The following is a 57,295-nucleotide window of genomic DNA, read 5'->3' on the forward strand; positions in this document are numbered from 1 at the left end:
CCATCTCCTTCGCCTTCAACGCCACCCAACGCACCGCCACCACCAAATAACACCCAGCCGGATACTCCAACGGCCCCGACATGCCTAAGCAGATGGCGTATCGGGGCCGTTGGCCTTTAACAGCGTGACGGGCTGGCTAGGAAAAACGCCCCGGCCGGAAAGTAGAGAGCATCGGGTGTTTGGTTCCGGTGAGGATCTCGCCGGACAGCAACTCTCCGGCAATGAGGCCCAACGTCGCCCCCGAGTGCGTGAAAGCGACGAAGCAGCCCGGCACCTGGCCGAGTTCACCGAAGACAGGCTCCCCATCCCCGGGGATCGGCTTGTAGCCGATCTTCCAGGACGCCGGTTTGAGTTCAGGGTTTCCCGCGATCAGCTTGGACGACTCATCAGCCAGCTCCTGAACAACATCATCCGGGATACTGAACGAGCCATCCGGGTGCTCGGTGATGCTGTCTTCATACCAGTCGTGATCCAGCGCGAACGTGTTTCCAGGGTTGGGACGGACTGCGGCGCGCGGAGTGTTCATGACTGCGGTGACCTGGTGCTCCACCGGCTTGGTGACCACCAGCATTGACACCGGGGAACCGTTCGGGATGTCCACTCCGAGCGGCTTCACGACGGCGGGCGTCGCTGCGCCGCAGGCTACGAGCACGGCATCTGCCGGGTAGGTCTCGCCGGAGGATGTTTCGACGCCGGTGGCCCGGCCGCCGTCGACCGTTACCGAAACCTTGCCCGCATTGAGGATGAGGCGGCCACCCAAGGCGTGGAATTCATCCATGAGGAAGTTCACCAAGTCCGGCAGGCTGACCCAGCCCTCGCCGGGGTTGAAAATGGCGATTTCCGGCACGGCACTGGCGTCGATTCCCGGAGTAACCGCGGCAATGTCTTCAGGTGCCAGCAACTTCGAATCGTATCCAATGGATTGCTCATAGGCGTGGCGGGCTTGTGTGACCTCGCCCTGCCCTTCTGCATTCCACATCAAACCTCCCCCGAATTGGAGCCACTCACGGCTTGGGTCTGCGGCGAATAGAGTACGGTACCGGTCGACGCCGGCTACGCGCAGCTGGTGGTACGGGGTGGACCGTTCTCCCGCGGAGTTGAGCCAGGACAGTGACCGTCCGGTTGCTTCGCTGGCCAGCCCTTGCTCTGTCAGGAGAGTGACGGAGGCGCCTTCGCGGAGCAGGTGGACAGCGGTGGATACGCCCAGGATGCCGCCTCCGATGACGGCGACGTTCTTGGTAACTGTGGAGGACATGCGTGTTCTCTCTTTCAGGTTCTGATGCTGCTTACGCGAAAGCGTGGATGTTTTCGATGATCTTGAGGGCCTCGAGCGCTTCGGCCGGCTGCACAGGAAGCGGCCCGTTTCCCCTGAGGGAAGCCGCGAGCTCCGTGTAGAACCTGGGGTAGTCGCCCTTCTCTGCTGGAACGGCTGCGCTGGAGCCGTCCACGCCCAGCAGCCCCCATGAGTCCGGGCCCTCCACGCCGTAGGAGGGGTCCGTCGGCGAAAGCCCCGCTGCCAGTTCCGGTTCCTGGCTATCGAGTCCCCACTTGGTGTATCCGGCTTTGGCGCCGAGTACGTGGAAACGCGGGCCCACCTGTGCGGCCATGCCGTTCATCCAGAGCCGGGAGCGGACTCCGGACTCATGGCGGAGCGATACGAAAGCGTCCGTATCGGCGGCGTCCGGGTACGGCCCGTGGTTGGCCGTTTCGCCGTAACTTTCCGCTACCGGCCCGAACAGCTCGATGGCTTGATCAATCAAATGGGCGCCCAGGTCGTGAAGTATTCCGCCCCCTTCGGCCAGTGTGGACGAATCGCGCCAATTGCCGAAGCCTCCGGGCCGCCACCATTCAAAACGGGATTCGAAGGTCCGGACCTCGCCTAGGGCGTCTTCACGCAGCAGCTTCCGAAGTGTCAGAAAATCAGCGTCCCACCGACGGTTTTGGAAGACCGTCAGCTGCACTCCGGCGTCGGATGCTTGGGATACCAGCTCTTCACCATGGGTGACCGTAGTGACGAAAGGTTTGTCAACCACTACATTGAGCCCGTGGGCAATGGCGGTGGCACCGAGCTCCAGATGCGTCACAGGCGGCGTGGCGAGCACCACGAGATCGAGCTCACCTGCCAGTGCGAACATGTCCTCGGCGGTAGGAACGATCCTCGCCTGGGGGTACAGCCGGCTCGCAGCCGCGGCGCGTTCGGGGTCTGCCGTCACAATGACGTCCAGTGAATATTCCGGATCCGCTTGGATAAGCGGCGTGTGGAAGACCCTGCCGGCCACCCCAAACCCGACGACGGCGGTCCGGATGGGCGCCGCTGCTACTGCGCCCATCAGAGGACTTCCGAAAGGAAGCGCTGGAGGCGTTCGCTGCGGGGGTTGTCGAAGAGCTGGGTCGGCGTGCCGATCTCCACCACTTCGCCTTCGTCCATGAACACGACTTGATCGGCAACTTTGCGGGCGAAGCCCATCTCGTGGGTTACCACCAGCATCGTCATCCCCCGGCGACCAAGGCCGGCCATGAGATTAAGGACGCCTTTAACGAGTTCGGGATCCAGTGCGCTGGTGGCTTCGTCGAAGAGCATGACCTCGGGTTCCATGGCCAGCGCCCGGGCGATCGCGACGCGTTGTTGCTGGCCGCCTGAGAGGTCGCGCGGACGGTGGTCGGCTCGTTCGGCGAGGCCGACTTCGGTCAGCCGTCGCTGCGCGCGCTGCCTGGCTTCTGCCTTGGACATTCCCTTGACGCTCCACAGGGCAAGCGCCACGTTATCCAGTGCCGTGTGGTCCGGAAAGAGGTTGAAGTGCTGGAAGACCATGCCAATGCGGGCACGCAGGATATCCGGCTTGACCTTGAGTGCGCTCTCACCGGCGAGGAGAACGTCTCCGCTCTTGGGCTCGTGCAATCGGTTCACTCCGCGCAGCAGCGTGGACTTGCCGGAACCGGAGGGCCCGATGATGCAGGTGGTGGTGCCTGGCGCTACGTTCAGGCTGACGTTCCGGAGTACTTCCACATCCCCGTAAGCCATAGTCAGGTTCTGCAACTCCAAGCTGGAGCCATGGAACTTTTCGATGTCCGGAGCGGATTGGCGTGGGTTGGCGTTGGTGCTGCTGGTGAGGTTCACGTGTTGCTCCCGGTGATGAGCGGCGAGGCCGCATCGAGTTCCTTGACTTCCTTCAGTCCGCTGGTGGGGGCGGAAGGGCGACGGCGGCCGGTGCGGAACTTGTTGTCGAAGTAGTTGACCAAGTGGGTCAGCGGCACGGTGATGACCAAGTAGAAGATGCCGGCCATGACCAGCGGGGACAGGTTGCCTGAAAGCACGGCGGCATCCTGGCCTACCCGGAACAGCTCGCGTTCACTGACCAGGAGGCCAAGGAAGTAAACCAACGAGGAGTCCTTCACGATCGCGATGAACTGGTTGACCAACGCCGGGAGCACGCGCCGCACTCCTTGCGGGACCACCACGAGGGCCATGGACTTGGAGTAGCTCATGCCCAAGGCACGGCATGCTTCACCTTGGCCCTTGTCCACGCTGAGGATGCCGGCCCGAAAAATCTCGCCGATGTACGCACTGGCGATCAAACTCAGCGCGATGATTCCGAGCGGGTAGGGAGAGGGCCCGAAGACCGACTGGCTCAACCGGGCAAACCCTTGGCCGATCAGCAGGATGGTGAGGATGGCCGGGAGCCCGCGGAACAGATCCGTGTAGATTCGCGCAGGTAGCCGGAGCCAGGCGGACCGCGAGATTCCCATGACGGCCACAATCATGCCCATCACCACACCGATGATGGTTGCCGAAAGGGAGATGATCAGGGTGTTGAGCAGGCCAACTCCGAGGAGTTGGGGCAGAACTTCGACCATTGCGTTGAAGTCGAAGAATGTGCGGCTGATGGTATCGAGCCAATCCATTGAGTGCTCTCAGACGTTGGTTGTCGGGCCCAGCGGTTACTTGCTGGCGGTCGGTGAGGGGCTGGAGGTTTGCTCAGCCTTGGGCAGGTACTGCTCGGGCATGGGCGAACCCGGGAACCACTTCTGGTAAAGCTTCTTCCAGGTGCCGTCTTCCATGGCCGCAGCCAGCCCCTTGTTCAAGGCGTCCTTGAACGCGGGCTTGTTCTTTGCGATCGCAAATCCGGCCGGGGCATCAAAGGAAGGAATGTCCGCAGCGCTGACGAGCCCAAACTGGTCCTTGTAGGCCTTGGCTGCCTCGTAGTCCAGGAAGTGTGCGTCCACGGCACCGCTATTGACGGCCGATATTGCCGTGTTGTTATCGGGGAACCTGACCAACTGGGCGGAGGGGAAGTTCTTTACCGCGTAGGCCTCTTGGAGGGTTCCTTGCACCACTCCCAATCGCTTTCCGTTGAGTCCGCCGACATCCTTGATGCCCGATGTCTTGGTGGTGATGACTGTCAGGTATCCGGCCAAGTAGCCATTGGAGAAGTCCACGGTCTGCTTGCGCTTGTCCGTGATGCCGATGGCGGCCACGCCGACGTCGAACTGTCCGTTGGACACGGCAGCAAGCAGGCCGGAGAAGTCCTGTCCGGTAAAGACGACTTTGTCCACGCCGGCGCGGTGGGCCACGTCCTTGAACAGTTCGACGTCGAAGCCGGTGAAGTTACCCGAACTGTCGGTGAAGGTGTAGGGCTTGGAGTCGCCCAAGCTGGCGACGCGGATGGTCCCGGGCTCGATCAGCCCGTAGGGGTTATTGGCCGAGGTGGAGCTGGCCGTTGAGGATCCTGCACACCCTGAGAGCGCGAGGAGGGCTGCCACTGCGGCAGCAACAAGGGCTGCCGGGCGGAAGTTCAATGTGATCACAGCGTTGTCCAATCGTGGGAGGGAGCGCGGTGCTGTCAGGAGCCGCTGAAATATATTGCTCGATGTGGAGTCTTGCTGAGTCCGGTCTCAGTCCCTAGGATTGAGACCGGACTCACATCGATTGATTGAAATGTAGCGGACATCACAAACCTGCGTCAACACCCCACCCGAAAGGTGAACATGAACACTGACGGATCCCGACGGCGGGACGTAACGGTCGCCGACGTCGCCAAGGCCGCAAAAGTTTCAAAGGCGCAGGCGGCTCGGGCGCTCGGCAATTACGGGGCCGTCAGCGATGATGTCCGCGAACGGGTCCTCGCCGCTGCCGAAGAACTCGACTACCGGCCCAATGAGCTCGCTCGCAGCATGAACACGGGAAGATCGAACACCATCGGCGTGGTGGTGGGCGATATCGAAAACCCCCACTTTGGCCTCGCCACCAGGGGAATAACGGATACCGCGAAGGCGAGCGGCTACAACGTCATTCTTATCAACACGGACGAAGAACAGGCCGCGGAGGTAGACGCGGTCCGGGTACTCCTAGATAAGCGGGTAGACGGACTCATTGTCGCACCGGCGTCCTCGGTGGAGACAGCCCACCTGAAACAGGTGAGCGATTCCGGCCGTCCGCTCGTATTGCTGGACCGCGCCGCCGAAGGCCTCGATGTTGAGACATTTGCCGTGGACATGTCCACCATCTCTTACGAGTCGGCCAAATACCTGATCGAGGAAGGGCATCGGCGGATCGCCTTTGTCTCGACCATCCGCGCAGAAGGTCCATACGAGGCCGGAATGACGCTCGACTCCTCCCAGATCTCGGACCGCCTGGACGGGATCCGCCGCGCCTTCGAGGAAGCGGGGCTTACTCACCCTGCGGATCTGGTGCGGCTCAATGCCGGCGGTTCGGCGTCAGTCAAGGAGATCACCTCGGAACTCCTGCGGGGTCCGGAGGCGGCTACAGCCATCATCGCCTCTGACGGCTTGATTGCCCTTGGTGTGGTGGAAGGCATCCAGGAGGCCGGCCTTTCCATCCCCAAGGACGTGTCATTCCTCATGTATGACGATTTCGCCTGGACCCGGCTCACCACTCCACCACTGACCGTCATTTCCCAGCCTGCCTACGACATGGGAGCCGCGGCGGCCGCGGCATTGATCCGACGCATCGAGGGCCGGAAGGCCAGCGCACCGAGCCCGGAGCTGGTGGCGCGCTTGGTCAAGCGGGGTTCGGTGGGAGTCGCGAAATCCGTGGACGTGATGAGTCAGTCCTGAACACGAGGGCAACGGAGGAATCACACCTCCACATCGCCCGTTTCCGGTTCATCCGCAGAGCGAACCTCGCTCTTAATGATTCCCAGCTGCTCGAGCTGGGCGGACATGCCGGCGCCGTCGGGAGCATAGATCCAGGGAACTCCCGGGGTGGGCTGTCCCCCCGATTTTGACCGCCCGCCGGCGAGCACGGCTTCGCTGGCGGAGAGCTGGCGGATGGCGATGGCCCGCACATTTTCCGGATGGCGCTGGGCGAACTCGGAATAGATGGCCTCATCATGTTGGCCATCGTCACCCACCAGCAGCCACTTGATGTTGGGAAACTCCGTGGCGAGGCGCTCCAAGGAAGACCTTTTGTGCTCTTGTCCGCTGCGGAACCAGCGATCGGGCGTTGGACCCCAATCGGTGAGGAGCTTGGGGCCCGCAGGGTAGAGATTGCGGGACAGGAACCGGGAGAGCGTGGGGGCCACGTTCCAAGCTCCGGTGGACAGGTACAGCACCGGGGCCGAGGGAGCGGTGCGGACGATCCGTTCGTAGAGGACGGCCATGCCAGGGGTTGCGGTCCTAGCGTGTTCGTTGAGGACAAACGTGTTCCACGCCGCCAGGAAGGGGCGGGGCAACGCGGTCACCATGACGGTGTCGTCAATGTCGGAAACCACGCCGAAGTCGGCGTCGTCGGCCACAATCTCCACGGGCGCCTCCACCATGGTGGACCCGCCGGATTGAAGGCTGATGGTGTGCCAACCGGCGTCGAGGGTTACCGGAATAATTGCATCAACGACGCCGCCGCGATCGGCTACGACCTCATGGACCGCACCTGCAATGCCCACCCGCACAGCCGCGTGCGCCACCGGGGCACTCGTAAAGTTGCGCCAACCCCGCATGCTCTCTTGGAGCGGTTTGGCGTGTCCGGCGGCGTCCCTTGGGTCGCTGCGGACGACGCGTGCCAACACCCGGACCCAGGTGGTGCTGCCATAACCGGTATAAGGGATGACGGTCTCCACCCGGCCCCGACGGATGGCCAAGCGCGTCTGCAGACCCAGCCACGCGTCGTCGAGCCGCATCGCGATATGGCGAGCCTGCGCGCGGGGAGGGACCGCACAGCTGCTGTCAACGGCGGCGGACTCTGGACGCGGGCTCACGGAACGGGGAGGCATGCGTCCAGTCTGGCATGGCTGGGGCTCAAGGGGCAGCCGCAGCTTCCTTGCCCAAAGCCGCGTCGATGAGAACCACGGCTGCCTGCCTGGCCTGTCCGGCGGCATCCGGGGTTCCTGCGATGGCCGCCGTGGTTTGCGCTCCTTCGGCGAGGATGGAAAGCTGCGGGGCCAAGTACGCGGGGCCGCCTGCATCCCCCACTAAATGCGCCACGTAATGCTGAAACGATTCCTTGTGCTCGCGGGCATATTCGGCCACTTCCGGGCTGATGGCACCAAGCTCGGCGAAACTATTGATGAACCCGCAGCCACGGAATGAATCGTCGCAGAACCATCCCGCGAGGTAATCGAAGATGGCCAGTAACCTGACGCGCGGATCCGCTGCAAACCGCACCCGGGCATCCAGTCCCTCTGTCCAGGACTGATGTCGCCGCTCAAGGACGGCCATGACGATACTGCTTTTCGATGGAAATTCCTGGTACAGCTTCTTGAGCGAAACCCCCGCCGCCGTGCGCAACTCGTCCATCCCCACGGACTGGATGCCCTTGGCGTTGTAGAGCTCGTCCGCCGTCGCGACAATGCGCGCGCGGACCTCGGAAATATCCATGCACCCATACTACTTGAACTGAGAACGATCGTTCTATAAGATATGAATCGGAGTGAGAACGGTCGTTCTCCATCTCGAGAAAAGGGAACAGAATCATGGGCTTCATCAAAGTCGGAACTGAAAACACCACGGACATCGAGCTCTACTACGAGGACCACGGCGCAGGTCAGCCAGTAGTGCTGATCCATGGCTATCCCCTGGACGGCGCTTCCTGGGAGAAGCAAACCGCAGCCCTCTTGAACGCGGGCTACCGCGTCATCACCTACGATCGCCGCGGCTTCGGAAAATCCAGTAAGCCCACCACCGGCTACGAGTACGACACGTTCGCAGCGGACCTCAACACCGTCATGGAAACACTGGACCTTCAGAACGCCGTATTGGTTGGCTTCTCCATGGGCACTGGCGAGGTTGGGCGCTACATCGGTACGTACGGCGAGGCCCGCGTTGCCAAGGCAGTGTTCCTGGCATCTTTGGAGCCGTTCCTTTTGCAGACCGAGGAAAACCCCGCAGGCGTCCCATCCTCAGTGTTTGATGGCATCCGTAGCGCTGCCATCGAGGACCGGTACGCCTGGTTCACCAACTTCTACAAAGACTTCTACAACACCGACAACTTCCTCGGAAACCGCCTCAGCGAGGAAGCCCTCCGCAACTCCTGGAACGTCGCTGCCGGCTCGTCCTGGTACGCATCGTTCGCAGTGGTTGACACCTGGTTGACCGATTTCCGCGCAGACATCGAGAAGGTCACCGTCCCGGCATTGATCGTCCACGGAACGGGCGACCGAATCCTGCCCATCGACTCCACCGGCCGCGAGTTCACCAAGCGCCTTCCCTCCGCCGAGTACGTCGAGATCGACGACGCACCGCACGGAATGCTGTGGACGCACGGGGCAGAAATCAACGAGATCCTGTTGAAGTTCCTGGCCAACTAACGCTTGCCGGTCGCCCGGCTAACAATAACGACGGCGGCAGCTCGCCCGGGTAACTCAAAACCCAAGCCGGCCTGCCGCCGTCGATGCTTTCCTACTGGGGCGGTTACGTGGCGCGCGCCCGGCGCCAAGACGTGCGAACCTGCTCACGGATTGTCGCTTGGCTACGGCGCCCCACCATGACTACTGCGGCGACGCCGGTCATCAGTACCACAGCGCCCCCGGCGGCAACGGCCCAGCGAGCTCCAAACTCGGTGCCGATCCACCCCATCAGCGGAGCACCCATGGCGGTCCCGCCTTGCAGGATAGCGAGATAGAGGGCCAGGACACGTCCGCGGAATCGTGGCTCGACGGACAATTGGATGGTGGTGTTGCAACTGTTCAGGAAAGTGATCGAAGCGAGCCCAACAGGGATCAGCACAACGGCGTAGACCCAGAATACCGGCGAGATGCTGGAGAACAGGGTAAAGATGCCCAGAGTCAAAGCGCCACCGAGCATGAACCGCAGGCGGGGACCGGAGCGTCGGGCAGCAAGCAGGGCACCGGCAAGCGTCCCCACAGCCATAATGGAGCCGAGAAGGCCAAACTGTTCAGGTCCCACACCGAAGACGGCGGTGGACATCAGCGAGTTCGTGACTGTGAAGTTCATGCCAAAGGCGCCAAGAATCCCCACCATGAAAAGGATGAGTACTAAGTCCGGGCGTTGCCGGACGTACTGTAGGCCCTCCACCACCTGATGCTTGCCGCGAACCACCGGAGCCGTCGGCTGAAGCTGGGCAGTCTTGACCCGTGCGAGGGAAATAATGACGGCGACGAAGCTGGCAGCGTTGAGCAAGAACACCGGGCCCGTACCGATCCACGCGATGAGCACACCTGCAATGGCCGGGCCCGTGAGCCGGGCGCTGTTGAAGGAGGCTGAGTTCAGGGCCACGGCGTTGGAGATATTGTCTGGCCCAACCAGTTCAGAGACGAATGCCTGCCGGGCCGGGCCATCCACCGCCGCCGCAATTCCCAGCGCCAGCGCCGCAGCATAAACCTGCCACAACTGGGCGGCACCCGTGACCACCAACAGTCCTACGATCAGTCCACAGACGCCCATGGCGGTCTGCGTCCAGAACAAAATCCTGCGCTTGCGGTAGCGGTCGGCGAGGACACCGGCATACGGGCCTAAAAGCAGCATGGGAAGGAACTGCAGGGACGTGGTGACCCCGACGGCGGTTCCGGAGTGGTTGGTGAGGACCGTCAGGACCAACCAGTCCTGGGCGACGCGCTGCATCCAGGTACCGACGTTCGAGACCAAGGCACCACCAGCCCACACCCGGTAGTTGGGATTCTCAAGCGCACGGAACATGGCGCTCATTGGGCGCTCATTTCCTGCATGATGCGCGCGGCGCGGCTCAGCGTTATACGGTCCTCTTCACTCAGTCCCCCGACGCGCCGGGCCAACCACGCAGTCCGCTGGCTGCGGGCTTCGACGAGGACTTCCTCCCCTGCGGGCGTAATACTGATCCAGACCTGCCGGCCATCCCCGGGATGGGCTTGCCGTTCAATGAACCCTTGATCGCCGAGGGCATTGACGATCCTGGTCATCGAGGGTGCCTGCACGTGCTCGCGCTCGGCCAGCTCCCGCAAGGTCTGCGGGCCGGAACTGAGATGGGCCAGAACGGTGTACTGCCCCGGAGTAATGACGTCCCCGGTTGCTTCGATGCGAAGTCGCCGCGATGTCCGCATCACGGCAGTTCGAAGCTCAATGGCAAGGGCGTCGGCCGGAATCGCGTTTGGTTTTTGGTCTGTCGTGTCGCTCGCTTGACTGGGTGCAGTCACTGGAAGGCGCCTCCCGGGCTTTGCATAATAGTTAGCACTGCTAATTAGCTCTGCTAAGTATCCTACTCCTGTTCCTCGCCAGTGCCCAGTGCCCGGTGGGCGCCCGCGGTGGAGACTAGCCTTCCGCCGCGCCGGCACCAGCCTGCGCAGGTGTCTTGGTCGCCGCCGACTCGCTCTGGGCGCCCGGCATGGCGATGACCGCGATAACGGTCAGCACGGCGCACACGAGCACAGCCAGGAACACGGCCGACGACGCCGAGACGGTTGTGTGCGCGTCCGAAGCACCGGGATGTCCTGCATAGATGGCGTTGGCCACGGCGCCGAAAACGGCCACGCCAATGGAACTGCCGATGGATCGCGCGAACAGGTTAGTACCGGTCACCACCCCGCGTTCGTTCCACTCGACGCTTGATTGGGCCGCGATGAGGCTCGGCGTGGCCACCAGCCCAAGTCCAAGTCCGACGACGAAGCACGCGGCCGCCACCAGCAGCACGTTGGGCGTTGGAGCGGTCAGCGCAAGGATGGCCGCACCAATGACCGTGATGGATACGCCGATCAGTGCGGTTTTGCGGAATCCGATGCGGAGATAGAACCTGCCCGCCTGGGAAGCGCTGATAGGCCAGCCGAGCGTCAAGGCCGCCAGTGCCAGCCCGGCGAGGATCGGCGAGGTGGACAGCGCCCCTTCAAGGAAGGTGGGAACATACGAGGTGAGGCCGAGCATGACGGCACCTACACCGAACGAGATCATCGCCGTCGTCGCCAGCAACCTGCGGGAGAGGACCCATGGCGGGAGGACCGGCTCCGCGGCCCTCCTCTCCACGAGGACGAATGCGGCGAACAGCAACGCTCCTACGGCAAAGACAGCGATGCTGATGGAGGAATTCCAAGCCCAAGCCTGGCCGCCCTCAAGCGCTCCAAGGATGAGAAGGCTCAGCGAAACCGTGAGCAGCGCGGCTCCGAGGTAATCGACGCGGTGCTTGGTGCGCTCGATGCTCTCGTGGAAGGTCCGCAGAAGCATCCAACCCGCCAGCAGGCACAGTGGAATATTGATGAAGAAAATCCAGCGCCATATCCCCAACGAGGAGAAGACGCCGCCGAGCGTGGGCCCCACGACGGAAGAAACCGCCCACACACTGGCAAGGTAGCCTTGCACCTTGGCTCGCTCGGCAAGCGTGTAGATATCGCCCGCGATAGTGATCGCAACAGGCTGCACCGCACCCGCACCCAGGCCCTGCAAAACCCGGAAAGCGATCAGCGCCGGCATGCTCCAGGCCATTCCACAAAGAATGGAACCGAGCAGGAAAAGGCCGATTCCGCTAAGGATGATCGGTTTGCGGCCCACGACGTCGGAAAGCTTGGCGTACACGGGCACCGAGACCGCCTGGGCCAAGAGGTACGCCGAGAAAAGCCAAGGGAAAGAAGTGAAGCCGCCAATGTCCGTCACAATCGACGGCACCGCGGTGGCAACAATGGTGGAATCGATCGCCACCAGGCCTGTGGAAAGCATCAAAGCTATAAGTATGGGTCCGCGACGGGAGCGGAACCCGACGCCCTCAGTAGTCTCTGTCATCATGTGTCTCGTTTCGGTCGTCATCACAGCAAGCGGGCGCACTTCCGCCCCGGCTCCACATGGCGTAACCGCGCCCACCGCGAATTTAGTCCCGGCCTGCAGGGGCAATGCTTTAACGACGACGGCGGGTCACTTGCGGTTCCGTAAGGAAGCCAAGTGACCCGCCGTCGTCGACAGTGTCTATTCGTTGACCGTCTATTTGAAGCGCAGTTCGGTGGAACCTAGTCGTTGATCAGGTCGTGGACAACGATCGTCTGGTCGCGGTCAGGGCCGACTCCGATGGCCGAGAAGCGCGTGCCGGAGAGCTTTTCGAGCGCCAGCACGTAGTTGCGGGCATTTTCGGGGAGGTCATCGAGGGTTCGTGCGCCGGTGATGTCCTCGGTCCAGCCGTCGAAGTACTCGTAGATGGGCACCGCGTGGTGGAACTCGGTCTGTGTCATGGGCATTTCGTCGTGGCGGACGCCGTCGACGTCGTACGCAACGCAGACCGGGATCTGTTCGATGCCGGTCAGGACATCGAGCTTGGTGACGAAGTAGTCCGTGAAACCGTTGACGCGGGAAGCATGGCGGGCCAGGACGGCGTCGTACCAACCGCAGCGGCGAGGACGGCCGGTGTTGACGCCGAACTCACCACCGGTTTTCTGCAGGTACACGCCCATCTCGTCGAACAACTCGGTGGGGAACGGACCGGCGCCGACGCGCGTTGTGTACGCCTTGATGATGCCGATTGACCGGGAAATGCGGGTGGGCCCAATGCCCGAGCCAACGGACGCGCCGCCGGCGGTGGGGTTGGAGGACGTGACAAACGGGTAGGTGCCGTGGTCAACGTCAAGGAACGTGGCCTGGCCGCCTTCCATGAGCACAACCTTGCCCTCATCCAGGGCGTTGTTGAGGACGAGCGTGCTGTCGATAACCAGCGGGCGCAGGCGCTCGGCGAAGGACAGGAAGTATTCCACAATCTCGTCCACCACAACGCTGCGCCGGTTATAAACCTTGACCAGGAGCTCGTTCTTCTGGCGCAGCGAGCCTTCCACTTTCTGGCGGAGGATCGACTCGTCGAAAACGTCCTGCACCCGGACGCCCAAACGGGCCACCTTGTCCATGTACGCCGGGCCGATTCCGCGGCCAGTGGTTCCAATGGCACGGCTGCCGAGGAAGCGTTCAGTAACCTTGTCCAGGACTTGGTGGTACGGAGCCACCAAGTGGGCGTTGGCCGAGACGCGCAACCGGGAAGTGTCCGCGCCACGGGCAATCAAGCCGTCGATCTCCTGGAAGAGTGCCTCGAGGTTGACCACGCAGCCGTTGCCAATAATGGGGATTGCGTTGGGGCTCAGGATGCCCGCGGGAAGGAGCTTCAGCTCATACTTCTCACCGCCAACAACCACGGTGTGCCCGGCGTTGTTACCGCCGTTGGGCTTGACCACGTAGTCAACGCGGCCACCGAGCAGATCAGTTGCTTTGCCTTTGCCTTCGTCGCCCCATTGGGCTCCGACGATCACGATAGCGGGCATGGGATCCTCCCCCATTCTTTCGGGCGAGACCCAACCGGATGGCCAGGACTCGACGCCGTACATGAGAATGCCCCGACGCTTACCTGGGCTGCCTGCCGCAAGGCGCGGCAGGCGCAAGAGTTTCGGGGCTCTTACCACCCAAGTTTAGCCGATGGGCCCTGAATACCTTTCGTCAAGCACCGCGTCAAGGCCAATTTCTGGACCGTTGGGCGAAGTTTGTTACGGAATGTTGGTACAGGAGCCGCCGCTTTCTTTCCCAACACCAGGGAATTGGCGCCGAACATTTTGCCCATGGCGACGCCGGCGTCGGCTAAATCCGAACCGAGGTCCACAGCGCGGCGATTGCGGCAGCAGGTGACTCTTCTCTCTATGCCCGGCATATTGGCGGAAGCCGAGGACCGCCGTCGAGGTCTGCGGCACTTTTTGATCGCAACACGCCGCGTCGCATTTGGGGGCGCGCCGGACTAGGATCCATTGACGCCCATAGTCCGGTAAGGTTAGTTAGCCCCCCACAGCATCCTTTGAGGTTCGGCCGCGGCATGCCCGCGGCACCTTGGAACGGTGCGCTGTAACACCTAGGAGACCAAACCACTGATGCAAGATCTGGCGACTGAATCACCCGAAGAACTCCTCTGGAACCGCCGTTACGAACCCCACATCGCCGAGGTCAACGCGCTGTGCGATTCCATCAAGGAACAGAAGCCAGGCAGCGAGGTCCTTTACATCGACCCCGCCCACAGCATTGATGACTGCCGCATCGTGAGCCTTTTCTCCAACCAGCGCACCAACACCGGCGAGGGCTTCATCACCCCCGGTGACGAGGAAGCAAACACCCGCATGCTCGGCATGCAGTGGCAGCTGGGGCTCCGTCCCAAGCTGATGATGCCGTGGAACGCTTACCCGTGGATCGAACCCAACGAGGAACCCGGCAAGCTCACCCCTGCCAACATCACCGAAGGCCTCAAGCCTTTGCTTCGCCTGCTCCAGCTCCTCCCGCGTACCTCTGCCCTGGTGGCACACGGCAATGAAGCACACCGCCTTGCCGATCAGCTCATGAAGGCTGCCCCGGCCAGCATTGCCCGCCGCGGCTTCAAGACCTTCAAGGTCCGTTCGCTCGGTGGCCGCTCCTTCGCAGGCACCCCGGCCCGCCAGCAGGAATACCTCGACGCCATCCACGGCGCTTACGCCGAAGCCATGGCCCGTACGGGAATTCCCCGCAAGGCAGCTTAGCTCCCTCCCGTTGTGGGGCCCGCTCTGCACGCTCAACCCGCTCGGTTGCCTGCAGATCGGGCCCCGCAAAGCAAACGACGACGGCGGCCCTCGCCTTTCGGTGGGGGCCGCCGTCGTCGTTTGTTAGGCTTTAGCTGGCTTCGATCGCTGCCTTGGCTTTCGGATCGGAGTCGTTGAGGAACTTCTCGATCCGCTCCGGCTCCTCAGCCTCGCCAATGGCAGACGCCGCCCGGCCCAGCGCGTAGAGCGCCCGCAGGAAACCCTGGTTGGGCTCGTGCTCCCACGGGATGGGCCCGACGCCGCGCCAACCGTTGCGGCGGAGGGAATCCAGGCCGCGGTGGTAACCGACGCGGGCGTAAGCGTAGGACTCGATGGTCCGGCCTTCGGCCCAGGCTTCCTCAGCCAGGATGGCCCAGAGAAGCGACGACGTGGGGTTCTGCGCCACGAGGTCCAGCGCTTCCTTGCCGAGGGCCAGGTGCTGGTAGATCTCGGTTTCGGCGGGCAAGAGTGTGGGCTCTGGCCCCATGAGGTTCTTGCGGAACTCGTCGGACATTAGAAGGTCTTGCCTACTGAGCCGAGCTGCTGTGCGGCTTCGACGATGCGCGCGGCCATGCCGGCTTCTGCGGAAGCGCCCCAAACGCGGGGGTCGTAGGTTTTCTTGTTGCCCATTTCGCCGTCGATCTTCAGGACGCCGTCGTAATTGGAGAACATGTGACCGGCCACCGGGCGCGTGAACGCGTACTGCGTGTCAGTGTCGATGTTCATCTTGATCACACCATAGGAAACAGCGTCAGCGATTTCCTGCTCAGAGGAGCCCGAACCGCCGTGGAACACGAGGTCGAACGGGTTTTCCTTGCCGATCTTCGCACCGACCTCGGACTGGATCTGCTTGAGCAGCTCCGGGCGGAGCTTCACGCCGCCCGGCTTGTACACACCGTGCACATTGCCGAACGTCAGGGCGGTGAGGTAGCGGCCGTTTTCGCCCGCACCGAGAGCCTCGATCGTGGCCAGGGCGTCTTCGGTGGTGGTGTAAAGCTTCTCGTTGATTTCGTTCTCAACACCGTCTTCCTCGCCACCGACCGTGCCGATTTCGACTTCGAGGATGATCTTCGCGGCAGCTGCGCGCTCAAGCAGCTCACGGCCGATGCGCAGGTTCTCCGAAAGGGTCTCGTGCGAACCGTCCCACATGTGCGAGTTGAAGATCGGGTCCTTACCGGCCTTCACCGCTTCCTCCGACGCAGCGAGCAGGGGAAGAACGAAGTCCGCCAGCCTGTCCTGCGGGCAGTGGTCCGTGTGCAGGGCGATGTTGACGTTGTAGTTCTTGGCAACTTCGCGGGCAAACGCGGCGAAGCCGAGGGAACCGGCCACCATGTCCTTGACCGAAGCGCCGGACCAGTAGGCTGCGCCACCGGTGGAAACCTGGATGATGCCATCGGATTCGGCCTCGGCGAAACCGCGGATCGCAGCGTTCAGAGTCTGCGACGACGTCACGTTGACCGCGGGGAAAGCAAATCCGCCAGCCTTCGCACGGTCGATCATCTCGGAGTAAATCTCTGGGGTTGCAATGGGCATGGTGACTCCTATGCTGATTCGTCTGTGGGCGGGTAACCCTGGAGTAGACCGCTTACGGCTAGCACCATCCTAGCGATATCCGTCAGGACGCCGTGTTTCCGGTCACGTGGGCTCTTAACACTTCCGCCGGGTTGCCACTTCGCGGGGAGGCTAGACGTGTTGTTCGAAGACGTGCCGCCGCACCCACGCATGCATCGCGATCGCAGCGGCCGAGGCAGCATTCATGGAGCGCGTGGAACCGAACTGCTCAATGGACAGGGTCGCGACGGCGGCCTCGTGCACCTCCGGGGTAAGGCCCGGTCCTTCCTGGCCGAACACCAGAACGCACCTCTTGGGAAGGTCGAAAGTCTCCAAGGGCACAGAGTCGGGGAAGATGTCGATGCCAATCACCGCGAGCCCCTCGGCCTGCGCCCACTGGACAAAATCCTCCACCGTGGGGTGGTGCCGAACGTGCTGGTAACGATCGGTGACCATGGCGCCGCGACGGTTCCACCGCCGTCGACCGATGATGTGTACTTCCTTGGCAAGAAACGCGTTGGCGGTCCGGACCACGGTGCCGATGTTGAGGTCGTGTTGCCAGTTTTCGATGGCGATGTGGAATTCGTGGCGCTTGGAATCGAGATCGGCAACAATCGCATCGTGCTTCCAGTAGCGGTATTGATCCACCACGTTCCGTCGATCGCCGTCGCGAAGGAGGTCCGGGTCCCAATGTTCACCGACAGGCCACTCACCTTCCCAAGGCCCGACGCCGACCTCCGCCTTGGCCTCTGCCTCGCCTTCTGCCGGGGGTACTTCCGGTGAGCCGGCAGGAATTGGCAGGTCTTTGGTGGGGGGAAGGTCAGTCACCCCTCAACTTTAGCCGCGCCAAGCGGGCCGGCCGGTGCCTGCACCCTTGGAATCCCATGCAGGCCCGGGATGTGGCGCCGACCGAATAATGAAAGACTGGGACGCAGTGCATGACCAACCCCACCCGGAGGCAAACATGGCAGAAGAAACCAGGCCCCACCCGTCCACATCGATCTACCGGAACGGCCATGACATCGAATGCTGGCTCACGGATATGGACGGCGTCCTTGTCCACGAGAACCAGGCCATTCCCGGCGCGTCCGAGCTCATCCAGCGCTGGGTGGACACCTCCAAGCGCTTCCTTGTGCTGACCAACAACTCGATCTTCACCCCGCGCGACCTCGCCGCCAGGCTCCGTGCCTCGGGCTTGGAAGTTCCCGAAGAGAACATCTGGACATCCGCGCTTGCCACAGCCCAGTTCCTCAAGGACCAGGTCCAGTCCTCCGACTCCGGGAACCGCGCGTACACGATCGGTGAAGCCGGCCTCACCACGGCCCTGCACGAGGCCGGGTTCATCCTCACGGACACCGACCCCGATTTTGTGGTGCTGGGCGAAACCCGGACCTACTCTTTCGAGGCGATCACCATGGCCGTCCGTCACATCCTGGCCGGTGCCCGCTTCATTGCCACCAATCCGGACGCCACCGGCCCTTCCAAAGACGGTCCCATGCCCGCAACGGGCGCCATTGCCGCCATGATCACCAAGGCCACCGGCCGCGAACCGTACATCGTGGGCAAGCCGAATCCCATGATGTTCCGTTCCGCCATGAACCAGATCGATGCGCACTCCGAGACCACGGCCATGATCGGGGACCGCATGGACACGGACATCGTGGCCGGAATGGAAGCCGGGCTCCACACGGTCCTGGTGCTCAGCGGCATCACCCAGCGCGAAGAAATAGTGTCCTTCCCGTTCAGGCCCAACCAGATCCTGAACTCCGTGGCGGACCTCAAGAGCCAGATCTAAGAGGACAACAACCATGGCTGTGTTGAACCTCCGGCCCCTCCCTGGCGGCCGGATCCTCAGGGGCAGCCAACCCTTCAATTTGGACGCCACGGCTACGGCGGAATTTCTTGCCCAGCATGGCATCCAAACAATCGTGGACCTGCGAAGCGACCTTGAAGCTGGCTTGGTCCCGTGGCTGCTTCCTGAGGGGCCGGCCGCCGTCGAGCTTTTCCATAACCCGTTGGACCCGAACGCGATAGCCGGTTCGCTGCAAGCGGTGGAAACGGCCGAGGATCTGGGCGAGCTGTACCTGGGTTGGATCCGGTTGCGTCCGGAGTGGGTAGCCGATGCCCTCCGTCCGGCCGCCAACGGTATGCGGACGCTGGTTCATTGCTCTTTGGGCAAGGACCGGACCGGGGTTGTGTCGGCCGTGGCGCTGCTCGCAGGTGGTGCGAGTCCGGACAGCATCGTGGCCGACTACTCAGCCACGACTGCCAACCTGCCGGGCCTGCTTCACGTCATGGCCGAAACGTGGCACCTCCACGTCCCGAACTCCCGGCAGGAGTATTTCAGCCCCGACCTCATGATCCTGCAAAGCCCCGAGGCTGCCATGCGGCATTTCCTCACCGGGTTTGCGCAGGAGTTCGGTGATGCCCGGGCCTTCCTGCGCGAGGCTGGCCTCACCGCCGTCGAAATTCAGGCCTTGGCGTCTGGAACCGGCGGGCCTGGGGCTGACCCGAAAAGGTGACAGCGCGCCTGCGCTTGGCGTCTACCATGGGTCCAGAGGTACGCCTATTGGGGGGAGTGTGTCATGGGGCCGCTGCAATCGGTCGACAAGCGTGTGGACAAGCGTCTGGAACCACGGTTCGCACCGTTGCGGAAGCTTGAACTAACCATTCTGGCGGTGTTGGTCCTGGCCTTGGCCCTGGCTGCCACTCCCTGGCCGTCGGCCTTGCTGATCCGCAGGGTTTTTGAACGGGGAGCCCAAGCGACCATCGATGAAATGACGCCCTACGTTCCCGACACTCCCCTGCAAACCCAACCGGGCGTGGTGTATCGGCCGGGGTCCACATTCGATGTCTTCAGCCCGCAGGGTACGTCCTCGCCGCTTCCCACGGTTGTGTGGATTCATGGAGGTGCGTGGATCTCCGGGGCGCAGCGCGACGTCAATCCTTATCTCCGGATACTGGCCGCCCAGGGATACACAACCATTGGCATGAGCTACCCGATCGCGCCCGAGTCCACCTATCCGGCCGCTGTGCGGAACATCAACGAAGCGTTGGCATACATCAAGACGCACGCCGCTGAGCTGAACGTGGACACCAGCCGCATGGTGCTCGCCGGGGATTCCGCCGGAGCCCAACTGGCCAGCCAGATGACCACGCTCACGGTGAACCCGGAGTACGCCGACCTCATGGGGATCAGCCCTGCCCTTCAAAAGTCGGAGCTTGCTGCCACCATCCTGCATTGCGGTGTCTACGATCTGCGGGCCATGACCCGCCTCAGGGGCATCGTGGCCTGGGGTTTCAAGACTTCCCTGTGGGCCTACACCGGAACCAAGCACTGGTCCGGCGCCCATGCAGGGGTCACAATGTCCACCATTGACTTTGTGACCCCCGATTTCCCGCCCACGTTCATCAGCGGCGGGAACGGCGACGGACTCACCCGGCTGCAGTCTGTGCCGTACAGCAACCGGCTAAAGGATGCCGGTGTTCCGGTGACCGAACTTTTTTGGCCCACAACGTACCAGCCGGAACTGCCACACGAGTACCAGTTCCACCTCAATTTCAGTGAGGCACGCGAGGCGCGGGACAAGACGTTCGAGTTCCTGTCCACGTACACCACTAGCCGGCCCTAGAACCGGCCGGAGCCGGGAGCCGGGCCCTTACCTTACGCTACTGGGCGTTACCGGTTCCCTCTCGATGGAAGCACGCTGCGGAGGTGCCGTGGATGTGGCTGCATGCCCGGCGAGCACACCCGTCTGGTGCCGGAGCTTCAGCCGGTACATCAGGACGCCGGTGAGGGCGACGGCAGCGACAAAGAGAACCCCGCCCCACTGCAGGTACCACTCGAACGGCGGCACGGAATTGTAGATTTCCGGGCGTGGCCAGATGAGGTTCAGTGTCATGGCGGCGCCCCACAGGACCGCGAGGATGTTCACCGGCAGTCCCCACTTGCCCAAACTGAAGCCCGGTTCGGTGCCGTCATAGGGCAGCGGCCACTTTTTGGCCAGGCGTCTGCGAAGCATAGGCACGGTCACCAGCAGGTAGGAGAGGTAAATCAGGACGATGCTGATGCTGGAGAGGATGGTGAAAATGGCGGGCTGGGAGACGTTCACGATCAGCGGGATGACGGCGATGATTCCGATCACGACGGCGGCGACCGTTGGGGTCTTCCGGACGGGGTGCACCTTGCCCAAGTGACGGCTGAACGGAAGGTTGTTGTCCCGGGCCATTGCAAACATCATGCGGATGGCGGCGGCGTGGACTGCCAGCGTACAGACCACGACGGCCACCACGATGCACAGCAGGAATGCTTTGCCGAAGGGGCCACCCAGCACGGAGAGCACCAGGTACTGCAGGCCGCCGTCGGCAGAACCTATCTTGGGATCGTTCAGGTTCGGGGCCGAGAGGAGTCCCGTGAGCAGGATCAGTCCGCCCAGCACAAAGGATGCTGTGACCGCCCGCAGGATGGCCTTGGGTGCCGTGCGCTTCGGGTCCTTTGTCTCTTCCCCGAGGGAGCTGGCGGTGTCAAAGCCGTACATCACGTAGCCCGATGCCATGGCACCGATGATGAACACCCCGAAGAAGCCCAAGGGGTGGCCCGCCCCAAAACCCTTGGTCTCAAAGAGAACGCCGGGTCCGCGGACGATATGCCATGCGAGCGCGAGGGTAAGCAGCACAGCGGCGACAAGTTCAACGAAGACGCCTACGCTGTTGATCTTTGTCATGAGCTTCACGCCGAAAGCGTTGATGAGGGTGGAGATGCCGATCATGATGCTCGCCAGCAACACCCCGTTGAGGGCAAAGTCCTCGGGACCGGTGCCGTCGCCGATGATCTGGAACCCGGACCAGATCTGGGGCAGGGTGAGCTGGAGGGCCAATGCCACGGAGCCCAGGGCCACAATTGAGGAAATCAACAACAGCCACCCGGCAAGCCAGGCGAAAGTGCCCGAGGATAGCCTTTTGGCCCAGTTGTAGACCGAGCCTGCCACGGGGTAACGCCCCGCCAGTTCAGCGAAGCACAAGGCCACCATCAGCTGCCCGACGAAGACAATGGGCCATGACCAGGCGTACGCCGGGCCGGCCATGGCGAATCCGAAATAGAACAGTTGAAAAACGCCCGTAAGGATGGAGATGTAGCTGACTCCGGCGGCGAAGCTGGCGAACTTGCCGATGCTTCGGTCCAGGGTCTGGGCATAACCGAATTGGTCCATGCCGCTTGAATCAGCACTCTTGCTGGGTTCTGTCAATGGAACTCCTAAGTCAGGAAAGCACGATGGCGGTCATCTGCGGCCGCTTTGGACGCAGATGACCAAGCGACCGGGCGTCGCACCTTTGCGGCCGCCCGGTCGCTTCTCCATTGCTGGTGCTTAGTTGGTTGTGCCCGCCCCTGTTTCGTTGGCAGCCGGAGCCGCGCCGAACCAGCCGCTGGGCGCCGGCTGGATGTTCTGCCAGATGTGCTTTGCTTCGCGGTACTCGTTGAGGCCCGCGCGGCCGAGTTCACGGCCGATCCCGGACTTCCCGAACCCGCCCCACTCAGCCTGGGGTACGTATGGGTGGTAGTCGTTGATCCACACGGTCCCGTGCCGGAGGGCGCCGGCCACGCGCTGCGCTTTCGAGGCGTCCGATGTCCAAACGGCGCCGGCCAAGCCGTACTCCGTATCGTTTGCGATTTCGATGGCCTGGTCCTCGGTCCGGAACGTCTCGATGGTCAGCACCGGGCCGAATGACTCCTCGCGCAGTACGCTCATGCCGGAGCGGCAATTGCCGAGTACGGTGGGCGGGTAGAAGAAACCGTCGGCCAGCGGTCCCTCGACAGGGATGTAGCCGCCACAGAGGAGCTCCGCGCCCTCCGCAATCCCGGCCTGCACGTAGGCGTGGACCTGATCCCGGTGCTTTGCCGAAATGAGGGGCCCGGTCTCGGCGTCGGGATCGAACGGGCCGCCCATCCGGATCTTTTTGGCCCGTTCCACGACCTCGGCCACAAAGCGATCTGCAATCGACTCCTCGACGACCAGCCGCGCCCCTGCCGAGCAGACCTGCCCGGAGTGCAGGAAAACGGCAGTCAGGGCGTTGTCAACGGCGGCGTCCCAGTCCGCGTCCGCGAAGACGACGTTCGGGTTCTTCCCGCCGAGTTCGAAAGCGACGCTCTTCACTGTCTCCGCGGCCGCGGCCATGATGGTCTGGCCTGTGGCCAGGCTTCCGGTCAGGGAGACGAGGTCGACGCGCGGATCGGAGCTGAGTGGGCCGCCCACCCTCGAGCCGGGTCCCGTGACCAGATTAGCGACGCCGGCAGGGACGCCTGCCTCTTCGAGGGTTTCCATGAGCAGGATCGAAGTGGAGGGCGTGAGCTCGCTGGGCTTGAGGACGAACGAGTTTCCGGCAACGAGTGCTGGCGCCACCTTCCATGCAGCCTGCAGGAGCGGGTAGTTCCAAGGTGCGATGAGGGCACAGACACCGAGCGGCTCATAGACCACGCGGCTGATGGCGTTGGGCCGGCCCGTGTCGATCACCCGGCCGGCGTCGAGGCCGGCGATTTTTCCGTAGTAGCGGAAACACGCAGCAATGTCGTCCATGTCGTACTCGGCCTCGACGAGGCGTTTGCCGGTGTCGAGCGCCTCCGCCCGGGCGTAGGCCGCCTTGTCCCGCTCAAGCAGGTCCGCCACGCGAAGCAGCACCATACCGCGCTCGATATCTGTGAGCCTGCGCCACTCACCACTATCGAACGCTGCCCGTGCACTGGCGATTGCCCGCTTGGCATCCTCGGCCGTGGACGATGCGACAACCGCCACTTCCTGGCCGTCTGCCGGGCACCGAACGGAAGTGGTGCCGCCGTCGGATGCCTGCTGCCAGGCGCCGTCGATGTAGAGGCCTTTGACGGGATCTGCCGATTTCCCGGCAGAATGGACTTGCTCAGCCGTGGCAGTCATTGTCTCTCCTCGTTGTTTGTAGTGTTTCCATTCATCATTCCTTGCCCCTGGCCACAGAGGCGGGATCGCCGTTCCGCTCAAGCGGGCTGATGCCGTGCCGGTAGAACTCCGCATGCTGCGGCGCCAAAGGTGCCTTGCCGGCGATCAAGTCGGCAGCCTTTTCCGCGAGCATCATGACGGGCGCGTAGATGTTGCCGTTCGTAACGTAGGGCATGGCGGAGGCGTCCACAACGCGGAGGCCCGTGGTGCCGTGCACGGTCATGTCAAGCGGGTTCACTACCGCCATGGGATCCGAATCGGGGCCCATCTTGGCTGTGCAGGACGGGTGGAGTGCTGTTTCGGCGTCGCGGGCAACCCAGTCGAGGATCTCTGCGTCCGTCTGCACCGCCCGGCCCGGAGACAGCTCCCCGCCGTTGTAGGGGGCCATGGCGGATTGGCCCAGGATGTCGCGGGCCACGCGAACGGCTTCAACCCATTCGCGGCGGTCCTGGTCCGTGGAGAGATAGTTGAACACCATGGACGGGTGCACTGTGGGATCGGTGGACTTGATCTTGAGGCTGCCGCGGGCGTCGGAGTACATGGGGCCGATGTGCACCTGGTAGCCGTGCTTGGCGTCGGCCTTCTGGCCGTCGTAGCGCACTGCGACCGGGAGAAAATGGAACATCAGGTTCGGGTACGCAACATCCTCGTTGGAGCGGACGAAGCCGCCGCCCTCGAAGTGGTTGGTAGCTGCTGGTCCCTTCCGGCCCAGCAGCCACTGGAGCCCGATCAGGGGGTAACGCCACAGGTCAAGGTTGGGCTGCATGGAGACCGGCTGGGTGCAGGCGTGCTGGATGTAGACCTCAAGGTGGTCTTGGAGGTTCTCACCGACGCCGGGCAGATTGACCACGGAGTTGATGCCCAGGGAGTTCAAGTGGGCAGCGTCTCCAACGCCGGAGAGCTGGAGGAGCTGTGGTGTGTTGATGGCGCCGCCTGCGAGGATCACTTCGCCCGCGTTCACGTGATGGGTCTTGCCGTTACGGCGGTAAGTGACGCCGGTTGCCACGTTGCCCGAGAAGTTGACCTTGGTGACCAAGGCCCGGGTCAGGACGGTCAAGTTGTCGCGGCCGAAGTTAGGCCGGAGGTACGCGCGGGACGCTGAGAGCCGCTGGCCCTTATGGACATTGCGGTCAAATGCCGCGAAGCCTTCCTGGCGGTAACCGTTGACGTCATCGGTCAGCGGGTACCCGGCTTCCTGAGCGGCGCCAAAGAAGGCCTGGAACAGGGGGTTCGTGGCCGGACCGCGTTCAAGCACGAGGGGCCCGGAGTGCCCGCGCAGTTCATCGTGCGGGTCCGCGGCGGTGGCGTTTTCCATCCTGTTGAAGTACGGCAGGCAATGCGCGAAGTCCCACGTTTCCATCCCGGCATCTGCTCCCCAGCGTTCGTAGTCCAGGGGGTTACCGCGCTGGAAAATCATGCCGTTGATGGAACTGGAGCCGCCCAGTACCTTGCCGCGTGCGTGCGCCACACGCCGGCCGCCCATGTGAGGCTCGGGGTCCGACTGGTAGCGCCAGTCGTACAAGGGATTCCCGCTGGGAAAGGTGAGCGCGGCGGGCATCTGGATGAACAGGTCCCAGGGGTAGTCACTCCGCCCTGCTTCCAGGACAAGGACGCTGCTGTGGCCTCCCTCGCTCAGTCGGCTGGCGAGAACCGACCCCGCGCTTCCACCACCGACGATGACGTAGTCGTAATTGTTTTTTGTCATGCTGCAAACTCTCCTTCTGCCTGGCGCAGATCTTCCGCCCCAAGGGCGGTGATCCTGCTTCCGGAAACTGGCGGTACACCGTGACGCGACGGAGAACCCGCAAGGCGTCCCTGGTGTGGTCCATGTCATACCGATGAACACTAAAGCAATTTGGACAAGTGTTCAATAGTGTTGCTGGACAACTGTTCAGAAAAGTTTGTTCGTTACGTGTGTGCCGCTAGGCGGCGAAGGCGATCTCCTCGGTACGGGCGATGCTTCTTTGGATGGAGGCCTGGTCCACGCCCAGGAGCGCAGTCAGCCACATCCCGTTTTGCACCACAACGATGTCATTCGCCCGCACCTTGCATTCATCACTGGAAAGCTCAGGTTTGGCATTACCAATCAGCGTCGCGAGTCCTTCGAGGTACCGCTCGAAGGCGGCCGCATTAATCAGCGCAAATTCTTCATGGGCCTGCGCGAGTGCCCAGAGGTGGAGACGCAGGGACAGGTGCTCGGTGGTGAGGAATTCCGGGTCCGCAACGCGGCGAAGAGCCTTCTGGAGCTGCCCGTCAGGTGGCGACGCCGGATCGGTTGCGACCAGCTTGGCATCGCGCTCGTCAATCTGGTGCAAGGCCGCACGGATCAGGCTCATCTTGTCCTCGAAGTAATAATTCACGAGGCCGAGGGCGACGCCGGCTTCCCGGGCCACCGCGCGCATATTGACACCTGAGATGCCGTGAAGCGACAGCAAATCCAATGCCGCTTGAAGAATGCGCGCCTGCCTGTCGATCCGTTTGCCTTGTTGGTCCGACTTCAAAGTGCGTGTAATCACTCGGCCAGAATATGGCCAAAGTCACCCCAGTGCATCACGATGACCCAGGGGCCGGGCAGCGCGTGTCTGCTCGGCGCCTCCGCATGACGTCACAAAACCGCTCCACAGGCCTCACTTTGACGCGGCGCGGATGGGTATCGCCAGATAGGGCGCGGAAGGGGTGTCAAGGCGCTCCTTAGTACGGTTTAAATCCTTGACAAAGGGAGTGGCATAGATCACTCTGTTCCGTATGGTGATCCGCGTTGATGATGACACAACCAGCAGGACCGGTTGAGCTCGTTAGTTGGAGGAGGTTCACCTCTTCCCTATCGCCTGCCCGCTGAAGGTATTTATTCCCGAGATGCCGTCCGTCCCGACACGTCACACCGATCCCCGTCTTCCACACAGAGGATGGCGAGCTGGTTATATACCGTTCCCGCTCCGCCATCAGTTCGAGCCTCCACAGGAGTACAGCAATGAACAGCCCCGACATCTCAGTGCGCAACCTCTGGAAGGTCTTCGGACCCGGGGGCGAGAAGATCCCCAATAATCCAGAGCTCTCGGCCCTCAACTCAGCGGAGTTACTGGCGCGCACGGGATGCGTGGCAGCAGTCCGCAACCTGAGCTTCGACGTCGCCAAGGGCGAAGTCTTTGTGGTCATGGGGCTTTCAGGATCCGGTAAATCCACCCTGATCCGCTGCCTGACGCGGCTGATTGAACCTACCTCGGGGGAGGTCCTGGTGGACGGAAAGGACGTCCTGCAGGCAGGCATCGCCGAACTGCGCGAACTTCGGCGGCGGAAGATGTCGATGGTGTTCCAGCACTTCGGTCTCCTCCCGCACCGCACCGTGCTGGATAACGTCTCCTACGGCCTGCAGATCCGCGGCGCGGCCAAGAACGAACGTTACGCCAGGGCGCGGGAAATCATCGAGTTGGTTGGCCTGAAAGGCTACGAACGGCACTATCCGGACCAGTTGTCCGGTGGAATGCAGCAGCGCGTCGGACTAGGCAGGGCCTTGGCCGGCGACCCGGACACCATCCTCTTCGACGAACCCTTCTCCGCCCTGGATCCGCTCATTCGCCGGGACATGCAGGCGGAAGTCATCCGGCTCCACAAGGAGATGGGCAAGACCATGGTGTTCGTGACCCACGACCTCTCCGAGGCGCTCAAGCTCGGAGACCGCATTCTTATCATGCGCAACGGTGAGACGGTCCAGTGCGGCACGGGAGATGAGCTCGTGGGGTCCCCGGTGGACAAGTACATCGAGGACTTCGTCTCCGAGGTCCCACGCGCGGACGTGCTGACCCTGAAATGGATCACCCGGCCCGTCGCACCCGGAACGCCAGGAGACGCGCCGGTCCTTAGTTCCAGGACGGTCATCCGGGATGCCATATCAGCCGTGATGCGCTCCTCCTGCCCCGTCCTCGTGGAGGATGCCGGCAAGATCACCGGCCAAATTGACCGCGACAGCATCCTGTCGGTGCTGCAGCCCGTGGAAGCAGCGGCCTAATGTCCACGCTCGTCCAAGAACGCACCACCGTCCAACCCGCCCCGGCGCGCGCGCCGCGTCGCCGGCCCGGCAAGCGCACCATCCTGCTGGCCAGTGCGGCCGTCGCGTGGCTCGTGGGATTCCTTGTCCTGCATGGCACTTCCACCCTGACCTTGCCCGCCTCCGAACTGACGGACCTGCACCGGTCCCTGAACCAGTTCAACGCCTGGGTAGCGGCGAACCGCGCGGACAACCCCGTCTTCCTGTACGTCTTCACGCCCCTGCGTGCCGCCGTCGACGCCGTCGCCAACGTGTTCATCACCACCTTTGCGGCGAGTCCCACAGGCCTGCGCCTGCCCGAAATCGGCTGGCTCGGAACCGTGGGCCTGCTGGGCTGGACTGCCTTCGCAGCAGGTAACGCCCGCGTCGCGTTGCTGACTGTCGCCGTCTTCACTTTCTTCGGCCTCCAGGGCCTGTTTCTCGAAGCCACCTACACGTTCGCACTGGTCCTCACGGCCGTTTTGCTGACCCTCCTGGTCGGGATCCCACTCGGCATCCTGGCCGGCGTCTACGGCCGGGTGGCCAAGGTGATCACGCCGGTGTTGGACTTCATGCAGACCCTGCCGACATTCGTGTACCTGGCACCGCTGGCGCTGGTCTTCCTCATCGGACCGGCCTCGGCCGTCATCGCCACCGTGATCTACGCTGCGCCACCTGTAATCCGCCTGACTGCGCACGGCATCCGCGCCATCCCGGAAAACACCCGTGAAGCCTCCGACTCCCTGGGCACCACGGGTATGCAGCGGCTGGTTACCCTGCAGCTTCCCATGGCCCGGAGGACAATCGTCATGGGAATAAACCAGAGCACCATGGCGGCCCTGTCCATGGTCACCATCGCGGCGCTGATCGCAGCGCCCGGACTTGGCCAAGTGGTGGTAAGGGCCCTGCAGTCGCTCGACGTCGGGACAGCCGTTAACGCCGGGCTCTCAATCGTCCTGCTCGCAATCGTGCTGGACCGGGTCACCACCGCCGCCAGCCGCCGCGCGGACCCGGCAGCGGCCCGGAACCGCAGGGTTTCCCGCAGGACCAGGTACATCCTTCTTGGCATCACCCTGGCACTGGCATTGGTCATGGTGCAGCTTTCCCGGACCATGCTGTGGGCAGCCGCGTTCCCCAAGGATCTGAACATCGGCCCCGCGATCGTTCAGACCGTAGCGGCAGCCAGCCAGTGGATGCAGACCAACCTCTCCCTGTTCACTGTGTCCTTCCGGGAAGCCGTCACCACCGGAATCCTCAACCCGTTCCAATCCCTGCTCACGGACACTCCCTTTTACATCCTCGTGGCCGTCATAGCCGTGGCAGCCTACGCATTGGGCGGCTGGAAGCTCGCTGCCCTGACCACGGCATGCTTGGGCGTGATCATCTACCTCGGCCTCTGGAGCGACTCCATGGTCACCCTGGCCGGCACCTTGGTGGCCACCGCTGTGGTCATGGTCCTAGGCATCATCTTCGGTGTCGCCATGGGCCGGTCCGAACGGGTGGACCAGATCATGCGGCCACTGCTGGATGCTGGCCAGACCATGCCGGCCTTTGTCTATCTTGTGCCCTTCCTGGGCCTCTTCGGCGCCACCCGCTTCACAGCGATCATCGCCGGCATCATCTACGCCGCCCCTGTCGCCATCAAGATCACCGCTGACGGCATCGCCGCAATCTCTCCCACGGTTGTCGAAGCCGCCGTCGCCAGTGGTTCCACCCCGTGGCAGGTCATCACCAAGGTCCAACTTCCGATGGCCAGGCAGACTCTGGCCCTCGCCGCCAACCAAGGCCTGATCTACGTCCTGGCCATGGTGGTGGTCGGTGCGCTCGTCGGGGCAGGCGGCCTCGGATACGACGTCGTCGCCGGCTTCGTCCAAAGCGCGCTCTTCGGCAAGGGCCTCGCCGCAGGCGTTGCCATCGTCTTCCTCGGCATCCTGCTCGACCGGATGACTCAGGCCGCCGCAGCAACTCCTGTGCGGAAGATCCCCACAACCAGAACCCGAGCAACCTAACCGTATGACCCGCCCTGCGCCCGCCAGGGCACGGAGGACATCTAGGAATTCCCCCCAACAAGGAGACCTAACAAATGAAAAAAGCTGGACTGTTGTTGAAACGAACCCTGCCGGTGATGGCCGGAGCCGCGGCTGCCGCCCTGCTCCTGGCAGGCTGCGGGAGCGCCTCGGTGAACCAGGTGAATGCTGCAGGGGGGACCTCCGCGACGCCCTGCGGAACTGTCAATGTCGCCATGAACGCCTGGGTGGGGTACACGGCCAATGCCGCTGTGTACAGCTACGTGGCAAAGAACAAACTCGGCTGCACCGTGGTCCAGAAGGACCTCAATGAGCAGATTTCCTGGCAGGGATTCGCCTCCGGTGAGGTGGACGTGGTCATGGAAAACTGGGGCCACGCTGACTTGGCGAAGCAGTACATCACGGATCAAAAAGTGGCTGTCGACGACGGCCCCACCGGCAACGAAGGCCACATCGGCTGGTACGTACCACCATGGATGGCGGAGAAGTACCCCGACATCCTGGACGGCAAGAACCTGAACAAGTACGCCTCCTTGTTCGCAACCTCCGAGTCCGGCGGCAAGGGGCAGGTCCTGGACGGTGACCCCGCTTTCGTCACCAATGACGAGGCCCTTGTGAAGAACCTGAACCTTGACTACAAAGTGGTGTTCTCCGGTTCGGAGGCGGCCTTGATCCAGTCCTTCCGGACAGCACAGCAGAATAAGACGCCGCTGCTCGGCTACTTCTACGAGCCACAGTGGTTCCTCTCCGAAGTACCGCTCAAGAAGGTCAATCTGCCGGCGTGGACCCCGGGCTGTGACACGGACGCCGAAAAGGTGGCCTGTGATTACCCCACCTACAAGCTCAACAAAGTGGTTTCCAAAAAGTTCCAGGACAGCGGATCGCCCGCGGCCAAGCTGGCCAAGAACTTCCAATGGACTAACGCGGACCAGAACTCCGTGGCCACGGACATCCAGGGCGGCATGACGCCCGAGGCCGCTGCCAAGAAATGGGTGGACGCCCACCAAGACGCCGTAAAGACCTGGCTCAGTTAGGCGAGACCGTCCATATGGTCTGACAGGCAGCTCTCGCAGGACCGAATGCTGCTTGTTTCACGTACATCAGAAAGTCACCCTTCCAGGAATCCTTGGGAGGGTGACTTTTTGCATGGAAGCCTAAGCCGGCCGGATCACCTTTCCGGATGGTTCCTTGTACGACGGCTCCTCAGGGGTGGGCGGCAAGGGTTCAAGTTCGTTCTGGATGCGTTCGAGCAACGGAAGGTAGATGTCCGAACTCCACTGCGGACTCGCATGGGTGGGCCGGGCGCCTTGGGTGCTGAGCGCCGGGAGGGCCATGTTGCCACCGAACGCCTTGCTCCAGCCGGCACGGGCAGACTCGTAATTCACGGTGTCATCCGCGGGGTTGCCGAGGAACGCCATTTTGGCCCCGCCGAGCTTGCCGGCGTATTGCACGCCGTCGAAATGGTAGATGTATGCCGACTCCGTTTGGATCAGCACACTGGACGGGGCGATCGGCGAGAGCTGCTCCAATGTCTGGTCCAGGATTTGCCGCCACGTTCGCTCGTCCTTGTGGGCCACCCGCTCCCCCAGCTCGTATCCGCCGCGCACCACGGAGGGAATCCGGACCCCGTTCTCGTAGAGGAACACCACGCCGTCGAACCAGCTCTCGTCCAGAACGTCGGTCCGGTTGAAGGGGCTGGAGTCCAGGACAATCAGCTGCACCTGGACGCCGTACAGTTCCAGAAGCTTGGCTGCAACCTGGGTGGCCACCATCCCGCCGAAGCTGTGACCGTAGAAATACAGCTTCTGGAGCTTGAGGGCACGCACGTGCAGGATGAGTTCGCGGACGATCTCGCCGACGTCCAACCCCAGATTGGAATATCCGACGGCGGCCATTCGGCCCCGCTGATGCAGCGCGGGACGCAGTGAGTTCAGTATCCACTGGGCCTCCTCCCAGCTGGTTTTGAAACCGGGAAAGAGGAACCAGCTGGCGTTCGGAAAGTACAGGTCCGAGAAGGAGTCCGGGACCGGAAGGATTTTAGTGGTCCGGCGCTCGGCTTGGACGTGCCGGGTGAAGAGCATGTCCGCTGCGAGCGCTACCGAAGCCCCGGCGGAAACGAGGAACCTGCGGCGGGACAGTTTCTTGAGGCGGGCGGCATACGGCAGGATCCGCGCCCAGTCGCCCTGCTCAACCGCCTCGTCCGGAGGGTTTCCGGGGGTTGCAGGGGCCGGCGGCAGGAGGCCTTTTTCCACCTCCGGCTCTGCAGGCTGTTTGCCTACTTGAAGGTCCACGGAGCAAGCATAGGCTTCAGCGCGGCCGCCTTACAGTCCCGCGACCGTCCCGTTCGGAGTCCCGATCCGGCCTCAGTCGAGTCCCAGCTCGTCCTTGCCGAAAGCGAACAAGTACGGCACCCCGGTCTCAGCCTCGATCTTCTCTTTTGCACCGGTATCGCGGTCCACAATGACGGCGACAGCCACCACGTTGCCACCGGCTTTACGGACGCCTTCGACGGCGGTCAGCGCGGAACCCCCGGTGGTGGAGGTGTCCTCCAGGACCACCACGTTGCGTCCTTCCACCGAGGGACCTTCAACCTGCCGGCCCATGCCGTAGGACTTCTGTGCCTTCCGGACAACGAATGCGTCAACGGCGCGGCCGGCGTCGGCAGCAGCGTGCATCACAGCGGTACCCACGGGGTCAGCACCCATGGTCAATCCCCCTGCGCACTCAAGGGGGACACCGGCGTCGTCGATCATTGCCAGCATGACCTGACCTACCAAACGGGAGGCCTCATGGTGCAGGGTGATCCGGCGGAGGTCAATGTAGTAGTCGGCTTCCTTGCCGCTGGAGAGGATGACCTTTCCGTGCACCACAGCGAGCTCTTTGATGAGTTCTAGCAGGCGGGCACGGGCGGCAGCAGTGTCAAGTGCAGGGGAACTGGTGGAAGTCATGGTTCCTAGTTTAGAGGGCACCGGAGGTAGGGATGGCCGGGCGCCCGGCCAGGCGGTTGGAACCGGGGGCCGCGGCCGTTGCACGGATCACCAGACCGGGATTCACGATGTGCTGCCGATGGTCCTCGCCCCCGCCCAACTTTTGCAGCAACGCTTCCATGCACCGGCGCCCGAGCTGTTCGAAGTCCTGCCTGACGGTGGTCAGGGGAGGCAGGAAGAAGGCGGCCTCAGGCTGGTCGTCGTAGCCCACTACACTCATGTTCTCCGGCACCTGCAGTCCCGATTCATGGACGGCCCGGAGCGCGCCCAGAGCCATCTGGTCGTTAGCGACGAACACTGCCGTGACCCGCTGCTGCCGGACCAGCTCCTGCCCTGCCCGATACCCTGACGCGGCATCCCAGTCACCTTGGAGTAACACCTCCGGCTCCAGCCCCGCGTTGATGAGTGCCTCCTGCCAACCTTTGACACGCTCCGCGGCGTCGATCCAGTGGGGCGGTCCGGAAATATGCCCGATGCGCTCATGGCCCAGGCCAATCAGATGTTCGACGGCGAGGCGGGCTCCCAGCCTTTGATCCAGGGATGCTCCGGTCAACTCGTTCCCTGTGCCGGCGCCCACGGCGACCATCGGCACCGGCACGGACACTTCGCGCAGGGCAGCAAGGACGTCCGGGTGTGGCACAAGGATGACTATCCCGTCCACGGACTGGTTCCGGAAATGGGCCATGGCGCTGTTGACGCTCTCGCCGGTGACTTCCCGCAGATTGGCGATACTGACGAAGTAGCCGGCTTCCCGGCCGGCCTGTTCCACGCCCAAGAGCGTGTTGGCGGGCCCGTACTGGCTCGTTTCACACGCCAGCACGCCAATGGTCCTGGAGCGCCGGGTCACCAAGCTCCGGGCAGCGGTATTGCGCCGGTAACCCAAGCTCGCAATCGCCGATTCCACCCGTTCTTTGGTCTTGCCGCTCACATTGGGATGGTTGTTCAAGACCCGCGAAACGGTCTGATGGGAGACACCGGCCAGCTTGGCGACATCACCCATGACAGGAGGCCTGGCAGGGGTTACACCGGGAGACATCCGAACCTCGCTGTCTGTTGTCGCTGTCTGTTGTCGCTGGGATGGTGGCAGTGCGGCCCGCACCCCGCCGTGCAAACAGGGCGGGATGCGGGCCGTTGGGAGTTGCCAGGCGCTACTTCGCGTCGGCACCCACGGGCTCTGCTGTGGTCTTCGGCACCGTTTCGGTGGCCGGGGGTGTCGTCTTCCACTTGAACCGCCTGGTCAGCGACGAGCCGCCACCGGATCCGGAGCGGTTCTTGTTGAAGATGTCGAAACCTACGGCGAGGAGGAGCACCAGGCCCTTGATGAGCTGCTGGTAGTCCGTTCCAAGGCCCAGGATGGACATGCCGTTGTTGAGCACGCCCATGATCAGGCCGCCGATCATGGCTCCGGCGACCGTGCCGATGCCGCCTTGGACGGCTGCACCACCGATGAAGGCTGCGGCGATGGAGTCCAGTTCAAAGCCTGTTCCGCCAGCCGGCTGTGCCGAGTTGAGGCGGGCAGTGAACACGAGTCCGGCCAAGGCCGCCAGGACACCCATGTTCACAAACAGGCGGAACGTCACCCTTTTGGTCTTGATGCCGGAGAGCTCGGCTGCGTGGAGGTTGCCACCGATTGCGTAGGTGTGACGGCCGAAGATGCTGTTGTTCATCAATGCCGAGTAGAGGATGACCAGCACAGCCAGGACCACGAGCACGATCGGTGTGCCGCGGTAGCTGGCAAGCAGGAAGGTGATGATGAGCATCAGTACCGCGATGAAACCGTTCTTGACGGCGAACCAGGCCATCGGTTCATTCTCCAAGGCGAACTTGGTGCGGACTCTGCGTTCCTTGATTGCTTGGAACAGGATGGCCGCCGTACCGCCCACACCGAGGATCACCGTGAGCCATTCGAGCACGGAGGTGCCCCCGGAGATGTCGGGCAGGAAGCCGCCACCGAGTGCACGCAGTTCGTTGGGGAAGGGGGTGATCTGCTGGTTCTTCAGCGTGATGAGGGTCAGGCCCCGGAAGATCAGCATGCCCGCAAGGGTGACGATGAACGCTGGAATTCCCACGTAGGCAATCCAGTAGCCTTGCCAGGCTCCCACCAGTGCGCCCACCAGCAAGCACGCAGGGATGGCTGCCCACCACGGCCAGCCCCACTGCACGATCATGACGCCGGCTACGGCGCCAATGAAACCGGCCACCGAACCGACCGAGAGGTCGATGTGCCCGGCAATGATGACCATCACCATGCCGATGGCAAGGATCAGGATGTAGCTGTTCTGGACCACCAGGTTGGAAACGTTTTGCGGTTCCAGCAGGATGCCGTTGGTGAGGACCTGGAAGAGCAGGACGATCAGGATCAGGGCGACGAAGATGCCAACCTGGCGGAGGCGGCTTGTGAGGAAGCCAAGGGATTCTCGTAGGGCGGACATGTTCGCTATTCCTTCTCTTTGGTCATGAAGTGCATGAGGGTTTCCTGGGTGGCTTCGGCGATGGGAACCTCGCCCGTGATGTGCCCTGCTGACAGGGTGTAGATCCTGTCGCAAATACCCAGGAGCTCCGGAAGTTCCGAGGAAATCACAATGACGGCCTTACCTTCCGCTGCGAGTTGGCCGATGATCGTGTAGATCTCGAACTTGGCGCCGACGTCGATCCCCCGCGTCGGTTCATCCAGGATCAGGACGTCCGGATCGGAGAACATCCACTTGCTCAGCACCACTTTTTGCTGGTTGCCGCCGGAGAGCTTGCCTGTAATCGCAGCCACCGATGGTGCCTTGATGTTCATGCTCTTCCGGTAGCGGTTGGCGACCGCGGTTTCCTCGTTCTTGTCCACCCAACCGCCCTTGGCCAGCTTTCGCAGGGACGCCATGGAAATATTCCGCTTGATGTCTTCGATCAGGTTGAGCCCGTAGTGCTTCCGGTCCTCGGTGGCGTAGGCGATGCCGTGGCCGATGGCGCCGGAAACAGTGCTGGTGTCGATCTCCTTGCCGTATTTGTACACTTTGCCTGAGACCGCGCGGCCGTATGTCCGGCCGAAGACGCTCATGGCCAACTCGGTTCGGCCAGCGCCCATGAGGCCCGCGAGTCCCACTACTTCGCCCTTGCGGACATTCAAGCTGGCGCCGTTGACTACCATCCGGGCGTGATCTTGGGGGTGCTGAACGGTCCAGTCCTCGATGCGCAGCACCTCCTCGCCAATAACCGGGCTCCGCTCGGGATACAAGCTCTCGAGGTCGCGGCCCACCATGCCGCGGATGATGCGCTCTTGGGTGATCTGGCCCTGATCCAGCCGCAGCGTTTCAATGGACTTTCCGTCCCGGATGATGGTGACGGCGTCGGCCACTTTACGAATCTCGTTGAGCTTGTGGCTGATGATGATGCAAGTGACGCCCTGGCCCTTGAGGTGCAGGATGAGGTCCAGCAGGTGGTCCGAATCCTCATCGTTGAGTGCTGCGGTGGGCTCGTCCAGGATCAGGAGCTTCACCTCTTTGGAGAGCGCCTTGGCGATCTCCACCAGTTGCTGCTTGCCGACGCTGATTTGCTGGATGGGTGTGACCGGGTTTTCACTCAGTCCCACCCGTGCCAGCAGCTTGGCCGCTTCCAGGTTGGTCTTCCGCCAGTCCACCCAGCCGTTAGTGGCCAGTTCGTTGCCAAGGTAGATGTTCTCGGCGATGGACAAGTACGGGCTCAGAGCCAGTTCCTGGTGGATGATCACAATTCCGCGCTTCTCGCTGTCCGAGATGCTGGAGAACTCGCAGGGTTCGTTTTCGAACAGGATGTCGCCGTCGAAAGTGTTGTGCGCATACACGCCGGACAACACTTTCATCAGGGTGGACTTCCCGGCTCCGTTTTCGCCACAGATGGCGTGGACTTCACCCCGGTTGACGTCCAGGGTGACGTCCTGAAGGGCCTTCACCCCTGGAAAGGTCTTGGTGATTCCTCGCATTTGAAGAATGGGTACGTTCATCGTCAATTCCCACTGACTGTTTGAAAGCTTGGCCGATCCGAGGATTCGGAGGCTCTTGGGAAGGTTGTGGCCCCGCCGTGCTGGACGATAACGAACAGGACGACGGGACCACAACCGTGGACGTGCTTACTTACTTGACGTCTGATGCCTTGTAGTAGCCCGAGTCAATGAGTTCCTTCTGGTAGTTGTCCTTGGTGATGATGACGGACTTCAGAAGGAAAGCCGGGACAACCTTGACCTTGTTGTTGTAGGTCTTGGTGTCGTTGGTTTCCGGTTGGCCCCCCTTGAGGACCGCGTCGACCATCTTCACGGCCTGCGCGCCAAGCTGGCGGGTGTCCTTGAAGATCGTGGAGTACTGCTCGCCGGCGATGATGGACTTCACCGAGCCCTTTTCGGCATCCTGTCCGGTGACAACCGGCAGGCTTCCGGTGGAGTAGCCACCGGTGCTGGTCAGCGCCGAAATGATACCGATGGACAAGCCGTCATACGGAGACAGGACGCCGTTCAACTTGGTTCCGGAACTGTAAGCGGAGGTGAGGATGTCTTCCATGCGCTTCTGGGCAACAGGGGCCTGCCAACGTAGGATCGCTGCCTGCTCAAACTTCACCTGGCCGCTGGGGACCTTCAACGTGCCTGCATCCAGGTATGGCTTCAGCGTGTCCATGGCGCCGCTCCAGAAGAAGTTGGCGTTGTTGTCATCCGGGCTTCCTGCGAACAGTTCAACGTTGAACGGGCCCTTGCCCACTACCTTGTTCCCGCTCTTGTCCAGGAGACCAAGACCGGTCAGCAACGAGGTGGCCTGCTGAACACCCACGGTGTAGTTATCGAACGTGGTGTAGTAGTCAACGTTCGGCGTTCCGTTGATGAGGCGGTCATAGGCAATGACCTTGACGTTTTGTTCCTTGGCCTTGGCCAGGACATCGGTCAGCGTAGTGCCGTCAATCGCTGCGATGATGAGCGCCTTGGCGCCCTTCGTCAGCATGTTTTCGATCTGGGAGACCTGGGTGGGGATGTCGTCATTGGCGAACTGCAGGTCAGTCTTGTAACCGAGGTCCTTCAGGGATTTCTCAACGTTGGCGCCATCGGCGATCCAACGCTCGGACGTCTGGGTGGGCATCGAAATGCCAACCAAGGAATCGCTGGGCTTGGCGGTGCTGCTTGAGTCTGCAGCAGCCCCTCCGCGGCTTCCGCCACAGCCCGTGACTCCAACAGCCAGGGTCAGGACAACCGCTACGGTGCCCAGGAGTTTCTTCAATCTCACGTTGCTCTCCTTCCGCGGCAGCATCGCCGCGAACTCTGATGCAGCCGGAGCATCTGCGCGTCCGGCAAAGGTGAAGCTTTGTGTTCCGTGGCCCAGGGGTGCCACGTGCCACATCAAGGTAGTGCGAATGCCATTGTGAACGCTAACATTACCGGCAGTCAAGTGCTGCGCATCACAAAATGGTCGCGGACTACCTCCGCAACTGAGAGTCTTGACTTGAAAGGTTGTTAGCGTTCACAATTTGATGGTTCGGCACACCCGCTCACCAATCGTGAACAGTGCCGTCAACGAGGCGGTTGTAGGGCAGGTAGGCCTGCTGGTACGGGAACGCTGCGGCTGCTTCCTCGTTGAACTCGACGCCGATGCCGGGTTGGTCGCCGGGGTGCAGATAGCCGTCCTTGAACGTCATGGACTGCTGGAAGACCTCGTTGGTCTTGTCTGAGTGCTGCATATATTCCTGGATGCCGTAATTGTGGATGGCCAGGCCCACGTGCAGTTGGGCGGCGAAGCCCACCGGGGAGATGTCAGTGGGGCCGTGGAAGCCCGACTTGATCTGGTACTGGGCGGCGAAGTCCATGACTTTCTTCAAGGGCGAGATGCCGCCGAAGTGCGTTGAGGCTGCCCTCACGTAGTCGATCAACTGTTCCTTGATGAGCGTCTGGTAGTCCCACACTGTGTTGAATATTTCGCCGATGGCCAGAGGAGTTGTGGTGTGTTGGCGGACCAGGCGCAGGCCTTCCTGGTTCTCGGCCGGTGTGCAGTCTTCCAGCCAGAAGAGGTCATAGGGCTCCAACGCTTTGCCGAGTTTAGCGGCCTGGATGGGCGTCATGCGGTGATGTCCGTCGTGGAGCAGCGGGATTTCGGGGCCGAACTCGTTGCGGACGGCTTCGAAGACGGTCGGCAGGTGGCGGAGGTAGGCGCGGGTGTCCCAATCCTCTTCCAAGGGGAAGTTGCCACGGCCGGCAGGCTCGTAGTCGTACCGTTCACCGGACGCCTGTGCTTGGGCGGCCACGCCGTAGACGGCCTTGATGCCCGGGACGGCGGTCTGGATGCGGATGGACTTATAGCCCAGCTCAAGATGTTCGCGGACGGAGTCGAACAAGGAGGGGATATCGGATCCGGAGGCGTGCCCGTAAGCACGCAGCCCGTTCCGGGAAGCACCGCCCAAAAGTTGGTACACCGGCATAACGGCAACCTTGCCCTTGATGTCCCATAAGGCCATGTCGACGGCGGCAATGGCGGCCATGGTGACCGGGCCGCGGCGCCAATACGAACTGCGGTAGAGGAACTGCCAGGTGTCCTCGATCCGGTGCGGATCCTTGCCGATCAACAACTGTGCAACGTGTTCTTTAAGGTAGGCGGCAACGGCAAGCTCACGGCCGTTGAGCGTAGCGTCGCCAATGCCTGTGACGCCGTCCTCCGTGGTGATGCGGAGCGTTACAAAGTTGCGGGAGGGGCTGGTCACGAAGACTTCAGCGGCGACGATTTTCATGGTTGAGGGTCCTTCCGGGGGTTCTAAGAGCGGGCAATCGTGGCGGTCATAGCGTTTTGCAGCCCACGTAGCTGCCCTACCAAGTCACGGTCCTGGGCAAGCTCCGGGCTGAGCAGCGCCAGCAAAGCAGCGCATCGGGCTTCGCCGTCGAGCGTTAGGGCTTCCCTGATGTCTCCGGCGAGTGGGTCCTGGAACTCAGCCGTCGTGGCTACGTACGTCATCCAGGCGGCGATCATGCGGGCGGCCCCGTCGCCGGATCGGCCCGCGGCGCGTTCGGCGGCCAGCACCGGCAGTGCCCGCATGCGGAGTTTCGCCGTTCCGTCCGCCGCGATCTGGGACAGCAGGTGGGCGATTCTGGCGTTTCCAAAGCGCTCCAGCAGCGCCTGCCGATACTCGGGGATGGCCAAGGCGTCATCGGTAAGGTGCCGCGCAGCCTCGTCCCAGAACGACTCGACTGCGTCGCGGCATACGGCGTCGGACAGAGCCTCGGCGACGGTCGCGTGACCGCGGACCTGGCCGGCGTAGGCGAGGATCGAATGCGCACCGTTGAGCAGCCACAGCTTGCGGTTCTCGTACGGTTCGAGGTTGTCCACGAAGATGGCCCCGGCGTCCTCCCACTGTGGACGGCCCGCCGGAAAGTCACCACTGAGGATCCAGTTGTGGAACGGTTCGGCCACCACTGCTGCCTCGTCCCGGTACGCACAACTTTCGGCAACCGAGGCCAGGTCCGCCGCCGTGGTCCGCGGAGTGATGCGGTCCACGGACGTGCTGACGAAGCTGACGTTCGCGTCGATCCAAGCGGCCAAGGCAGGCTCACGTGCTTCGGCGAGCGCGCGAATGGCTTGACTGGCCACGCTTCCGTTGTCGGCCAGGTTGTCGCAACTGACGACGGCGATCGGTCCGCTGCCTGCGTCCCTGCGGGCGGCGAGCGCAGCCACCAACCGGGCGATCGGCGTCGACGACGAACCGGCAGAACCTGCAGAACCGGCAGAAGCGTCCACCGCGTATGCCGCCTCCGTAATGGTCAGGGTAACGATTGCCGTGTCAGGTGCCGCCACCAGCTCCGCCAAGCGTCCGACGTCGGCCCCGTCCACCGCCTCGACGATGCTGCCGATAACCTCGTAGGAGTCCCCCGCCGCGGAACGCTCCACCAGCGTGAACAGTCCGTCCTGTTCGGCCAGGGTGTCCGCGGCCCGGGGGCTTCGTCCCGTGAATGCCGCGATCCCCCAGTCCGCGGCGTCCCCGGCATGCTGGGTGTACCAGGCCTGGTGTGAGCGGTGGAATGCGCCCAACCCAAGGTGCACGATCCGCACCGGAGCCTTGGGGGCCGATCTGAGGGACCGGTCCAGCCGTGGGAGGCCAGGTCTTGGCTCGGCACTCATAGTTTGAAGACCCGCCTGGGTGCAGTGTCGACGACGTCGACGATCAGCTCGTGGGCGCGGTCCTCGCTGATCCGGTGCTCGGCTACCAGGCGTGCCAGGAATGAGGCCTCGATCCTGCGGGACGCATTGTGCCGCGCAGGGATGGAACAGAAAGCCCTGGTGTCATCGATAAAGCCCGAAGTCCGGGAGAAGCCGGCGGTCTCGGTGACAGCGGACCGGAAGCGCAGCATGGCATCCGGAGCGTCAAGGAACCACCACGGAGCACCCACGTAGACAGACGGGTAAAAGCCCGCCAGCGGCGCGAGCTCGCGCGAGAAGACCGTCTCATCCAAAGTGAACAACACCAGGTGGAAGTCCTTGGCGGTCCCAAAGTCCTGGAGCAAGGGGCGGACCGCTTCGGTGTAATTGATTGCGAACGGTATGTCGTTGCCGGTATCGCCGCCGAAGGCCTCGAAGGTGGGACCGTGGTGGTTGCGGAAGGAGCCCGGATGGAGGGTCATGACCAGGCCGTCCTCCACCGACATCCGGGCCATTTGATACATCATGTGGGCCTCGAAGGCGTCACGGTCTTGGGCACTTGCCGTGCCGGACAATGCCCGTTCGAAGAGTCCCTCGGCGTCGGCGTCGTCGAGTTTCAGGGTGGCGGGCGTACGGACGCCGTGATCAGCGGACACTGCCCCGTGCTCCACGAAATACCGGCGCCGGTTTTCCAGTGCGCTGATGTAGCCGCGGTAGCCCTTGCCGCCGTCGGACGCTTCGCTGATAAGCCGCTCCACGTTGGCCGCCCAGGACGGGTGCGCGATGTTCACGTACGCGTCCGGACGGAACGTGGGAAGGACGCGGCCGTGAAAAGAGGGATCGGCTGCGAGTGCCCGGTGGCTGGCCAAGTCATCCAAGGGATCATCGGTGGTGGCGAGGACTTCAATGTTGAAGTTCTTGAACAGTTCCCGCGGCCGGAACCCGGGCTCGGCGAGTTTTGCCGAGATGGCATCGAAGCTGGCATCGGCCGTTTCCGCGCTCAACTCACCTGGCAGCCCGAAGACCGTCTGGAACTGCGTCCTCAGCCAGTACCCGGAGGCGGTCCCATCAAAAAGCGGCCATGCCCGGCAGAAGTGCCGCCAGATCTCCCGCGCACCGGCGTCCGGTTGAAGCCGGTCCATCCCAACTCCAGACGCATGGATCAGCCGTGTGACGTAGTGGTCCGGAGTAACCAGGAGGGCAGCAGGGTCCGGGAAAGGAGTGTCCTTTTCGAGCACTGACGCGTCCACATGTCCATGAGGCGAAATGATCGGGAGGTCCTGGACGCGCTCAAGCAAGGATCGCGCGATCCGCCGCGTTCCCGGGTCTGCAGGAAGGAGACGGTCGGGGTGGGTGGCTAGGGACTCTGGCATGGATCAGCCTTTCGGGGTGGAACCGGCGGAAACGTGTTCGCTTCGGTTGACGTTCAACCCCGCGAGTTCAGCTGCACGCCGCAAGAAGGTGAGGTTTCCGGCGGTGCGCTCTGCAAGGGGAACATCAGTGGAGAAATCCTCCACTGTCACCCAATCGTCGTAGCCCACCGCGGCGAGGGCCCTGAAATAGTCCAGGACGCTCCCCTGCCCTTCGGCCAGCGGCGCCCACTCGTTCACCCAAACAGCTGCACCAACCTCGTCCGGGTCCCCGGTGCGGACCCAGCGCGCGTTCTTCACGTGGATGTGGGCCAGGTACGGCCCCAGCAACTCCAGGGCAGGCAGTGGTGACTCCCAACCTTCGATCAGTAGGTTCCCGAGGTCGTGGATGACCCCGACATGCCGGGAGTCCAGGCCCTCAAGGAGCCGGCGGGCAGAGGACGCCGAGGCTGTCACGCTCCCATGGTGCAGTTCAATGAGGGCCTTCACTCCGTAATGGGCAGCCCGTTGGGCCACCCATTCGTAGTGTTCCCTGGTGGAATCGAAGAGTTCGGGGTAGGACAAGCCAGTGGGTTCCTGGCCGCCCATAGTGGAGTTGCCCAGGGGAAGGACGTTCACCCTGACCTGGCGGGCACCCAGGGCTGCGGTTGCGGCAAGAACGGTCTCGACGTCGTCGTGATTGTCACAGCGGGCGTACCCGCCCAGGCCCGAGTATTCCAGACCCGCGCCGGAGGTGATCCTTGCGATCTCGGGAACTGAATCCAGAAGGCCCGTCATGGGCCAAGTGGCCTTGTTCCCGGCCCAGAATCCCGGTGTTGGAGCGTCGTTCTGGTCAATGACGCGCCATTCGATTCCGTCCCAGCCTTGGGCTGCGAGCTCCGTGGCGGCCTCCTGGGGAGTCCATTCCGGCGTCGAGGCTGTAAAGACTGAGAACTTCATGCTGTGACCTCTTCAAAGTTGCCTGTGCTCACTTCAACGTCGTTGTATTTTCCTTCCAGCACGTCCGCGATGAGGACCGAACGGCCGAGCGTTGCCGAAACGTAGAGCGCCCGAACAGTGGCAAGGGCCATGACGGCGTCCTGGACGGTGACTCCCGGGAGACGGCCGTTGCGAATGGCATCCACCACGTCCCGGTACTGGCGGACGTGGCCCGCGGGATACACGGTGGGGTCCAAGTTGGGGTCCGCTGGCGGCTCAGGGAATTTTGCCAGCTCGGCCTCGGCCTGGTTGCCGCCACCTCGGATCCCCATGGGCCCGCTGTCGGCATCGCCCGCGGGATCGGCAGCATGGAAGTACTCCAGATTGTCGTTGTCGATCACCGCCGAGCCCTTGCTGCCCATGATCTGCAACCGGACGGTCAGTCCTGGATAGGCCGCGGTGGTGGCGTGCAGAACGGCCAGTGCGCCCGATTCGAACGTCACAGTGGCAACTGCGGTGTCTTCAACTTCCACGTCCGAGTGCGCAAGGAGTGCAGTCTTGGCGTTGATCTCGATGGGGCGTCCAAGGAACCACAGCAACAGGTCAACGGTGTGGACGCCTTGGTTCATCACTGCGCCACCGCCGTCCATTGCCCAGGTCCCGCGCCACGCGCCCGAGTCGTAATAGCCCTGGCTTCGATACCAGCTGACCGAGGCGATGGCCGAGGTCAACCGGCCAAAACGACCCTCTCGGCGAGCCTGGTCCACCACAATGCTCGCTTGGTCGAAGCGATGCTGGCTGATGACGCTGGCAACCAGCCCCCTGTCCCCGGCGGCTTTTGCCGCCGCAAGGATTTCGTTGGCGCGCTCAACATGCACATCAAGCGGTTTTTCGATGACCACGTGTTTGCCGGCCTCGAGTACTTCCAACGCCTGCTGGATGTGCAGCCCGCTGGGGGTGGCAATGACCACGAGGTCGACGTCGGCGCCCGCGAACGCTTCCTGCAGCGTGCCGAAAATGGCGGGGCGTGCAGAGCCGCCGTCTTCCAAGTACTGCGCAAGGGCTTCTGCTGCCTCGGGGATCTCATCCACGAGGGTTGTGATGAGGAGATCGGGAAACTCACCAATGGCGGCGGCGTGCGTGCGGCCAATGACTCCGCAACCTGCGATGGCGACTTTGATTGTTGTGTCTGGTGTGTTGGTGCTCACTTGGTCTCCACTCCGGCTTCGTTCAAAACTTTGGCAAACGCCCTTGCTGCAATCCCGAACGCTGTCGGTCCGGAAAAGCCGCCCAGCCCGTGCGCCCCGGCCAGATGCGGCTCAAGGCTGGCGAAGCCCACAAATCCGTCTGCTTTCAGCGCCCCCACCGTGCGCAGCAGGTCGCCGTCGCCCTCACCTGCCGGAACCACGACGCCGTCGGCGAACCGTGCGTCCTTGACCTGCAGGTACTCAAGGTGGGGGCGCAGTTTCGCATAGGCTTCCTCGAACGGTTTGACGCCCACCTGGACGAAATTCGCCGGATCCCACGCCACCTTCAACGCCCGGGATGCAACGGACTCGATGATGTCCAGGACGCGATCCGGGGTATCGCCAAAAATGTCTTTCTCGTTCTCGTGCAGCAGTATCACGTTCTTTTCTTCAGCTACCGCGGCCAGCGCACGCATCCGCTCGAGGACGTCATCCCGGATGCTTTCCACTGCCACGTCCTCTCCGTAGTAGAACGAGAAGATCCGGATGTAGCGCGCGCCCAGAACGTGGGCAGCGTTGGCCGCGCGCCGCAGCCGTTCCACCTCGTGCTCAACGGGCAGGGTCACATCCACCTTGCCGATGGGCGAGGCGATGGCAGAGACTCCCATTCCTGCCGCGTCAAGGAGTTCCTTCAACGCGCTGAGTTCCTGTGCGTCGAGGTCCACGATGTTGGTTCCCCAGGCGCTGCGTACTTCGATGTGGTTGGCCCCCAAAGCCTGCAGCACCGCGATCTGCTGGGCGGGGTCGTCATTGATTTCGTCTCCAAAGCCCGACAACGTCCACTCAACTTTTGCTGCATCTGTCATGGTTATTTGACTCCTCCGGCGGTCAGGCCGCCCACTGCGTACCTCACAGGGCTTGGCCTTGAGTCTAGGAGTCGGCAAACCATGCGGCAATCGTTTGCCAAAAGTTGCCAAGGATGGTGCAATGGGCTCACCTTCGAGAGGCTCACCATGGCAGATGCACCAACGCGGCACACCGGAACAGCACCAACCATTCGCGACGTCGCCGCGCTCGCTGGCGTGGCCACTTCCACCGTGTCCCGGGCACTGTCCAACCCGGACCGCGTCAATCGCGTGACGCGCGAACGGATCGAGAAGATCGCTGCGGAGCTGAATTACGTTCCGAGCTCACAGGCCCGCGGCCTGAGTTCTGGGCGTACCAATGCCATCGCCCTGCTTGTCCCCGACGTCACGAATCCGTTCTATTTCGACATCATCCGAGGCACACAGAACCAACTCAAGGCCGCCGGCTACACCCAGTTGTTGGTGGACACGGAGGAGTCCGCAGAGATGGAAGCCGACACCCTGCGCAAGATGCAGCGAACAGCTGACGGGTTCATTCTCGCCGCGTCCCGCCTTTCGGACGCCACGTTGGCCGAGGCTGCTGCCAACCAGGCAATCGTGACCATCAACCGCTCCTCTTCCTATGCCCCGACGGTCATGATCGACACCCCAGGAGCCGTGATCCAGGCGCTCGAACACCTCACCTCGTTGGGCCATTCCAGGATTTGCTACGTGGGCGGACCGTCGTCGTCATGGTCCAATGCCAAACGGTGGAAAACGTTCGACGACGAGACCCGGGACCGGGGGCTTACCACGTCCCGCGTGGGCCCGTTCGCCCCCAAGATGACGTCCGGTGCCGCCGCGGCTGACGCTGCTGTCCGTACTGGGGCCACCGCATGCATCGTCTTCAACGACCTGCTGGCCATTGGGATGCTGCAGCGGCTCCGCGAGCGCGGCATCCGCGTTCCCGAAGACATGAGCATCGTTGGCTGTGACGACATTTTCGGGGCAGACTTTTGCAATCCGCCCTTGACCACCATGGCCTCGCCCATCGAACAGGCCGGACGCGTTGCGGTGTCCATGCTGCTGGCACAGTTGGATCCCCTGCGTTCGGCCTCAAGTCGGCGCTTGGCGGTCATGCCCACCCACCTGACCGTGCGCGGATCGACAGGTTCGGCTCCCCAGCAGGGCTGACGTCCCGTGACTTCACGCAATATGGTTGAGCGGTATGGACCGCGCTGGCTAGTGTGGAACACATGCGCGAACTCCAGGCAAAGATCATTGAGGAAATGGGCGTCCCGCCCCGGATCGATCCTGCGGAGGAGGTCCGCAAGCGGGTCGCCTTCCTGAAGGACTATCTGAAAGCAACCGGAACCAAGGGTTTTGTCTTGGGCATCTCGGGCGGGATCGACTCGACACTGGCAGGGCGCTTGTCCCAACTTGCGGTCGAAGAGCTCGAGGCCGACGGCGTCGAGGCCAACTTTGTCGCCGTCCGCCTTCCCTACGGCGTCCAGCACGATGAAGACGACGCCCAGGCTGCTTTGGATTTCATCAACGCCAAGACCGAATGGACCTTCAACATCGCCCCGGCGGTGGACGGCTTTGAGGATGAGTTCCAGAAGACCACCGGCGCCGCCATCTCCGATTTCCACAAGGGCAACACCAAGGCGCGCGCTCGCATGACTGCCCAGTACGCCCTTGCCGGTGAGCACAACTACTTGGTGGTCGGCACCGACCACGGCGCGGAATCGGTGACCGGCTTCTTCACCAAATACGGCGACGGCGGTGCGGACATCCTGCCGCTATTCGGTTTGAACAAACGCCAGAACCGCATACTTCTTGCCGAGCTGGGTGCTCCCGCGCGAGTATGGCAAAAGGTCCCCACCGCCGACCTCCTTGACGGAAAGCCGGGCCGGACCGACGAGGACGAACTCGGCATCAGCTACGACCAGATTGATGACTACCTGGAGGGCCGCGAGGTCCCGGAGGAGGTCGCCGAGGCCCTGGAGCAGAAGTACCTCCGAACGCGCCACAAGCGGACCGCTCCGGTCACGATCTTTGATACGTGGTGGACATAGCCTTTTCGTCCAACAGCAACTCACGACGGCGGGTGCCGGCTCCTCAGGAAGCCGGCACCCGCCGTCGGGGTTTAAAGGCTCCTGCACCTCTTGACGGTTCGATAGTCACCGATATATCGTTAACTATCGCCGATACTCCTTCGGCGGCACAACAACCGAAAGGACGATGCTGCTATGAAAGGCATCAACGACAACGAAAACAACCTCCCCGGATACGGCCCCGGGAACCATGAACACGGCGACCAGCACGGACACGGACGCGGTCGCTTCAACCAAGGCAGGGGCCGGCGTGGACCCGGCGGACACGGTGGCGGCGGCTTCGGGCCCGGATTTGGACCTGGCTTTGGACCCGGACCCGGCGGATTTGGCGGATTCGGACCGCGCGGCTTTGGACCCGGCGGCCCACGTCGCGCCAATCGAGGGGACGTCCGCGCGGCGATTCTTTCATTGCTTGCCGAGTCGCCGTCGAACGGTTACGGCCTGATCAAAACCATCGCGGAGAAGACCTCAGGCGCATGGCGGCCCAGCCCGGGCTCTGTCTATCCGACACTCCAGCAACTGGTGGATGAAGAGCTCATTGTGGCCGTCGGAGAAGGACGCCGCACGGAATTCACCCTCACGGACGACGGCCGCGCTTACGTTGCCGAGCATGAGGAAGAGCTGGCCAACGCCTGGAACACAGAAGCGGACTCCACCGGTCAGGCCTTCCACCAAAGCGTTGGCAAGCTCATGGGAGTCATCCACCAATTCCGCGGCTCTGCCACCGAGGAACAACGTCAGGCGGCCATAGCGAAGCTCGACGAGACCCGTCGCGCGCTGTACCTGATCCTCGCTGACTGACCCTTTGCGAACCCTCCCAAAAACACCTTGACCTTGACGCTGCGTCAACCCCTACAGTCGAAGGTACAGGCAGGACGGAGGCACGGATGGACTGGTCCATTCAGGAAATCGCCAAGATGGCGGGTACCACCAGCCGGACGCTGCGCCACTACGACGACGTCGGGCTACTGAAGCCAAGCCGGATCGGCCACAACGGCTACCGCTACTACGACGGTCCGGCATTGGTGCAGCTTCAGCGCATTTTGCTGCTCCGGGAACTGGGGCTTGGGCTGACGGCCATCGCCGAGGTCCTTCGCCGCGAGACAGACACCGCGAAGGCCCTCACTGGCCACCTTGTCTGGCTACGCCAGGAGCAAGAGCGGCTGACGCGGCAGATCGCCTCCGTCCAGCAGACCATCGAATCGTTGAAAGGGGATGGAAAGTACATGGCAAAGGACATGTTTGACGGCTTTGACCACACGCAATATAAGGACGAGGTGGAGCAGCGCTGGGGCAAGGGCGCTTATGCCGCCAGCGACACATGGTGGCGGAACATGAGTCCCGAGGACAAGCAGCAGTGGCAGGAGCGCGTCCGTGCGCTGGGTGCGGATTGGATCTCCGCATCGAAGTCCGGCACTGCTCCTGACAGCCAAGTGGCCCAGGACCTTGCGCGCAGGCACGTCGAGTGGCTTACGGGGATTCCAGGCACGCCGACGGCGGCTCCCGGCGGTGATGTAAAGGGGTACGTCACCGGACTCGGTGAAATGTACGTCGCCGATCCGCGGTTCGCTGCGAATTACGGCGGAGAAGTCGGGGCAGCATATGTCAGGGATGCCCTGCGCGTTTATGCCGATAAGAACCTCTAACGCCTCCACCTGCGGGAACCCTCAAGAAACAGTCCAAAGCGCTTTGGACTGTTTCTTCTATTTCGGAGCGATAAAGGCGATCAAAATAATTCCATATTTCGAATACTAGAATTTCCACTGTCGACTTACTGTTGGCGAATTCGGACCACCATGCCTACGCTGTAGATCATCAGGTTACTTAGCTTTCGCCCCTTGGTCCACCGGCCCGTACTCGCTGCCGACGACGGGATGGTTGCCTATGCCTGACGCGCAACAGTGGGGTACAGCCCGCTTGCTCTCGACGGCGGCCCGGTTGGTCGAGCAGCGGTGGGAAGAAGAGTTGCGAGCCCTCGGACTGACATTTCCGGCAGTGGTCGCCCTGGACGCCCTGGTAGCCGCGGGGCCCGTCACCCAGGACGAACTGGCCACGATCATGCGGGCCCAGCCGCAAACGCTGGGCCCGCTGCTGCTACGGCTCGAACTCAGGGGTTGCATCAACCGCCGTCGCAGGCGGACTAGCCGGCACAACCAGACAGTCTCCATCACCGCAACGGGCACGGCCCTGCTCCAAGAAGCCCACGCCCTGGAGCGGGGAATCTTGGAAGGTGTGACCCAGGACGTTGATGCGCTCCGGGATGAGCTCCGGGCCATTATCAGCGAAGCGGCACAACGCCCCACCAGCGGGGGTGGCCTAAACGAACGCTGACTTCCCCGTTACCGCTCGCGCCACGATCATCGAGTTGATCTCATAGCTACCCTCGTACGTGTAGAGGATCTCCGCATCACCGAAAAGCTTGCCCATCTCATAGTCGGTGGTGATCCCGTTGCCCCCCAGCAAGGACCGGCCCATCGCCACCGACGAGCGGGCCAACCTGGTGGTAGTGGCCTTGCACATAGCGGCCTGTACCATCTCGAGCTTTCCCGCCTGTTGGATCCGCGCGAGCTCCACCATCATGGACAGGGAAGCGTTCGCATTGCCCAAGATGTCCGCGAGCTGCTGTTGGACAAGCTGGAAGCGGGCAAGTTCCTTCCCGAATTGCTTGCGGTCCAGGGCATACGAGCGTGCGATGTCGAAGGCAGCCAACTGGATGCCGGCAGCTTGCCACCCCACCCACGCGCGGGAATCCCGCAGCAGATCGTTGGCCCGTGAAAATGCCGTGGCTCCGGGCAGGAGGTTCGACGCAGGAATGCGCACCTCATCCAGGGTGATGTCCGCATTCTGCATGATGCGCAGGCCGATCTTGTTGGAGATCTTGGTGGCCTTATATCCGGCGCGTTCGGTCTCCACGATGAAGCCTTTGATGCCGCCGTCGGCTTCATCCCGTGCCCAAACCAGAGCCAAGTCGGCGATTGTGCCGGCCCCGATCCATCGCTTGGCGCCGTTGATGACCCATTCATCGCCCTCGCGCCGCGCCGTCGTCGAGAGTCCTCCGGCGATGTCCGAGCCGTGGTCCGGTTCGGTCAACGCAAAGGCACCCAACTGGGTGAACGCTTCAAGTCCCGGCAGCCAGCGGCGCTTCTGTTCGTCGGAGCCGAGCTCATGGATCATGCCAACGATGAGCTCGTTGTGGATGCCCACCAAGGCTGACAGAGAGACGTCCGCGCGCGCGATTTCGGTGTACATAAGGCCCTTGAAGAGCTTCGAGGAGCCGTCGGTCTGGAGCCTGCCCAGGCCATACTTGGCCATGTCCGCTAACAAACCCGTGGGAAACTCTTCCCGGTTCCAGTAATCGATGCTGGCCGCGCGGATCCGCGTTTGCAGGAACTCCCTGATCTCGAAATACCTGGCCCGCTCCTCGGTGGGAAGCAGATCCACTACGTGCATGAGGTCCGCCTCCGGATAAGGAGGCTGGGCGCGTTCTTGGGCGGCGCCGTCGGCAACCAGGCCGGCCGCTTGTTCTTGGAGCATTACTCCCCTTCGTCATGTCCACGGAGGCTCTTCCAAACCCTTGGATGTCCTAGTATATTGCAAGGTGATATGGATCACTAGACGGGATTGGCCGGCAATGGTGCCGAAGCCCCAGCGAAAGGCAGACTATGACAGTCACAGATGACTTCCGTACGGCCCGAGATCGCCTGCTCGAGCTTCGCGAAGACTACAAGCAGGCCCACGCCGAGTTCGAATGGCCACATTTCCAGGAGTTCAATTTCGCCCTCGACTGGTTCGACCAGGTCGCCGCGGAACCGCAGAAGGCGGACAAACCCGCGCTGGTCATAGTTGAACAGGACGGCAGCTCCACGCGCCGCACGTACAAGGAACTATCCGAAAGGTCATCCCAGCTGGCCAACTGGCTGAGGAACCAAGGCGTGAACCGCGGCGACCACATGATCATCATGCTCGGCAACCAAGTGGAACTCTGGGAGCTCATGCTCGCCGGGATCAAACTGGGCATCGTGATGATACCCACCACCACGCTCATGGGCGCCCGCGACCTGCAGGACCGGGTGGAACGCGGCGGGGCCCACTGGGTAGCGGTCGGCAGCGCCAACATCGGCAAGTTCGCCGCCGTCGAGGGGTCGTACACGCTGATCGAGGTGGGGGCCGAGCCCGCCAACACCGAGGCGTTGCAGTACGCAGATTCGTACGACGCCGGCACGGACTTCACCCCCGACGGCCCCACCCGAGGGGATGAGACCCTGCTGCTCTACTTCACCTCGGGCACTACCTCGCGGGCCAAGCTCGTGGAGCACACCCACACCTCGTACCCGGTGGGCCATTTGTCCACCATGTACTGGATTGGCCTGGAGCCCGGCGACGTGCATCTCAACGTCGCATCACCTGGCTGGGCCAAGCATGCCTGGTCCAATGTGTTCACGCCGTGGATCGCAGAGGCGTGCGTCTTCATCTACAACTATGAACGCTTTGACGCAGCTGCCCTGATGGACCAGATGGGCCGCGAAGGAGTCACGAGCTTCTGCGCTCCCCCCACCGTGTGGCGCATGCTGATCCAAGCCGACCTCAAGCAGCTCACCACCCCGCCCCGCAAGGTTGTTTCCGCCGGTGAGCCGCTGAACGCCGAGGTCATCGGGCAAGTCGAAGACGCCTGGGGGGTCACCATCCGCGATGGTTTCGGACAGACCGAATCCACGGTCCAGATCGCCAACACTCCCGCCCAAGCCGTGAAGATCGGTTCCATGGGGCGCCCGCTGCCCGGTTACGACGTCGTCCTCGTGGACCCGGCCACCGGGCAGGAAGCCGACGACGGCGAACTCTGCTTGCGCTTGGATCCCCGGCCCGTGGGGCTCATGAAAGGATACTTCGGCGACGAAGCGAAAACGGCCGACGCGTTCCGCAACGGCTACTACCACACCGGGGACATGGCCAGCCGGGATGCCGACGGCGTGATCACCTATGTGGGACGGGACGACGACGTCTTCAAATCTTCCGACTACCGCCTGTCCCCGTTCGAACTCGAAAGCGTCCTGATCGAGCACCCCGCCGTGGCAGAAGCGGCGGTGGTCCCGTCGCCGGATGCCGTGAAGTTGTCGGTGCCCAAGGCGTTCGTGGTCCTGGCTGCGGGGTACGAGCCAGGACCGGCGGTAGCCGAAGACATCCTGAGGTATTGCCGCACCCACCTGGCACCATTCAAGCGGATACGTCGGCTCGAATTCGGCGAACTACCCAAGACCATCTCCGGCAAGATCAGGCGGGTCGAACTGCGCGGAACCGAGGTTGCCCGGCACGGCAGCGGACCTTTTCCCGCGGGCTTGGGAGTGGAATATACAGAGGACGAGTTCCCGAATCTGAGAGACTAGGCATCCAACAACCAAGGAGGCCCATGGGCACCCCGCTTCCCCGCGACCCTATCGCCGACGCCCAGCGCAACTGGGAGCGGCATGGATGGGGCGATGTTGCCGCGCCCATGGCGGCCATCACCGCGATCATGCGTACGCAACAGATCCTGCTCGCGCGCATCGAAACTGTCCTCAAGCCGTTCGGGCTGACCTTCGCGAGGTACGAACTCCTGGCGTTGCTGAGCTTCGCGCGCAGTGGTGCGCTGCCCATGAATAAGGCCAGCGCGCTCCTGCAGGTCCATCCCACCTCGGTGACCAACGCCGTCGACCGCTTGGAACGGGCTGCCTTGGTGAGCCGTTCGCCGCACCCGACGGACGGCCGGACTACGCTGATCGAACTCACCCCCGAGGGTCGCAGCCTGGCCAAGAAGGCGACGGCGGCGTTGAACGCTGAAGTTTTCGGGCAGTCCGGATTCGGGCCCGACGACGTCGATCACCTCATCCGCGTCCTCGGCACCTTCCGAAGGGACGCCGGAGACTTCGCGGAAGAGTAGCAGGACTCCTTACCGCGAGGGGTTAGCTCTCGGCACAAAGCGAGCTTGTAAATGCCGAGAGCTAACCCCTCGACACGCGGTGAGGGGTTAGGAGGTCATGGCGAAGACAGCGATGATTGCCATGCCAGCGAAGAACAGCCCGGCCAAGGCCAGCACCGCGATAGCAGCAGCGACCAACGCCTGGCGGTTCACCGGCTGGGCCACGATGTTGGATTGCCCGGTTTGAATGATCTCCGTTGACATGTCTCTCCCCATTCGTCAGTGCCCCGAGTCTAGCCCGGGGCACCCGCGATACACGTCAACCCGCGGGTCAGCGGTGCTTGAACTCGGGCTGGCGTTTCTCGGTGAACGCGGCCATGCCTTCCTTCTGGTCCTCTGTGGCGAACAATGAGTGGAATACCCTGCGTTCGAACACCACGCCCTGGCTCAGCGACAACTCGAAAGCAGCGTTGACGGCTTCCTTGGCCACCATGGCAACCGGCTTGGACTTGGAGGCGATGACCTCGGCGGCTTTGAGTGCTTCCTCCACCACGTCTGCAGCGGGAACAACCCTGGACACCAGGCCGGAACGCTCGGCTTCCTCGGCATCCATGAAACGTCCGGTCAGCACCATGTCCATCGCCTTCGCCTTCCCCACGGCACGGGTAAGCCGCTGCGAGCCTCCCATACCGGGAATCACCCCGAGGTTGATCTCCGGCTGGCCGAACTTGGCGTTGTCCCCGGCAATGATGAAATCGGCCATCATGGCGAGCTCGCATCCGCCACCCAACGCAAACCCGGACACAGCGGCGATCACGGGGATGCGGAGCCTGGTGAGGTCTTCCCAATGCCGGAACCAGTCCGCGGCGTACATCTCCATGTAGGTCTTGGAGGACATCTCTTTGATGTCCGCACCGGCGGCGAACGCCTTGGCAGAACCTGTGATCACCACGGCGCCCACGTCCGGATCGGTATCCATGTCCTTCACTGCGGAGACCAGCTCATTCATCAGTTCCGTGTTCAGCGCATTCAAGGCTGACGGCCGGTTCAAGGTCACCAAGCCCACGCGATCCCTGTGTTCGACCACAATGTTCTGGTACTGCTCAGCCATGCTCTCCCTCTCGACCACTTCTCACGTACACGAACTGCCCACGTGCACGAACCATTAAGTACCAAGCTCTCACACAGACTTATCGCGGATCTCGGTGATGATGCCGGAAAAGTCCCTGCCGGCGCCGTCGCCCGCCGCGAAGTCGTCATATATACGCGAGGCGAGCGGCCCCATCTGCGCGGCAACACCCGTGCTTTCCAGCGCATTCAACGCGAGGCGCAGGTCCTTGGCCATCAATGCCCCCGCAAAGCCGGGCTGGTAGTCACGGTTTGCCGGGCTCGTTGGAACCGGGCCGGGCACCGGACAGTTGGTGGTGAGCGCCCAGCATTGACCGGACGCGTTGGATGCGACGTCGAACAATGCCTGATGGGTGAGCCCGAGTTTCTCGCCGAGGACGAAAGCCTCGGCAACGGCGATCATGGATACGCCCAAAATCATGTTGTTACAGACCTTCGCGGCCTGCCCGGCGCCGTGGTCACCGCAGTGGACGATCCTCTTGCCCATGAGCTCAAGGATGGGCCGCACGGTTTCAAAGTCTTCAGGCAGCGCACCCACCATGAAGGTCAGAGTGCCCGCCTCGGCCCCCACCACACCCCCGGAAACGGGTGCATCCACCGAGCGGTGTCCGGCGTCCAGCGCAATGGCCGCCGCTTCCCGGGCCTCGTCCACGTTGATGGTGGAACAGTCCAGGAACAGCGTGTTTGCTGCGGCAACGCTCAACAGCCCCGGGCCGTCCACGCCGCGGTAGGCATCCAACACGTGTTTGCCGCTGGGCAACATGGTCAGCACGATTGCTGCGCCGGCAACAGCTTCAGCGGGGGAAGAAACCATGGGGATGCCGTGTGCAGTCGCTGCTTCAACTGCCGCCGGGACCGGATCATAGCCAACGACGTCGTGACCGGCCTTGATGAGGTTGGCAGCCATGGGCCCACCCATGTGGCCGAGCCCCAGGAAAGCGATGAGTCCCGTTGAGGATGCGTTCTCTGTCATGTCGTCTCCTTTGACTTGCTGCTGATGGCGGACTCGTGAAGCCCAAGTTCCCGTTCGCCGAGCGGCGCGAAGTAGCCCTCGACGTCGGATGCCTGCACCTCGGCGAGGGTGGCTGGTTTCCAGCGTGGATTGCGGTCCTTGTCCACCACTTGGGCGCGAATGCCCTCGCGGAAGTCCGGCCCTGCCAAGCACCGCAGGCCCACGCGGTATTCCTGGTCAAGCGCCTCCTCGAGCGAGAGCCCCCGAACGCGTCGCAACGACTCCAAGGTGACCTTCACCGACGTCGGCGACTTCGCTTCGATAGTGTCTGCGGCAGCAGCAGCCTCACCGCCCAGCGAGCGCAGGCTTCGCACAACGTCCTCTGCGGCGTCGTGCGCGTAGGCAGGGTCGATCCACTCTTGCTGCACTGCCAGTGCCGAGTCCGGCGCCGCTTGGGCATAGCGCTCGACGGCGGCCTCCGCCTTCGAGCTTTCCAGCGCTTCTGCCAGTGCGGGCAGGCTTTCGGACGGCACGAAGTGGTCCGCGAGCCCGAGGAACAGGGCATCCGCCCCGGTCAGGTGGGCGCCGGTCAACGCAGCGTGCGTTCCTGTTTCGCCCGGCGCACGGGACAGTAACAGCGTGCCGCCTACGTCCGGGACAAAGCCGATAGTGGTTTCCGGCATGCCCGTTCGCGTCCGCTCGGTGACGATGCGAACTGAGCCGTGGGCTGAAATGCCGACGCCCCCACCAAGGACCAGCCCGTCCATGAAGGCGACGTAAGGCTTGGGGAACCGCGATATGAGGGAGTTCAAGCGATACTCCTCTGCCCAGAACCCGGCAGTCTCGGCCCCGCCGTGCAGCATGTCTTTGTAGATAGCGACGATGTCCCCACCTGCGCACAGCCCCCGGTCTCCGGCGCCGCGGACCAAAACCGTGGCGACGTCGTCGTCGTCGGCCCAGGCGCTGAGCTGCTGGAACATGGCTTTGACCATGCCTAAGTTGAGCGCATTGACGGCCTTGGGGCGGTTGAGCGTCACCACGCCCAGGTGTCCGCGCCGCTCAAACTGAACGTCCGCGGTTTGCACGATCCCGGTGTCCAGTGCCTCCATCAGCTGCCTGCCGGCATCACGAAGCTGGCCCCTTGGCGGATGCCGGAAGGCCACCGCGACGTCACGGTCTTGGTCTTGGTGTAGAAGCGGAAAGCGTCGGCCCCGTGCTGGTTGAGATCGCCGAAACCGGAGGCCTTCCAGCCGCCGAACGTGTAGTACGCGATAGGTACGGGGATTGGGACGTTGATACCCACCATGCCTACTTGGACGCGGCTCGCGAAGTCGCGGGCTGAGTCGCCGTCGCGCGTGAAAATGGCGACGCCGTTGCCAAACTCGTGCTCGTTGCAGAGCCTGAGTGCCTCGTCGTAATCGGCCGCGCGCAACACGCTGAGGACGGGTCCGAAGATTTCTTCTTTGTAGATCTTCATGTCGCTGGTGACGTTGTCGAACAGCGTGGGACCAACCCAGAATCCGCCCTCATAGCCGTCCACGGTGAGGCCGCGCCCGTCGGTCACCAGCGTTGCCCCTTCGTCCACGCCGGACTGGATGTAGCCCTCGATCCTTTCCTTCGCGGAGGCCGCCACGACTGGCCCGAAGTCCGAATCCTTGGCCAGGCTGTGGCCCACTTTCAGGTCCTTCACGCGCTCGCTCAGCTTAGCCACCAGGGCATCTGCCGTTTCCTGCCCCACCGGCACGGCCACGGAGATGGCCATGCAGCGCTCCCCTGCGGATCCGTATCCGGCACCGATCAGGGCGTCGGCGGCCATGTCGAGATCGGCGTCGGGCATGATCACCATGTGGTTCTTCGCCCCGCCGAAGCATTGCGCGCGCTTGCCGTGAGCGGCGGCGGTGGCGTAGATGTACTGGGCGATCGGCGTGGAGCCCACGAAGCCAACGGCCTGCACGCGTGGGTCTTCAAGCAGCGCATCCACGGCTTCCTTGTCGCCGTTGACCACGTTGAAGACACCGTTCGGCACACCGGCTTCGCTGTAGAGTTCGGCCAGGCGGAGCGGAACCGAGGGGTCCCGTTCGGAGGGCTTGAGGATGAAGGCGTTCCCGGCGGCAAGCGCGGGGCCGGACTTCCAGAGCGGGATCATGGCCGGGAAATTGAAGGGCGTAATGCCTGCGACGACGCCCAATGGCTGGCGGAGGGAATGCACGTCGATCCCCGTGCCGGCGTTGTCCGAGAACTCACCTTTGAGCAGGTGCGGGGCGCCGGCGGAGAACTC

The 57,295-nt window shown here is 62.9% G+C and carries 52 protein-coding genes (1 of these 52 cut by a window edge); 16 read left to right on the forward strand and 36 right to left on the reverse strand.

Annotated features, from left to right (window positions below; genetic code table 11):
- Positions 1–136 precede the first annotated feature (136 nt).
- From QRN04_RS09375 to QRN04_RS09395, 5 genes are read right to left on the reverse strand one after another with little or no spacing between them, the layout of a single operon-like run.
- Positions 137–1,255 (reverse strand): NAD(P)/FAD-dependent oxidoreductase, encoded by a 1,119-nt coding sequence (locus tag QRN04_RS09375; RefSeq protein WP_284975753.1) that lies wholly within the window; start codon positions 1,253–1,255, stop codon positions 137–139.
- A gap of 31 nt (positions 1,256–1,286) precedes the next feature.
- Positions 1,287–2,330 carry a Gfo/Idh/MocA family protein gene (locus QRN04_RS09380; RefSeq protein WP_284975754.1) on the reverse strand — a complete coding sequence of 348 codons (1,044 nt, stop codon included), beginning with the start codon at positions 2,328–2,330 and terminating at the stop codon, positions 1,287–1,289.
- Positions 2,330–3,118 (reverse strand): amino acid ABC transporter ATP-binding protein, encoded by a 789-nt coding sequence (locus tag QRN04_RS09385; RefSeq protein ID WP_284975755.1) that lies wholly within the window; start codon positions 3,116–3,118, stop codon positions 2,330–2,332. Before QRN04_RS09385 ends, QRN04_RS09380 begins: the two co-directional genes overlap by 1 nt.
- Positions 3,115–3,903 (reverse strand): amino acid ABC transporter permease, encoded by a 789-nt coding sequence (locus tag QRN04_RS09390; RefSeq protein ID WP_284975756.1) that lies wholly within the window; start codon positions 3,901–3,903, stop codon positions 3,115–3,117. Before QRN04_RS09390 ends, QRN04_RS09385 begins: the two co-directional genes overlap by 4 nt.
- Before the next feature lie 36 nt (positions 3,904–3,939).
- Entirely contained in the window at positions 3,940–4,806 is an 867-nt protein-coding gene (locus QRN04_RS09395; protein ID WP_284975757.1) for an ABC transporter substrate-binding protein, read from the reverse strand.
- A gap of 180 nt (positions 4,807–4,986) precedes the next feature.
- On the opposite strand from QRN04_RS09395, the gene QRN04_RS09400 reads away from it, so the two are divergent.
- Entirely contained in the window at positions 4,987–6,075 is a 1,089-nt protein-coding gene (locus tag QRN04_RS09400; RefSeq protein WP_284975758.1) for a LacI family DNA-binding transcriptional regulator, read from the forward strand.
- 20 nt (positions 6,076–6,095) lie between these two features.
- On the opposite strand, the gene QRN04_RS09405 is transcribed toward QRN04_RS09400, so the two are convergent.
- Together QRN04_RS09405 and QRN04_RS09410 are read right to left on the reverse strand one after the other, a co-directional pair.
- Positions 6,096–7,229: an App1 family protein phosphatidate phosphatase gene (locus QRN04_RS09405; protein WP_284975759.1), complete on the reverse strand. Its 1,134-nt coding sequence runs from the start codon at positions 7,227–7,229 to the stop codon at positions 6,096–6,098.
- A 25-nt stretch (positions 7,230–7,254) separates the two neighbouring features.
- Positions 7,255–7,833: a TetR/AcrR family transcriptional regulator gene (locus QRN04_RS09410; RefSeq protein WP_284975760.1), complete on the reverse strand. Its 579-nt coding sequence runs from the start codon at positions 7,831–7,833 to the stop codon at positions 7,255–7,257.
- A 95-nt stretch (positions 7,834–7,928) separates the two neighbouring features.
- Between QRN04_RS09410 and QRN04_RS09415 the strand changes: the two genes are divergently transcribed.
- A complete protein-coding gene (locus QRN04_RS09415; RefSeq protein ID WP_284975761.1) occupies positions 7,929–8,762 on the forward strand; it encodes an alpha/beta fold hydrolase in 834 nt (277 codons plus the stop codon).
- Between the two features lie 103 nt (positions 8,763–8,865).
- On the opposite strand, the gene QRN04_RS09420 is transcribed toward QRN04_RS09415, so the two are convergent.
- From QRN04_RS09420 to QRN04_RS09435, 4 genes are all read right to left on the reverse strand, one after another.
- On the reverse strand, positions 8,866–10,119 hold the full coding sequence (locus QRN04_RS09420; RefSeq protein WP_284975762.1) for an MFS transporter: 1,254 nt from the start codon (positions 10,117–10,119) through the stop codon (positions 8,866–8,868).
- Positions 10,116–10,490 (reverse strand): MarR family winged helix-turn-helix transcriptional regulator, encoded by a 375-nt coding sequence (locus tag QRN04_RS09425; RefSeq protein WP_284975898.1) that lies wholly within the window; start codon positions 10,488–10,490, stop codon positions 10,116–10,118. Before QRN04_RS09425 ends, QRN04_RS09420 begins: the two co-directional genes overlap by 4 nt.
- 208 nt (positions 10,491–10,698) lie before the next feature.
- Positions 10,699–12,156, reverse strand: a complete 1,458-nt coding sequence (locus QRN04_RS09430; protein ID WP_284975763.1) for an MFS transporter — start codon at positions 12,154–12,156, stop codon at positions 10,699–10,701.
- 218 nt (positions 12,157–12,374) lie between these two features.
- Positions 12,375–13,664 carry an adenylosuccinate synthase gene (locus tag QRN04_RS09435; protein WP_284975764.1) on the reverse strand — a complete coding sequence of 430 codons (1,290 nt, stop codon included), beginning with the start codon at positions 13,662–13,664 and terminating at the stop codon, positions 12,375–12,377.
- A 594-nt stretch (positions 13,665–14,258) separates the two neighbouring features.
- Here QRN04_RS09435 and QRN04_RS09440 point away from each other — a divergent pair.
- Complete coding sequence (locus tag QRN04_RS09440) at positions 14,259–14,894, forward strand: uracil-DNA glycosylase (protein WP_284975765.1); 636 nt, start codon at positions 14,259–14,261, stop codon at positions 14,892–14,894.
- Positions 14,895–15,024: 130 nt separating this feature from the next.
- Here QRN04_RS09440 and QRN04_RS09445 read toward each other — a convergent pair whose 3' ends face one another.
- The 3 genes from QRN04_RS09445 to QRN04_RS09455 form a co-directional block, all read right to left on the reverse strand.
- Positions 15,025–15,447, reverse strand: coding sequence for a DUF3151 domain-containing protein (locus QRN04_RS09445; RefSeq protein WP_284975766.1), 423 nt, complete (start codon positions 15,445–15,447; stop codon positions 15,025–15,027).
- Entirely contained in the window at positions 15,447–16,466 is a 1,020-nt protein-coding gene (gene fbaA, locus QRN04_RS09450; protein ID WP_284975767.1) for a class II fructose-bisphosphate aldolase, read from the reverse strand. The genes QRN04_RS09445 and fbaA overlap by 1 nt, the downstream gene beginning before the upstream one ends.
- 150 nt (positions 16,467–16,616) lie before the next feature.
- Positions 16,617–17,312: a TrmH family RNA methyltransferase gene (locus QRN04_RS09455; protein WP_502868782.1), complete on the reverse strand. Its 696-nt coding sequence runs from the start codon at positions 17,310–17,312 to the stop codon at positions 16,617–16,619.
- Positions 17,313–17,448: 136 nt separating this feature from the next.
- Here QRN04_RS09455 and QRN04_RS09460 point away from each other — a divergent pair, with 136 nt between their 5' ends.
- The 3 genes from QRN04_RS09460 to QRN04_RS09470 all read left to right on the forward strand — a co-directional run bounded on the left by QRN04_RS09460 (position 17,449) and on the right by QRN04_RS09470 (position 20,116).
- Positions 17,449–18,279 (forward strand): HAD-IIA family hydrolase, encoded by an 831-nt coding sequence (locus QRN04_RS09460; protein WP_284975768.1) that lies wholly within the window; start codon positions 17,449–17,451, stop codon positions 18,277–18,279.
- A gap of 13 nt (positions 18,280–18,292) precedes the next feature.
- Positions 18,293–19,006, forward strand: a complete 714-nt coding sequence (locus QRN04_RS09465) for a tyrosine-protein phosphatase (protein WP_284975769.1) — start codon at positions 18,293–18,295, stop codon at positions 19,004–19,006.
- Between the two features lie 63 nt (positions 19,007–19,069).
- Positions 19,070–20,116: an alpha/beta hydrolase gene (locus QRN04_RS09470; RefSeq protein ID WP_284975770.1), complete on the forward strand. Its 1,047-nt coding sequence runs from the start codon at positions 19,070–19,072 to the stop codon at positions 20,114–20,116.
- 27 nt (positions 20,117–20,143) lie between these two features.
- Here the strand turns inward: QRN04_RS09470 and QRN04_RS09475 are convergent, their stop codons facing one another.
- The 4 genes from QRN04_RS09475 to QRN04_RS09490 form a co-directional block, all read right to left on the reverse strand.
- Positions 20,144–21,694, reverse strand: a complete 1,551-nt coding sequence (locus QRN04_RS09475) for an APC family permease (RefSeq protein ID WP_284975900.1) — start codon at positions 21,692–21,694, stop codon at positions 20,144–20,146.
- 156 nt (positions 21,695–21,850) lie between these two features.
- Positions 21,851–23,410, reverse strand: a complete 1,560-nt coding sequence (locus QRN04_RS09480) for an aldehyde dehydrogenase family protein (RefSeq protein ID WP_284975771.1) — start codon at positions 23,408–23,410, stop codon at positions 21,851–21,853.
- A gap of 34 nt (positions 23,411–23,444) precedes the next feature.
- Positions 23,445–25,154: a choline dehydrogenase gene (gene betA / locus QRN04_RS09485; RefSeq protein WP_284975772.1), complete on the reverse strand. Its 1,710-nt coding sequence runs from the start codon at positions 25,152–25,154 to the stop codon at positions 23,445–23,447.
- A 217-nt stretch (positions 25,155–25,371) separates the two neighbouring features.
- Positions 25,372–25,965, reverse strand: coding sequence for a TetR/AcrR family transcriptional regulator (locus QRN04_RS09490; RefSeq protein ID WP_284975773.1), 594 nt, complete (start codon positions 25,963–25,965; stop codon positions 25,372–25,374).
- Between the two features lie 455 nt (positions 25,966–26,420).
- On the opposite strand from QRN04_RS09490, the gene QRN04_RS09495 reads away from it, so the two are divergent.
- From QRN04_RS09495 to QRN04_RS09505, 3 genes are all read left to right on the forward strand, one after another.
- Positions 26,421–27,455 carry a quaternary amine ABC transporter ATP-binding protein gene (locus tag QRN04_RS09495; RefSeq protein ID WP_284975774.1) on the forward strand — a complete coding sequence of 345 codons (1,035 nt, stop codon included), beginning with the start codon at positions 26,421–26,423 and terminating at the stop codon, positions 27,453–27,455.
- Complete coding sequence (locus QRN04_RS09500; RefSeq protein ID WP_284975775.1) at positions 27,455–29,482, forward strand: ABC transporter permease; 2,028 nt, start codon at positions 27,455–27,457, stop codon at positions 29,480–29,482. Before QRN04_RS09495 ends, QRN04_RS09500 begins: the two co-directional genes overlap by 1 nt.
- 74 nt (positions 29,483–29,556) lie before the next feature.
- Positions 29,557–30,534, forward strand: coding sequence for an ABC transporter substrate-binding protein (locus QRN04_RS09505; protein ID WP_284975776.1), 978 nt, complete (start codon positions 29,557–29,559; stop codon positions 30,532–30,534).
- Between the two features lie 120 nt (positions 30,535–30,654).
- On the opposite strand, the gene QRN04_RS09510 is transcribed toward QRN04_RS09505, so the two are convergent.
- The 12 genes from QRN04_RS09510 to QRN04_RS09565 form a co-directional block, all read right to left on the reverse strand.
- Complete coding sequence (locus tag QRN04_RS09510; RefSeq protein WP_284975777.1) at positions 30,655–31,791, reverse strand: thioesterase domain-containing protein; 1,137 nt, start codon at positions 31,789–31,791, stop codon at positions 30,655–30,657.
- A 72-nt stretch (positions 31,792–31,863) separates the two neighbouring features.
- Positions 31,864–32,448 (reverse strand): orotate phosphoribosyltransferase, encoded by a 585-nt coding sequence (pyrE, locus tag QRN04_RS09515; RefSeq protein WP_284975778.1) that lies wholly within the window; start codon positions 32,446–32,448, stop codon positions 31,864–31,866.
- Positions 32,449–32,458: 10 nt separating this feature from the next.
- Positions 32,459–33,487 (reverse strand): LacI family DNA-binding transcriptional regulator, encoded by a 1,029-nt coding sequence (locus QRN04_RS09520; RefSeq protein WP_284975901.1) that lies wholly within the window; start codon positions 33,485–33,487, stop codon positions 32,459–32,461.
- A 148-nt stretch (positions 33,488–33,635) separates the two neighbouring features.
- On the reverse strand, positions 33,636–34,919 hold the full coding sequence (gene mmsB / locus QRN04_RS09525; RefSeq protein ID WP_284975779.1) for a multiple monosaccharide ABC transporter permease: 1,284 nt from the start codon (positions 34,917–34,919) through the stop codon (positions 33,636–33,638).
- A 5-nt stretch (positions 34,920–34,924) separates the two neighbouring features.
- Entirely contained in the window at positions 34,925–36,454 is a 1,530-nt protein-coding gene (gene mmsA / locus QRN04_RS09530; protein ID WP_284975780.1) for a multiple monosaccharide ABC transporter ATP-binding protein, read from the reverse strand.
- A 130-nt stretch (positions 36,455–36,584) separates the two neighbouring features.
- Positions 36,585–37,715: a multiple monosaccharide ABC transporter substrate-binding protein gene (gene chvE, locus QRN04_RS09535; protein ID WP_350224930.1), complete on the reverse strand. Its 1,131-nt coding sequence runs from the start codon at positions 37,713–37,715 to the stop codon at positions 36,585–36,587.
- Positions 37,716–37,977: 262 nt separating this feature from the next.
- Positions 37,978–39,207 carry a D-mannonate dehydratase ManD gene (gene manD / locus QRN04_RS09540; RefSeq protein WP_284975781.1) on the reverse strand — a complete coding sequence of 410 codons (1,230 nt, stop codon included), beginning with the start codon at positions 39,205–39,207 and terminating at the stop codon, positions 37,978–37,980.
- Positions 39,208–39,230: 23 nt separating this feature from the next.
- Positions 39,231–40,589 carry a mannitol dehydrogenase family protein gene (locus QRN04_RS09545; protein ID WP_284975782.1) on the reverse strand — a complete coding sequence of 453 codons (1,359 nt, stop codon included), beginning with the start codon at positions 40,587–40,589 and terminating at the stop codon, positions 39,231–39,233.
- Positions 40,586–41,980 carry a glucuronate isomerase gene (uxaC, locus tag QRN04_RS09550; RefSeq protein WP_284975783.1) on the reverse strand — a complete coding sequence of 465 codons (1,395 nt, stop codon included), beginning with the start codon at positions 41,978–41,980 and terminating at the stop codon, positions 40,586–40,588. Before uxaC ends, QRN04_RS09545 begins: the two co-directional genes overlap by 4 nt.
- Before the next feature lie 3 nt (positions 41,981–41,983).
- On the reverse strand, positions 41,984–42,916 hold the full coding sequence (locus QRN04_RS09555) for a sugar phosphate isomerase/epimerase family protein (protein ID WP_284975784.1): 933 nt from the start codon (positions 42,914–42,916) through the stop codon (positions 41,984–41,986).
- Positions 42,913–44,103 carry a Gfo/Idh/MocA family protein gene (locus QRN04_RS09560; protein ID WP_284975785.1) on the reverse strand — a complete coding sequence of 397 codons (1,191 nt, stop codon included), beginning with the start codon at positions 44,101–44,103 and terminating at the stop codon, positions 42,913–42,915. Before QRN04_RS09560 ends, QRN04_RS09555 begins: the two co-directional genes overlap by 4 nt.
- Complete coding sequence (locus QRN04_RS09565; protein WP_284975786.1) at positions 44,100–44,948, reverse strand: sugar phosphate isomerase/epimerase family protein; 849 nt, start codon at positions 44,946–44,948, stop codon at positions 44,100–44,102. Before QRN04_RS09565 ends, QRN04_RS09560 begins: the two co-directional genes overlap by 4 nt.
- Positions 44,949–45,095: 147 nt before the next feature.
- On the opposite strand from QRN04_RS09565, the gene QRN04_RS09570 reads away from it, so the two are divergent.
- The 5 genes from QRN04_RS09570 to QRN04_RS09590 all read left to right on the forward strand — a co-directional run bounded on the left by QRN04_RS09570 (position 45,096) and on the right by QRN04_RS09590 (position 49,375).
- Positions 45,096–46,121: a LacI family DNA-binding transcriptional regulator gene (locus QRN04_RS09570; RefSeq protein ID WP_284975787.1), complete on the forward strand. Its 1,026-nt coding sequence runs from the start codon at positions 45,096–45,098 to the stop codon at positions 46,119–46,121.
- 62 nt (positions 46,122–46,183) lie between these two features.
- Positions 46,184–47,005, forward strand: a complete 822-nt coding sequence (nadE, locus tag QRN04_RS09575) for an NAD(+) synthase (RefSeq protein ID WP_284975788.1) — start codon at positions 46,184–46,186, stop codon at positions 47,003–47,005.
- Between the two features lie 174 nt (positions 47,006–47,179).
- On the forward strand, positions 47,180–47,845 hold the full coding sequence (locus QRN04_RS09580) for a PadR family transcriptional regulator (protein ID WP_284975789.1): 666 nt from the start codon (positions 47,180–47,182) through the stop codon (positions 47,843–47,845).
- An 86-nt stretch (positions 47,846–47,931) separates the two neighbouring features.
- On the forward strand, positions 47,932–48,690 hold the full coding sequence (locus tag QRN04_RS09585) for a MerR family transcriptional regulator (RefSeq protein WP_284975790.1): 759 nt from the start codon (positions 47,932–47,934) through the stop codon (positions 48,688–48,690).
- A 238-nt stretch (positions 48,691–48,928) separates the two neighbouring features.
- Positions 48,929–49,375, forward strand: coding sequence for a winged helix DNA-binding protein (locus tag QRN04_RS09590; RefSeq protein ID WP_284975791.1), 447 nt, complete (start codon positions 48,929–48,931; stop codon positions 49,373–49,375).
- On the opposite strand, the gene QRN04_RS09595 is transcribed toward QRN04_RS09590, so the two are convergent.
- Positions 49,361–50,578 carry an acyl-CoA dehydrogenase family protein gene (locus tag QRN04_RS09595; protein ID WP_284975792.1) on the reverse strand — a complete coding sequence of 406 codons (1,218 nt, stop codon included), beginning with the start codon at positions 50,576–50,578 and terminating at the stop codon, positions 49,361–49,363. The genes QRN04_RS09590 and QRN04_RS09595 overlap by 15 nt on opposite strands.
- 128 nt (positions 50,579–50,706) lie before the next feature.
- Between QRN04_RS09595 and QRN04_RS09600 the strand changes: the two genes are divergently transcribed.
- Together QRN04_RS09600 and QRN04_RS09605 are read left to right on the forward strand one after the other, a co-directional pair.
- Positions 50,707–52,425: an AMP-binding protein gene (locus QRN04_RS09600; protein WP_284975793.1), complete on the forward strand. Its 1,719-nt coding sequence runs from the start codon at positions 50,707–50,709 to the stop codon at positions 52,423–52,425.
- 23 nt (positions 52,426–52,448) lie between these two features.
- Entirely contained in the window at positions 52,449–52,958 is a 510-nt protein-coding gene (locus QRN04_RS09605; RefSeq protein WP_284975794.1) for a MarR family winged helix-turn-helix transcriptional regulator, read from the forward strand.
- A gap of 87 nt (positions 52,959–53,045) precedes the next feature.
- Here the strand turns inward: QRN04_RS09605 and QRN04_RS09610 are convergent, their stop codons facing one another.
- From QRN04_RS09610 to QRN04_RS09630, 5 genes are all read right to left on the reverse strand, one after another.
- Positions 53,046–53,201, reverse strand: coding sequence for a hypothetical protein (locus tag QRN04_RS09610; protein WP_284975795.1), 156 nt, complete (start codon positions 53,199–53,201; stop codon positions 53,046–53,048).
- Positions 53,202–53,268: 67 nt separating this feature from the next.
- On the reverse strand, positions 53,269–54,048 hold the full coding sequence (locus tag QRN04_RS09615; RefSeq protein WP_284975796.1) for an enoyl-CoA hydratase: 780 nt from the start codon (positions 54,046–54,048) through the stop codon (positions 53,269–53,271).
- Positions 54,049–54,117: 69 nt separating this feature from the next.
- Positions 54,118–55,128, reverse strand: coding sequence for a 3-hydroxyisobutyrate dehydrogenase (gene mmsB / locus QRN04_RS09620; protein ID WP_502868784.1), 1,011 nt, complete (start codon positions 55,126–55,128; stop codon positions 54,118–54,120).
- The gene (locus tag QRN04_RS09625; protein ID WP_284975798.1) at positions 55,035–56,126 is read right to left on the reverse strand and encodes an enoyl-CoA hydratase/isomerase family protein; all 1,092 of its coding nucleotides are present in this window, start codon (positions 56,124–56,126) and stop codon (positions 55,035–55,037) included. Before QRN04_RS09625 ends, mmsB (QRN04_RS09620) begins: the two co-directional genes overlap by 94 nt.
- Positions 56,126–57,295: the 3' portion of a CoA-acylating methylmalonate-semialdehyde dehydrogenase gene (locus QRN04_RS09630; RefSeq protein ID WP_284975903.1), read on the reverse strand. The gene runs 330 nt beyond the window's last position; the window shows 1,170 of its 1,500 coding nt (coding positions 331–1,500); its start codon lies off the right edge, out of view — the gene reads right to left on this strand; its stop codon occupies positions 56,126–56,128. Before QRN04_RS09630 ends, QRN04_RS09625 begins: the two co-directional genes overlap by 1 nt.

Origin of the sequence: Arthrobacter sp. efr-133-TYG-104 (assembly GCF_030208915.1) — a bacterium.
Lineage (GTDB): Bacteria > Actinomycetota > Actinomycetes > Actinomycetales > Micrococcaceae > Arthrobacter.

Coding starts and splice junctions, on each gene's coding strand:
- QRN04_RS09375 (WP_284975753.1), bottom strand. CDS start 1,255: ATGTCCTCCACAGTTACCAAGAACGTCGCCGTCATCGGAGGCGGCATC.
- QRN04_RS09380 (WP_284975754.1), bottom strand. CDS start 2,330: ATGGGCGCAGTAGCAGCGGCGCCCATCCGGACCGCCGTCGTCGGGTTT.
- QRN04_RS09390 (WP_284975756.1), bottom strand. CDS start 3,903: ATGGATTGGCTCGATACCATCAGCCGCACATTCTTCGACTTCAACGCA.
- QRN04_RS09400 (WP_284975758.1), top strand. CDS start 4,987: ATGAACACTGACGGATCCCGACGGCGGGACGTAACGGTCGCCGACGTC.
- QRN04_RS09405 (WP_284975759.1), bottom strand. CDS start 7,229: ATGCCTCCCCGTTCCGTGAGCCCGCGTCCAGAGTCCGCCGCCGTTGAC.
- QRN04_RS09410 (WP_284975760.1), bottom strand. CDS start 7,833: ATGGATATTTCCGAGGTCCGCGCGCGCATTGTCGCGACGGCGGACGAG.
- QRN04_RS09415 (WP_284975761.1), top strand. CDS start 7,929: ATGGGCTTCATCAAAGTCGGAACTGAAAACACCACGGACATCGAGCTC.
- QRN04_RS09420 (WP_284975762.1), bottom strand. CDS start 10,119: ATGAGCGCCATGTTCCGTGCGCTTGAGAATCCCAACTACCGGGTGTGG.
- QRN04_RS09425 (WP_284975898.1), bottom strand. CDS start 10,490: ATGCGGACATCGCGGCGACTTCGCATCGAAGCAACCGGGGACGTCATT.
- QRN04_RS09430 (WP_284975763.1), bottom strand. CDS start 12,156: ATGATGACAGAGACTACTGAGGGCGTCGGGTTCCGCTCCCGTCGCGGA.
- QRN04_RS09435 (WP_284975764.1), bottom strand. CDS start 13,664: ATGCCCGCTATCGTGATCGTCGGAGCCCAATGGGGCGACGAAGGCAAA.
- QRN04_RS09440 (WP_284975765.1), top strand. CDS start 14,259: ATGCAAGATCTGGCGACTGAATCACCCGAAGAACTCCTCTGGAACCGC.
- QRN04_RS09445 (WP_284975766.1), bottom strand. CDS start 15,447: ATGTCCGACGAGTTCCGCAAGAACCTCATGGGGCCAGAGCCCACACTC.
- fbaA (WP_284975767.1), bottom strand. CDS start 16,466: ATGCCCATTGCAACCCCAGAGATTTACTCCGAGATGATCGACCGTGCG.
- QRN04_RS09460 (WP_284975768.1), top strand. CDS start 17,449: ATGGCAGAAGAAACCAGGCCCCACCCGTCCACATCGATCTACCGGAAC.
- QRN04_RS09465 (WP_284975769.1), top strand. CDS start 18,293: ATGGCTGTGTTGAACCTCCGGCCCCTCCCTGGCGGCCGGATCCTCAGG.
- QRN04_RS09470 (WP_284975770.1), top strand. CDS start 19,070: ATGGGGCCGCTGCAATCGGTCGACAAGCGTGTGGACAAGCGTCTGGAA.
- QRN04_RS09475 (WP_284975900.1), bottom strand. CDS start 21,694: ATGGACCAATTCGGTTATGCCCAGACCCTGGACCGAAGCATCGGCAAG.
- QRN04_RS09480 (WP_284975771.1), bottom strand. CDS start 23,410: ATGACTGCCACGGCTGAGCAAGTCCATTCTGCCGGGAAATCGGCAGAT.
- betA (WP_284975772.1), bottom strand. CDS start 25,154: ATGACAAAAAACAATTACGACTACGTCATCGTCGGTGGTGGAAGCGCG.
- QRN04_RS09495 (WP_284975774.1), top strand. CDS start 26,421: ATGAACAGCCCCGACATCTCAGTGCGCAACCTCTGGAAGGTCTTCGGA.
- QRN04_RS09500 (WP_284975775.1), top strand. CDS start 27,455: ATGTCCACGCTCGTCCAAGAACGCACCACCGTCCAACCCGCCCCGGCG.
- QRN04_RS09505 (WP_284975776.1), top strand. CDS start 29,557: ATGAAAAAAGCTGGACTGTTGTTGAAACGAACCCTGCCGGTGATGGCC.
- pyrE (WP_284975778.1), bottom strand. CDS start 32,448: ATGACTTCCACCAGTTCCCCTGCACTTGACACTGCTGCCGCCCGTGCC.
- QRN04_RS09520 (WP_284975901.1), bottom strand. CDS start 33,487: ATGGGTGATGTCGCCAAGCTGGCCGGTGTCTCCCATCAGACCGTTTCG.
- mmsB (WP_284975779.1), bottom strand. CDS start 34,919: ATGTCCGCCCTACGAGAATCCCTTGGCTTCCTCACAAGCCGCCTCCGC.
- mmsA (WP_284975780.1), bottom strand. CDS start 36,454: ATGAACGTACCCATTCTTCAAATGCGAGGAATCACCAAGACCTTTCCA.
- manD (WP_284975781.1), bottom strand. CDS start 39,207: ATGAAAATCGTCGCCGCTGAAGTCTTCGTGACCAGCCCCTCCCGCAAC.
- QRN04_RS09545 (WP_284975782.1), bottom strand. CDS start 40,589: ATGAGTGCCGAGCCAAGACCTGGCCTCCCACGGCTGGACCGGTCCCTC.
- uxaC (WP_284975783.1), bottom strand. CDS start 41,980: ATGCCAGAGTCCCTAGCCACCCACCCCGACCGTCTCCTTCCTGCAGAC.
- QRN04_RS09555 (WP_284975784.1), bottom strand. CDS start 42,916: ATGAAGTTCTCAGTCTTTACAGCCTCGACGCCGGAATGGACTCCCCAG.
- QRN04_RS09565 (WP_284975786.1), bottom strand. CDS start 44,948: ATGACAGATGCAGCAAAAGTTGAGTGGACGTTGTCGGGCTTTGGAGAC.
- QRN04_RS09570 (WP_284975787.1), top strand. CDS start 45,096: ATGGCAGATGCACCAACGCGGCACACCGGAACAGCACCAACCATTCGC.
- nadE (WP_284975788.1), top strand. CDS start 46,184: ATGCGCGAACTCCAGGCAAAGATCATTGAGGAAATGGGCGTCCCGCCC.
- QRN04_RS09580 (WP_284975789.1), top strand. CDS start 47,180: ATGAAAGGCATCAACGACAACGAAAACAACCTCCCCGGATACGGCCCC.
- QRN04_RS09585 (WP_284975790.1), top strand. CDS start 47,932: ATGGACTGGTCCATTCAGGAAATCGCCAAGATGGCGGGTACCACCAGC.
- QRN04_RS09590 (WP_284975791.1), top strand. CDS start 48,929: ATGCCTGACGCGCAACAGTGGGGTACAGCCCGCTTGCTCTCGACGGCG.
- QRN04_RS09595 (WP_284975792.1), bottom strand. CDS start 50,578: ATGCTCCAAGAACAAGCGGCCGGCCTGGTTGCCGACGGCGCCGCCCAA.
- QRN04_RS09600 (WP_284975793.1), top strand. CDS start 50,707: ATGACAGTCACAGATGACTTCCGTACGGCCCGAGATCGCCTGCTCGAG.
- QRN04_RS09605 (WP_284975794.1), top strand. CDS start 52,449: ATGGGCACCCCGCTTCCCCGCGACCCTATCGCCGACGCCCAGCGCAAC.
- QRN04_RS09610 (WP_284975795.1), bottom strand. CDS start 53,201: ATGTCAACGGAGATCATTCAAACCGGGCAATCCAACATCGTGGCCCAG.
- QRN04_RS09615 (WP_284975796.1), bottom strand. CDS start 54,048: ATGGCTGAGCAGTACCAGAACATTGTGGTCGAACACAGGGATCGCGTG.
- QRN04_RS09625 (WP_284975798.1), bottom strand. CDS start 56,126: ATGGAGGCACTGGACACCGGGATCGTGCAAACCGCGGACGTTCAGTTT.